53 protein-coding genes and 2 pseudogenes (2 of these 55 only partly in view) are annotated in these 57330 nt (G+C 51.5%); 20 read left to right on the top strand and 35 right to left on the bottom strand.

Annotated elements, in window-relative coordinates; genetic code table 11:
• The 6 genes from rsxC to blr all read right to left on the bottom strand — a co-directional run.
• Nucleotides 1-1840, bottom strand: the 5' portion of a protein-coding gene (rsxC, locus tag HV346_RS09930) for an electron transport complex subunit RsxC (protein ID WP_181623318.1). Its footprint begins 353 nt before the window's first position; 1840 of the gene's 2193 nt are visible here — the first part of the coding sequence; it begins with the start codon at nucleotides 1838-1840; its stop codon lies beyond the left edge, outside the window.
• On the bottom strand, nucleotides 1833-2411 hold the full coding sequence (gene rsxB / locus HV346_RS09935) for an electron transport complex subunit RsxB (protein WP_181623319.1): 579 nt from the start codon (nucleotides 2409-2411) through the stop codon (nucleotides 1833-1835). Before rsxB ends, rsxC begins: the two co-directional genes overlap by 8 nt.
• Complete coding sequence (gene rsxA, locus HV346_RS09940) at nucleotides 2411-2992, bottom strand: electron transport complex subunit RsxA (RefSeq protein WP_008500564.1); 582 nt, start codon at nucleotides 2990-2992, stop codon at nucleotides 2411-2413. Before rsxA ends, rsxB begins: the two co-directional genes overlap by 1 nt.
• A 76-nt stretch (nucleotides 2993-3068) precedes the next feature.
• Complete coding sequence (locus HV346_RS09945) at nucleotides 3069-3509, bottom strand: DUF2569 domain-containing protein (RefSeq protein WP_181623320.1); 441 nt, start codon at nucleotides 3507-3509, stop codon at nucleotides 3069-3071.
• Between the two features lie 87 nt (nucleotides 3510-3596).
• The gene (ydgT, locus tag HV346_RS09950; protein WP_006174966.1) at nucleotides 3597-3812 is read right to left on the bottom strand and encodes a transcription modulator YdgT; all 216 of its coding nucleotides are present in this window, start codon (nucleotides 3810-3812) and stop codon (nucleotides 3597-3599) included.
• Nucleotides 3813-4045: 233 nt separating this feature from the next.
• Nucleotides 4046-4171, bottom strand: coding sequence for a division septum protein Blr (blr, locus tag HV346_RS09955; protein WP_168162139.1), 126 nt, complete (start codon nucleotides 4169-4171; stop codon nucleotides 4046-4048).
• Between the two features lie 244 nt (nucleotides 4172-4415).
• Here blr and HV346_RS09960 point away from each other — a divergent pair, with 244 nt between their 5' ends.
• Nucleotides 4416-5456: an oxidoreductase gene (locus tag HV346_RS09960; RefSeq protein WP_181623321.1), complete on the top strand. Its 1041-nt coding sequence runs from the start codon at nucleotides 4416-4418 to the stop codon at nucleotides 5454-5456.
• Between the two features lie 47 nt (nucleotides 5457-5503).
• Here HV346_RS09960 and add read toward each other — a convergent pair whose 3' ends face one another.
• The 3 genes from add to malX all read right to left on the bottom strand — a co-directional run bounded on the left by add (nucleotide 5504) and on the right by malX (nucleotide 9416).
• A complete protein-coding gene (gene add / locus HV346_RS09965; RefSeq protein ID WP_181623322.1) occupies nucleotides 5504-6505 on the bottom strand; it encodes an adenosine deaminase in 1002 nt (333 codons plus the stop codon).
• A gap of 96 nt (nucleotides 6506-6601) precedes the next feature.
• Complete coding sequence (locus tag HV346_RS09970) at nucleotides 6602-7774, bottom strand: MalY/PatB family protein (RefSeq protein ID WP_181623743.1); 1173 nt, start codon at nucleotides 7772-7774, stop codon at nucleotides 6602-6604.
• Nucleotides 7775-7823: 49 nt separating this feature from the next.
• Entirely contained in the window at nucleotides 7824-9416 is a 1593-nt protein-coding gene (malX, locus tag HV346_RS09975; protein ID WP_181623323.1) for a maltose/glucose-specific PTS transporter subunit IIBC, read from the bottom strand.
• A gap of 177 nt (nucleotides 9417-9593) precedes the next feature.
• Here malX and HV346_RS09980 point away from each other — a divergent pair, with 177 nt between their 5' ends.
• Both HV346_RS09980 and HV346_RS09985 read left to right on the top strand, forming a co-directional pair.
• Nucleotides 9594-10622 (top strand): Mal regulon transcriptional regulator MalI, encoded by a 1029-nt coding sequence (locus HV346_RS09980; RefSeq protein WP_181623324.1) that lies wholly within the window; start codon nucleotides 9594-9596, stop codon nucleotides 10620-10622.
• Nucleotides 10623-10779: 157 nt separating this feature from the next.
• On the top strand, nucleotides 10780-11295 hold the full coding sequence (locus HV346_RS09985) for a phospholipase D family protein (protein ID WP_181623325.1): 516 nt from the start codon (nucleotides 10780-10782) through the stop codon (nucleotides 11293-11295).
• A 40-nt stretch (nucleotides 11296-11335) separates the two neighbouring features.
• On the opposite strand, the gene HV346_RS09990 is transcribed toward HV346_RS09985, so the two are convergent.
• Together HV346_RS09990 and manA are read right to left on the bottom strand one after the other, a co-directional pair.
• A complete protein-coding gene (locus tag HV346_RS09990) occupies nucleotides 11336-12850 on the bottom strand; it encodes a YdgA family protein (RefSeq protein ID WP_181623326.1) in 1515 nt (504 codons plus the stop codon).
• Between the two features lie 100 nt (nucleotides 12851-12950).
• Nucleotides 12951-14126: a mannose-6-phosphate isomerase gene (manA, locus tag HV346_RS09995; protein WP_181623327.1), complete on the bottom strand. Its 1176-nt coding sequence runs from the start codon at nucleotides 14124-14126 to the stop codon at nucleotides 12951-12953.
• A 200-nt stretch (nucleotides 14127-14326) separates the two neighbouring features.
• Here manA and fumA point away from each other — a divergent pair, with 200 nt between their 5' ends.
• Nucleotides 14327-15973 (top strand): class I fumarate hydratase FumA, encoded by a 1647-nt coding sequence (fumA, locus tag HV346_RS10000; RefSeq protein ID WP_181623328.1) that lies wholly within the window; start codon nucleotides 14327-14329, stop codon nucleotides 15971-15973.
• Between the two features lie 143 nt (nucleotides 15974-16116).
• Entirely contained in the window at nucleotides 16117-17511 is a 1395-nt protein-coding gene (gene fumC, locus HV346_RS10005) for a class II fumarate hydratase (RefSeq protein ID WP_181623329.1), read from the top strand.
• Here the strand turns inward: fumC and tus are convergent, their stop codons facing one another.
• The 3 genes from tus to rstA form a co-directional block, all read right to left on the bottom strand.
• On the bottom strand, nucleotides 17512-18441 hold the full coding sequence (gene tus / locus HV346_RS10010) for a DNA replication terminus site-binding protein (protein WP_181623330.1): 930 nt from the start codon (nucleotides 18439-18441) through the stop codon (nucleotides 17512-17514). It lies immediately after the preceding gene.
• 74 nt (nucleotides 18442-18515) lie between these two features.
• A complete protein-coding gene (gene rstB / locus HV346_RS10015; RefSeq protein WP_181623331.1) occupies nucleotides 18516-19817 on the bottom strand; it encodes a two-component system sensor histidine kinase RstB in 1302 nt (433 codons plus the stop codon).
• Between the two features lie 24 nt (nucleotides 19818-19841).
• Nucleotides 19842-20558, bottom strand: a complete 717-nt coding sequence (gene rstA / locus HV346_RS10020) for a two-component system response regulator RstA (RefSeq protein WP_181623332.1) — start codon at nucleotides 20556-20558, stop codon at nucleotides 19842-19844.
• A gap of 128 nt (nucleotides 20559-20686) precedes the next feature.
• Between rstA and HV346_RS10025 the strand changes: the two genes are divergently transcribed.
• Nucleotides 20687-21022, top strand: coding sequence for a GlpM family protein (locus tag HV346_RS10025; protein WP_181623333.1), 336 nt, complete (start codon nucleotides 20687-20689; stop codon nucleotides 21020-21022).
• Here the strand turns inward: HV346_RS10025 and folM are convergent.
• The 3 genes from folM to ydgH all read right to left on the bottom strand — a co-directional run bounded on the left by folM (nucleotide 21019) and on the right by ydgH (nucleotide 24293).
• Nucleotides 21019-21741: a dihydromonapterin reductase gene (gene folM / locus HV346_RS10030; protein ID WP_181623334.1), complete on the bottom strand. Its 723-nt coding sequence runs from the start codon at nucleotides 21739-21741 to the stop codon at nucleotides 21019-21021. The two genes, HV346_RS10025 and folM, sit on opposite strands and share 4 nt — an antisense overlap.
• 38 nt (nucleotides 21742-21779) lie before the next feature.
• On the bottom strand, nucleotides 21780-23162 hold the full coding sequence (locus HV346_RS10035) for an amino acid permease (RefSeq protein WP_181623335.1): 1383 nt from the start codon (nucleotides 23160-23162) through the stop codon (nucleotides 21780-21782).
• 186 nt (nucleotides 23163-23348) lie between these two features.
• Nucleotides 23349-24293 (bottom strand): DUF1471 family protein YdgH, encoded by a 945-nt coding sequence (ydgH, locus tag HV346_RS10040; protein ID WP_181623336.1) that lies wholly within the window; start codon nucleotides 24291-24293, stop codon nucleotides 23349-23351.
• A 535-nt stretch (nucleotides 24294-24828) separates the two neighbouring features.
• Between ydgH and pntA the strand changes: the two genes are divergently transcribed.
• Nucleotides 24829-26358 carry a Re/Si-specific NAD(P)(+) transhydrogenase subunit alpha gene (gene pntA / locus HV346_RS10045; RefSeq protein ID WP_181623337.1) on the top strand — a complete coding sequence of 510 codons (1530 nt, stop codon included), beginning with the start codon at nucleotides 24829-24831 and terminating at the stop codon, nucleotides 26356-26358.
• A 10-nt stretch (nucleotides 26359-26368) separates the two neighbouring features.
• Nucleotides 26369-27757, top strand: coding sequence for a Re/Si-specific NAD(P)(+) transhydrogenase subunit beta (pntB, locus tag HV346_RS10050; protein WP_181623338.1), 1389 nt, complete (start codon nucleotides 26369-26371; stop codon nucleotides 27755-27757).
• A gap of 59 nt (nucleotides 27758-27816) precedes the next feature.
• Here pntB and uspE read toward each other — a convergent pair whose 3' ends face one another.
• Nucleotides 27817-28767, bottom strand: coding sequence for a universal stress protein UspE (uspE, locus tag HV346_RS10055; protein WP_181623339.1), 951 nt, complete (start codon nucleotides 28765-28767; stop codon nucleotides 27817-27819).
• A 170-nt stretch (nucleotides 28768-28937) separates the two neighbouring features.
• Between uspE and HV346_RS10060 the strand changes: the two genes are divergently transcribed.
• Nucleotides 28938-29303, top strand: coding sequence for a hypothetical protein (locus tag HV346_RS10060; protein ID WP_181623340.1), 366 nt, complete (start codon nucleotides 28938-28940; stop codon nucleotides 29301-29303).
• 91 nt (nucleotides 29304-29394) lie between these two features.
• Here the strand turns inward: HV346_RS10060 and fnr are convergent, their stop codons facing one another.
• From fnr to HV346_RS10085, 5 genes are all read right to left on the bottom strand, one after another.
• On the bottom strand, nucleotides 29395-30147 hold the full coding sequence (gene fnr / locus HV346_RS10065) for a fumarate/nitrate reduction transcriptional regulator Fnr (protein WP_181623341.1): 753 nt from the start codon (nucleotides 30145-30147) through the stop codon (nucleotides 29395-29397).
• A gap of 183 nt (nucleotides 30148-30330) precedes the next feature.
• Nucleotides 30331-30846 (bottom strand): methylated-DNA--[protein]-cysteine S-methyltransferase, encoded by a 516-nt coding sequence (ogt, locus tag HV346_RS10070; RefSeq protein WP_181623342.1) that lies wholly within the window; start codon nucleotides 30844-30846, stop codon nucleotides 30331-30333.
• A gap of 10 nt (nucleotides 30847-30856) precedes the next feature.
• On the bottom strand, nucleotides 30857-32383 hold the full coding sequence (abgT, locus tag HV346_RS10075) for a p-aminobenzoyl-glutamate transporter (protein ID WP_181623343.1): 1527 nt from the start codon (nucleotides 32381-32383) through the stop codon (nucleotides 30857-30859).
• 50 nt (nucleotides 32384-32433) lie between these two features.
• Entirely contained in the window at nucleotides 32434-33879 is a 1446-nt protein-coding gene (locus HV346_RS10080; protein ID WP_181623344.1) for a M20 family metallopeptidase, read from the bottom strand.
• Nucleotides 33879-35189, bottom strand: coding sequence for a M20 family metallo-hydrolase (locus HV346_RS10085; RefSeq protein ID WP_181623345.1), 1311 nt, complete (start codon nucleotides 35187-35189; stop codon nucleotides 33879-33881). Before HV346_RS10085 ends, HV346_RS10080 begins: the two co-directional genes overlap by 1 nt.
• 174 nt (nucleotides 35190-35363) lie before the next feature.
• On the opposite strand from HV346_RS10085, the gene HV346_RS10090 reads away from it, so the two are divergent.
• Nucleotides 35364-36275 carry a LysR family transcriptional regulator gene (locus HV346_RS10090; protein WP_181623346.1) on the top strand — a complete coding sequence of 304 codons (912 nt, stop codon included), beginning with the start codon at nucleotides 35364-35366 and terminating at the stop codon, nucleotides 36273-36275.
• A 369-nt stretch (nucleotides 36276-36644) separates the two neighbouring features.
• Nucleotides 36645-37208 (top strand): DNA endonuclease SmrA, encoded by a 564-nt coding sequence (gene smrA / locus HV346_RS10095; RefSeq protein ID WP_181623347.1) that lies wholly within the window; start codon nucleotides 36645-36647, stop codon nucleotides 37206-37208.
• Here the strand turns inward: smrA and HV346_RS10100 are convergent.
• Nucleotides 37205-37825, bottom strand: a complete 621-nt coding sequence (locus HV346_RS10100; RefSeq protein WP_181623348.1) for a LysE family translocator — start codon at nucleotides 37823-37825, stop codon at nucleotides 37205-37207. The genes smrA and HV346_RS10100 overlap by 4 nt on opposite strands.
• Nucleotides 37826-37934: 109 nt before the next feature.
• Between HV346_RS10100 and HV346_RS10105 the strand changes: the two genes are divergently transcribed.
• Nucleotides 37935-38834 carry a LysR family transcriptional regulator gene (locus tag HV346_RS10105; protein WP_181623349.1) on the top strand — a complete coding sequence of 300 codons (900 nt, stop codon included), beginning with the start codon at nucleotides 37935-37937 and terminating at the stop codon, nucleotides 38832-38834.
• Nucleotides 38835-38870: 36 nt separating this feature from the next.
• Here the strand turns inward: HV346_RS10105 and HV346_RS10110 are convergent, their stop codons facing one another.
• Entirely contained in the window at nucleotides 38871-40529 is a 1659-nt protein-coding gene (locus HV346_RS10110) for a methyl-accepting chemotaxis protein (RefSeq protein WP_181623350.1), read from the bottom strand.
• Between the two features lie 171 nt (nucleotides 40530-40700).
• Here HV346_RS10110 and HV346_RS10115 point away from each other — a divergent pair, with 171 nt between their 5' ends.
• Nucleotides 40701-41567 carry an aldo/keto reductase family oxidoreductase gene (locus tag HV346_RS10115; RefSeq protein ID WP_181623351.1) on the top strand — a complete coding sequence of 289 codons (867 nt, stop codon included), beginning with the start codon at nucleotides 40701-40703 and terminating at the stop codon, nucleotides 41565-41567.
• A gap of 111 nt (nucleotides 41568-41678) precedes the next feature.
• Here HV346_RS10115 and HV346_RS10120 read toward each other — a convergent pair.
• Both HV346_RS10120 and HV346_RS10125 read right to left on the bottom strand, forming a co-directional pair.
• Nucleotides 41679-41846: pseudogene (locus HV346_RS10120) on the bottom strand (hypothetical protein); the annotation flags it as partial.
• Between the two features lie 40 nt (nucleotides 41847-41886).
• A complete protein-coding gene (locus HV346_RS10125) occupies nucleotides 41887-42096 on the bottom strand; it encodes a hypothetical protein (RefSeq protein ID WP_181623353.1) in 210 nt (69 codons plus the stop codon).
• Nucleotides 42097-42389: 293 nt separating this feature from the next.
• On the opposite strand from HV346_RS10125, the gene HV346_RS10130 reads away from it, so the two are divergent.
• From HV346_RS10130 to umuC, 6 genes are all read left to right on the top strand, one after another.
• The gene (locus HV346_RS10130; RefSeq protein WP_181623354.1) at nucleotides 42390-43934 is read left to right on the top strand and encodes a nucleoside hydrolase-like domain-containing protein; all 1545 of its coding nucleotides are present in this window, start codon (nucleotides 42390-42392) and stop codon (nucleotides 43932-43934) included.
• 73 nt (nucleotides 43935-44007) lie between these two features.
• The gene (locus tag HV346_RS10135) at nucleotides 44008-45393 is read left to right on the top strand and encodes a glycoside-pentoside-hexuronide (GPH):cation symporter (RefSeq protein WP_181623355.1); all 1386 of its coding nucleotides are present in this window, start codon (nucleotides 44008-44010) and stop codon (nucleotides 45391-45393) included.
• On the top strand, nucleotides 45383-46399 hold the full coding sequence (locus tag HV346_RS10140; protein ID WP_181623356.1) for a NagC family transcriptional regulator: 1017 nt from the start codon (nucleotides 45383-45385) through the stop codon (nucleotides 46397-46399). The genes HV346_RS10135 and HV346_RS10140 overlap by 11 nt, the downstream gene beginning before the upstream one ends.
• Before the next feature lie 44 nt (nucleotides 46400-46443).
• On the top strand, nucleotides 46444-47832 hold the full coding sequence (locus tag HV346_RS10145) for an aminopeptidase P family protein (protein ID WP_181623357.1): 1389 nt from the start codon (nucleotides 46444-46446) through the stop codon (nucleotides 47830-47832).
• A gap of 150 nt (nucleotides 47833-47982) precedes the next feature.
• Nucleotides 47983-48417, top strand: a complete 435-nt coding sequence (umuD, locus tag HV346_RS10150; RefSeq protein ID WP_181623358.1) for a translesion error-prone DNA polymerase V autoproteolytic subunit — start codon at nucleotides 47983-47985, stop codon at nucleotides 48415-48417.
• Nucleotides 48401-49663 (top strand): translesion error-prone DNA polymerase V subunit UmuC, encoded by a 1263-nt coding sequence (gene umuC / locus HV346_RS10155; protein WP_181623359.1) that lies wholly within the window; start codon nucleotides 48401-48403, stop codon nucleotides 49661-49663. Before umuD ends, umuC begins: the two co-directional genes overlap by 17 nt.
• Nucleotides 49664-50002: 339 nt before the next feature.
• Here umuC and HV346_RS10160 read toward each other — a convergent pair whose 3' ends face one another.
• From HV346_RS10160 to HV346_RS10170, 3 genes are all read right to left on the bottom strand, one after another.
• Nucleotides 50003-51034, bottom strand: a complete 1032-nt coding sequence (locus HV346_RS10160; RefSeq protein ID WP_181623360.1) for a methionine synthase — start codon at nucleotides 51032-51034, stop codon at nucleotides 50003-50005.
• Between the two features lie 27 nt (nucleotides 51035-51061).
• Nucleotides 51062-52039 carry a DUF1852 domain-containing protein gene (locus tag HV346_RS10165; protein WP_181623361.1) on the bottom strand — a complete coding sequence of 326 codons (978 nt, stop codon included), beginning with the start codon at nucleotides 52037-52039 and terminating at the stop codon, nucleotides 51062-51064.
• A gap of 242 nt (nucleotides 52040-52281) precedes the next feature.
• Nucleotides 52282-53019 carry a metallophosphoesterase gene (locus HV346_RS10170; RefSeq protein ID WP_181623362.1) on the bottom strand — a complete coding sequence of 246 codons (738 nt, stop codon included), beginning with the start codon at nucleotides 53017-53019 and terminating at the stop codon, nucleotides 52282-52284.
• An 826-nt stretch (nucleotides 53020-53845) separates the two neighbouring features.
• Between HV346_RS10170 and HV346_RS10175 the strand changes: the two genes are divergently transcribed.
• Complete coding sequence (locus HV346_RS10175) at nucleotides 53846-54238, top strand: VOC family protein (RefSeq protein WP_181623363.1); 393 nt, start codon at nucleotides 53846-53848, stop codon at nucleotides 54236-54238.
• Nucleotides 54239-54331: 93 nt separating this feature from the next.
• Here the strand turns inward: HV346_RS10175 and HV346_RS10180 are convergent, their stop codons facing one another.
• The 5 genes and pseudogenes from HV346_RS10180 to HV346_RS10200 form a co-directional block, all read right to left on the bottom strand.
• Complete coding sequence (locus HV346_RS10180) at nucleotides 54332-54868, bottom strand: GNAT family N-acetyltransferase (protein ID WP_181623364.1); 537 nt, start codon at nucleotides 54866-54868, stop codon at nucleotides 54332-54334.
• A gap of 128 nt (nucleotides 54869-54996) precedes the next feature.
• Complete coding sequence (locus HV346_RS10185; protein WP_181623744.1) at nucleotides 54997-55581, bottom strand: flavodoxin; 585 nt, start codon at nucleotides 55579-55581, stop codon at nucleotides 54997-54999.
• A gap of 10 nt (nucleotides 55582-55591) precedes the next feature.
• The gene (locus tag HV346_RS10190) at nucleotides 55592-56356 is read right to left on the bottom strand and encodes a carboxymuconolactone decarboxylase family protein (protein WP_181623745.1); all 765 of its coding nucleotides are present in this window, start codon (nucleotides 56354-56356) and stop codon (nucleotides 55592-55594) included.
• Nucleotides 56334-56727: pseudogene (locus HV346_RS10195) on the bottom strand (cupin domain-containing protein). Before HV346_RS10195 ends, HV346_RS10190 begins: the two are co-directional and overlap by 23 nt.
• A gap of 224 nt (nucleotides 56728-56951) precedes the next feature.
• Nucleotides 56952-57330: the end of a peptidase domain-containing ABC transporter gene (locus HV346_RS10200; RefSeq protein WP_181623365.1), read on the bottom strand. It continues 1739 nt past the right edge of the window; 379 of the gene's 2118 nt are visible here — the last part of the coding sequence; its start codon lies beyond the right edge, outside the window — the gene reads right to left on this strand; it ends in the stop codon at nucleotides 56952-56954.

The following is a 57330-nucleotide window of genomic DNA, read 5'->3' on the forward strand; positions in this document are numbered from 1 at the left end:
GGTCAACAGGCGCTTCAGCTTCCGGTTCGTGCTGGGCCGTTTTGCGCGCTTTGGCACGGGCAATCGCCGCTTCAACTGCTGCTTTGCGCGGGTCAACAGGCGCTTCAGCTTCCGGTTCTTGCTGGGTTGTTTTGCGTGCTTTTGCACGGGCAATAGCGGCCTCTACGGCAGCTTTGCGTGGATCAATATCGGTATCGGTTGATGCATTCTGGGCTTTTTCTGCCTGACGCGCACGGGCTTCAGCTTTACGTGCCTCACGTGCCGCAATTGCTTCGCTATTATCGGGTTTGTCTCCTGCGGAGATCACAACCGCTTGCGCCGCGGTGGCTTTTTTCTCACGCACGCGGGCCAGTGCTGCGCTAATAGCATCCTGATCTTTCTCACCGGGTTGCACAGCAGCCTGTTTATGACGCTCCTGGCGGGCGACTTTCTCGCGTTCAAGACGTGCCTGACGAGCCTCAAAGCGGGCTTTGGCTTCGGCTGCCCGTTTCTCTTCCATCGAAATGGCATAAATCTCAGCCTTTTCCTGACGGAAATATTGCACCAGCGGAATGTTACTTGGGCAAACCCAGGCACAGGCGCCGCACTCAATACAGTCGGCAAGATTGTGCGCTTTCGCTTTGTCGTGCAATTGGCCTTTGCTGTACCAGTACAACTGTTGAGGCAGCAAGTCGGCGGGACACGCGTCCGCACAGGCGCTACAACGAATACAACCTTTCTCTTCCTGCTCTTCTCCCATCTCAGTTGGGGAAGGGGCGAGCAGGCAGTTGGTGATTTTCACCACCGGGACATCCAGCCACGGCAGGGTAAAGCCCATTAATGGGCCACCCATGATGACCATCTGATCGCTACCAGGACAAAACTCAGCGTGTTCCAGAAGATGGCGTACCGGTGTACCCAGACGCGCCCAGACATTACCTGGGCGAGAAACCGATTCACCAGTCAGCGTCACTACGCGCTCGGTCAGAGGTTCACCGTCTACCACTGCACGTTTAACCGCATAGGCTGTGCCGACGTTTTGCATCAACACGCCAATATCAGAGGAGCGACCGCCGTGTGGCACTTGCTTACCGGTCAGGATTTGCGTGAGTTGCTTCGCGCCGCCAGACGGATATTTAGTGGGGATGACGCGCAAGCTAATATCATGGCTGCCCGCCAGTACTGCACGCAGCATGGATATAGCCTGCGGTTTATTGTCTTCAATACCAATCAGGACTTCGCGCGGCTGAAGGATATGGGCAAGAATGCGGATGCCTTCCACGACCTGTGCGGCGCAGTCCTGCATCAACCGGTCGTCAGCTGTAATATAAGGCTCGCATTCGGCGGCATTGATAATCAGGGTTTCAATCTTGTCACCACCGCCTTGCAGTTTAGTCCCTGTCGGGAAGCCTGCGCCGCCAAGACCCGCTACGCCAAACTGATGGATCCGTTCGATTAGCGCTTCACGGCTACGGGCGCGGTAGTCGCTCCAGCCGTCGCGTTCAATCCAGCGGTCTTCGCCGTCGGCCTCAATAATGACGCTCAGCTCAGAGAGCGCCGATGGATGGGCAACGGTATGTGGGGAAATTGACACCACTTTGCCAGATGTTGGCGCGTGTATAGGCAGCATTCGGCCACGACCAAAGGTCAGAGGTTGTCCACGCAGGACCGCATCGCCTTCTTTTACACACAGTTCGCCTTCCGCGCCGATGTGTTGTTTGAGTGGCATAACGTAACGGGTCGCCAGCGGAATTTGACGCAGCGGCGTCCCGTTGGACTGGGTTTTCATTTCTGGTGGGTGAATACCCCCATCAAAATCCCAAATCTTCTCTTTTCTGAAAGCAGAAAATAACTTAAGCATGTTGTTCCACAGGAATAATGCGAACCGGAATGGTTTGAAGATCCCACTTCCAGCTATCAGTAGTCGTTTCAACTGGACGCAATTCAATGCATTGTGTCGGGCAGGGGGCTACGCAGAGGTTACAGCCTGTGCACAAATCCGCCACGACGGTGTGCATTGCGCGGGTTGCGCCGACAATCGCGTCGACGGGACACGCCTGAATACATTTGGTGCAACCAATACAGTTGGCTTCGTCAATAACAGCCAGCGCACGCACGGGCTCTTGTACATCCGCATCACCATCAACGGGCTGCGGATCTACGTTAAGCAAGGCGGCAATTTTGAGCATGACCGCTTCGCCGCCTGGCGCGCAGCGGTTAATCTTTTCACCCTGAACACCGACGGCTTCGGCATAGGGACGACAGCCGGGATAACCGCACTGCCCACACTGGCTTTGCGGCAGAAGCTCATCGATTTTTTCAACAACGGGATCGTCCTCTACCGCGAAACGACGGGAGGCATACCCAAGAATGACGCCAAAAACCAGTCCCAGCACGCTGATAGAGGCGATGGCAATCCAGATAGCATTCATTACAACTTCACCAGACCACTGAAGCCCATAAAGGCCAAAGACATTAAACCTGCAGTCACCAGCGCGATAGCATTGCCGCGAAACGGTGCAGGAATATCAGCAGCCGCCAGACGTTCACGAATAGAAGCGAATAACACCATCACCAGTGAGAAACCAACCGCGGCGGAAAAACCGTACAGGGCTGATTGCATAAAATTATGACCAAGGTTGATGTTAAGCAGTGCCACACCCAGGACGGCGCAGTTCGTGGTAATTAATGGCAGAAAAATGCCCAGCAAGCGATACAACGCAGGGCTGGTTTTGCGCACCACCATTTCAGTAAATTGCACAACAACGGCAATCACCAGAATAAAGGCCAGTGTGCGTAAATAGGTCAAACCCAGCGGAATGAGGATCCAGGTATCAATCCACCAGGCGCAAATCGACGCCAGTGTCATCACGAAGGTTGTAGCCAGCCCCATACCCATTGCTGTTTCCAGCTTTTTGGATACGCCCATAAACGGGCACAGGCCAAGGAACTTCACCAGTACGAAGTTGTTCACCAGCACAGTTCCGACAAAGAGCAGTAAGTAATCGGTCATTATTTAGCCTGAAATAAAAAAGCCGCCTATTATCGGACAAACCGGAGCAGGCGACAACAGGATAACTGTAAGGTTATTACGGGTTCACGAAGGTTTTCTTCACACGTGCCGAACGTCGGAAATAGGGCGCGAAGAGTGCGGCCGCCAGGAGCGGGAAGAGCAACTGGCGAACAGCCAATGCATCTGAAACCGGGGAGAAAGCAAAGGCTTTTAGTGCCAACAGAACAGAAATGAGCAGCCAGATAATGTAGTGCTTCGGCACGCTGCGTCTGCGTTTAAAGAACGCGATAGTCAACCACAGCGTGTAGTACCACATAGCGATGGCGAAAACGAAGGAAATAAACCACATCACAATATTGAATGTACTCTGGGACATCAGGTTTTGAAGTGCATGTGGAGTAGCCAGAGCAGTGGTATAAAGCAAAAGCGCCAGCGATGCGCTTAATAATGCAACCAGCAGCCATGCCAGTGGGGCGATTAACCAGCCTCCGATTCTTTCTCCAGGCAATGCGGTCATGATATCTCCCATAAGTCTGCGCGAAAAGTTATACATCAAATTTGCAGGGCGCTGAGTATATAACATTTCGCGCGGATGGCTACTTTCTTATAAAACGTAGCGCCATACAGACTTTGGCACTTCGCCCACATTGAACAATCGTCCCCCGGATACAAGCTCTGCGCGACGATGATCTGCAGCGCGATACATATTGATGATTTCCTGATTATCCGACAGCGTGTAGTTCAGATGGTCAAACAGTTTTTCCAGGCTTTCAAGTGAATTGATCTTGCGGAATTTTAATAAATAGTCCTGAACTGTCATATTAATAAGTTTCCATATAAAAGTGAGTAATACCAGTGAAGGTAATTCGTTCGAATAATAAACGGATTAATAAAGACGTAAACTGCCTACTCAGGTGACGCTAAAAATTAGGAGTTTTCTTTGCTGAAAGACTCAGGCATCAGACGATGCCTGGAAGAGAAGGTTAACCTTGTTCATCACTGCTGGCAATATGTAACTGACACGATATGTCACTCTCAATTGCTGCCCAGAAATTACTTAGGTTGTGCGACAGTGACAGGCTCCGGGGGCTGGTAGTTATCGATATGGCTGGCAACGCCGAGCAAAACGACCGAAACTCCCAGGACAATCCATCCCGCTAATTCAATGATTCGATTAATTATTGACGTCATGATTCGTGTTTGTAATTTGTCCATAAATACAGGTTGCGAATGTTACAGCGCCGCTTCTGTACAGGCAAGTGCTTTGGGAACGGTTTCCATAAATGAAATCAGCAGGTTATATGAATGTAACAAAAACAACTGGCAGAGGATGCTATTTTAAGCCTGATAGCACATTATTAATCTGTTGTGACGGTTTATTGGCTAGTGTGAAATAAGCACATCACAGGATGAGGGCAATACCATGAACGAGAATATCCGTGTCGGACTTATTGGTTATGGCTACGCAAGTAAAACATTTCACGCCCCTCTGATTGCCGGGACGTCAGGAATGGAACTGGCTGCCATTTCGAGCAGTGATGACGAAAAAGTACATAAAGACTGGCCTGGCGTGCCAGTGGCGTCTGAGCCAAAACACCTGTTTAACGATCCCGCTATTGACCTGATTGTCATCCCAACCCCCAACGATACGCATTTCCCACTGGCGAAGGCGGCGCTGGAGGCGGGTAAGCATGTGGTGGTGGATAAACCGTTTACCGTGACGTTGTCACAAGCCCGTGAGCTTGATGCGTTGGCAAAAAGCCTGGGAAGACTGCTGTCGGTATTCCATAACCGTCGCTGGGATAGTGATTTCCTGACGGTAAAAGCGCTTCTCGGTGAGGGGGCGCTTGGAGAAATTGTTTATTTTGAATCCCATTTTGATCGTTTCCGCCCGCAGGTACGTAATCGCTGGCGTGAACAGGCCGGCCCTGGCAGCGGTATCTGGTATGATCTGGCCCCTCATCTGCTCGATCAGGCGGTGAATTTGTTTGGTCTGCCGGTGAGTGTGGCTGTTGATCTGGCACAACTTCGTCCTGGCGCACAGACCACAGATTACTTTCACGCGGTATTAAGTTACCCAGAGCGTCGTATCGTGCTGCATGGAACGATGATGGCGGCGGCAGAAACCGCACGCTATATCATCCATGGAACGCGTGGCAGTTACGTGAAGTTTGGTCTGGACCCTCAAGAGGAGCGTCTGAAAAACGGAGAACGTCTGCCGCAGGAAGACTGGGGGTATGACATGCGGGACGGTGTGCTGACACGCATCGAGAGTGAAGAGCAGGTGCAGGAATCCTGGCTGACGATCCCTGGCAACTATCCCGCCTACTATGCGGCGATTCGCGACGCGCTGAACGGGACAGGAGATAACCCTGTTCCGGCAAGCCAGGCAATACAGATCATGGAATTGATTGAACTGGGGATCGAATCCGCCAAACACCGCGCAACGCTGTGTCTGGCGTAACCTGGAAGAGCGCCGGGTAAGCGTGTTGGCCTCACCCGGCAAAACCACTACCCGCGCGCAACCTTGTCGCGCAGAGTCTGTTTTTCTTCTGGCGTTAAGAAGGCGATTTCCAGGCCGTTAATCTGTGCCTGGCGGATTTGCTCCCGGCTTAAACCTGCCTGAGGTGCGGCGATATTATACTCATGGATAATATCAACCCCCTGAACGGCGGGATCATCGGTATTAAGCGTCGCCAGTACGCCATGTTCCAGGAAGGTTTTCAATGGATGCTGGGCCAGTGTTGGAACAGTACTGGTCTGAATGTTGGAGGTCAGGCAGGACTCAATACCAATACGCTGTTCAACGAGGAAATCCATCAACGCACGGTCTTCTATGGCTTTCACGCCATGGCCAATACGCTCTGCACCCAGTTCACGGATCGCCTGCCAGATACTTTCTGGCCCCGCAGCTTCTCCTGCGTGAACGGTAATATGCCAGCCAGCATCACGTGCACGGTTGAAATGCGAAAGGAACAGGCTGCCAGGGAAACCCAGTTCATCACCGGCAAGATCGACCGCAGTGATCTGATCCTGATGTGCCAGCAACGCTTCCAGTTCCTGCAGGCAGGCCGCTTCGCCAAACGTACGGCTCATAATGCCGATCAGGCGCGCCTGTACACCGAAAGCCTTGCTACCTTCACGCACCCCCTCAATTACCGCTTCAACCACACCAGCGACGGGCAGATTGTGGGTCATCGCCATGTAGCCAGGAGAAAAACGTAACTCGACGTAATGCAGGCCATTACGTGCGGCGTCTTCGATGTTTTCGAATGCTACACGGCGACACGCATCCAGCGAGGCCAGCATTTTTACGCCCCAGTCGAGTTTACTCAGAAAACTGACCAGATCGGGTTCATTCGATGTGACCTGAACGTGAGGAATCAGTGTTTCCAGCGTTTGAGCGGGGAGGGTTAAATTGAACTGGCGGCCAAGATCGAGAATGGTTTGGGCACGAATGTTACCGTCAAGATGACGATGGATATCAGTTAAAGGAAGGCGTGTATCAATCATGGTCGCACTCTTTTCTGGTTAAAGTGCGCCATATTATAAAAACAAAACGAGGGAAAAAGCTATTTGCGCAATGGAATATTCCGTTGCGCAAAATGCTCACTGAAGCGAATGGATCCCGTTGATGAGGCGCTGAACCCCCTGTTCAAGCTTACTGCGCGGGCATCCAGCATTCAGGCGAATGAAGCCATTTCCTTCATTACCATAGGTATATCCCGGCATGATGGCGACTTTTTCCTGCTCAATAAGGATCTTCTGCAGCGCGTGCTCATCAATATTTAACGGACGTAAATCGATCCAGGCGAGGTATGTCGCCTCGGGGGGTTGCCAGTTGAGATTCGGAAAAGCACTGTTCAATTGTTCAGCAATATAATGCAAGTTGTCCTGAAGATAGTGGCGAAGGGCGTCCAGCCATGGCTCACCATCCTGATAGGCTGCAATGTGAGCAACCAGCGCCAGTACCGAGGGAGAGGAGAGTCCATCCCGGCCTTTCAGCGCGCTCAGGTATGCCATACGGCTCTCTTCATCACCAATCAGGCCGTATGCACCAGTCAATGCCGGAATGTTAAAACTCTTGGAGCCAGAGGTGAGCAGCGCCCATTTTCCGCGGGCAACGCTGTTCCATGGAATGTGGCGGTGCTCACCCCAGACCATGTCCATATGAATTTCATCGCTAATGACAGCAACATCATACCGTGCGCACAGTTCAGCCATGACACGAAGTTCTTCCTGCGTCCAGACTTTCCCGGTCGGATTCTGCGGGCTGCACAGCAGCAACACGCTGTTTTCCGGCCGGGCGAGTGCGGCTTCAAGTGCGGCCATATTGCCCTCCCAGCCTGCTGCATTTTTTTTCATGGGGACAGGAACAACGGTGCGTTGATTGCCTTCGATAGCGTTATAAAAGGCATCGTAAGCCGGAGTATGTACGATGATACCGTCCCCGATATCAGACCAGATGCGGATAAGTTCGGAGACCATGTAAATTACCGATGGCCCATAGACAATCGTGTTTGTATCAACGGGAGTGTTGAAACGCTGCCTGAACCAGTGATCAACGGCGACCAGAAACTCATCGTTCTTCCAGCGGCTATAACCAAATACCCCGTGGTCAAGACGATGGCGCAGGGCGTCGATAATACAAGGCGCTGTGGCAAAATCCATATCAGAAATAGTGAAGGGCAGCAGATCGTTAGCACCAAAGCGGTCAGCCACATAATCCCACTGAGTGCACCAGGTGCCGTGGCGATCCACGACAGTAGAAAAATCGAACATGATGCGGGTCCTTAACATGAAGACCCCCTCGTGAAGAGGGGGAAAGAGGTCAGGCTTCGACTGTACGCATCAGGGTAGCCAGTTCATCTTTGACTGACTGCACCTGCGGGCCGATGACAACCTGCAAATTATGCTGATTGAGTTGTACCACGCCGATAGCCCGATTCGCTTTCAACGCGTTGGTATCCACTTTGGACATATCATTCACCGACAGACGTAAGCGAGTGATGCAGTTATCCAGAGAGGTAATGTTATCCGCACCTCCCAGCGCCGCCAGAATAGCAGGCGTGTTATAGCCGGATTTACCCACCGTACCTGCCACGGCTTGTTCAACGCTGCTGGCGGTATCGGCATCGCGTCCAGGGGTTTTCAGATTAAATCGGGTGATGGCGAAGCGGAAAATGGCGTAGTAGACCGCAAACCAGATTGCGGCCACAACCGGAACCAGATACCACTTTGTCGACAAGCCGTGCAGAATACCGAACACCACAAAGTCAATCACGTTGCCGTCAGTGTTACCAATGGTTACGCCCAGTATGGCCATGGTGGTAAAGCCCAGACCGGTCAACACGGCGTGGATAAGGTACAGCACCGGAGCGACAAACAGGAACAGGAATTCGATGGGTTCGGTTGTACCACCCACGACGCAGGCAATGACACCGGAAATCAGCAGGCCTTTAATTTTATGACGATTTTCAGGGCGAGCACAGTGATACATCGCCAGTGCCGCACCTGGCAGTCCACCCAGGAATGCCGGCATTTTGCCCTGTGACAGGAAGCGGGTTGCGCTTTCGGAGAAGCCGTGAGTCGTCGGGCAACTCAGTTGCGCCTGGAAAATGGTCAGCGCGCCACTCACGTCATGGCCACAAACCTCCATTGTGCCACCGGCTTCCGTAAAGCGAATCAGCGCCACCAGAATGTGTTGCAGACCGAATGGCAGCAGCAGACGTTCACCGGTTCCAAAAATCATTGGACCAAAATCGCCAGCACCATTAATGATGCGACCAATGCCATTAATACCGAGCGCGAACACGGGCCAAATCAGCGGAATAATCAAGCCAAATAGCCCCATCACAACCAGCGTGACGATGGGGACGAAGCGCGTGCCGCCGAAGAATGCCAGTGCATCAGGCAGGCGAATGTTGTGGAAACGTTCGTGCAGCATCCAGATGATGACACCTGCGATCACTGCGCCGAGGATCCCGGTATCGATAGACTGGATCCCGATAACGCTCTGAATGTTGTTCGCTTTTAGTACAGCTGTGTCAGTGGTCGGCAGAATGCCTTTTGCCGTCAACCAAAAGTTAACCGCCAGGTTCATCACTGCGTAACCAACAAAACCGGCAAACGCCGCCACGCCTTTATTCTCGCGCGCCAGACCGAGAGGGATCGCAATACAGAACATGACTGGCAGGAAGCTAAATGCAAAAGAGCCGACCTTACTCATCCAGATAAAGATCGCCTGCAGTACGGGGTTACCGAGGAAGGGAATCAGTGTGATGACGTCATTACTGCTCAGCGAACTGCCGATCCCCAGCATGATCCCACAGAAAGAGAGAAGTGCCACGGGCAGCATAAAGGTCTTACCCAGTTGCTGGAAAAACTCCCACAGCGATATTTTTTGTGCTGTTTTCGTCGTCATCAAACGACTCCTTTATTGTTAAAATAGATTTACCTGCTTTGATGCTGCGAGAAGATAAAACGTTTTATCAAAGTTTAGTGCGCGCTAAATCACATTCTCAGGCTTTCACAGGTAGTATAAAGATAACGTATTGATAAAACGTTTTACCGATCTCATTATCAGGAGTCACGCCAACACATGGCTGTAGCGAAAAAAATCACTATTAACGATGTCGCATTGGCTGCGGGCGTCTCTGTCAGTACCGTGTCGCTGGTGTTAAGCGGAAAAGGGCGGATATCGTCGGCCACGGGCCAGCGGGTCAACGAGGCTGTTGAGCAGTTGGGTTTTGTGCGCAATCGGCAGGCATCGGCGCTACGTGGTGGACAAAGTGGCGTGATTGGTTTGATCGTGCGCGATCTTACCTCCCCGTTTTATGCAGAGTTGACCGCCGGATTAACCGAGGCACTTGAAGCCCAGGGACGAATGGTTTTTTTGCTGCATGGCGGCCGTGAGGCCGATCAGTTACTTCAGCGCCTGGACATGCTGCTTTTGCAGGGGGTTGATGGCGTAGTGATTGCCGGAGCTTCTGGTCTGGGAAACGAACTCTGTGAACGTGCCGCCGAAAAAGGCGTACCGTTAGTGTTTGCTTCACGCGCCAGCTATCTGGATGAGGCCGATACTTTGAGGCCCGATAACATGCAGGCTGCACAAATGCTGACTGAACATCTGATCCGTCGTGGTCATCAGCGCATAGCCTGGCTGGGGGGGAAAAGTTCATCGTTGACCCGTGCGGAGCGAGTGGGGGGCTATTGCGCCACATTGATTAAATACGGCTTACCGTTCCACAGTGAATGGGTGGTGGAGTGTGAATCCAGCCAGAAAAAAGCCGCGGAGGCAATCAGCACGCTGCTGCGCAGCAGCCCAACGATCAGTGCCGTGATTTGCTATAACGACGTCATTGCGATGGGAGCATGGTTTGGTTTAATTCGTGCCGGGCGTCAAAGCGGTGAGGGCGGCGTTGAAACCTTTTTCGACCATCAGGTAGCTCTGGGGGCATTTGCGGATGTGGGTGAAAACGCGCTGGACGATCTGCCGATCGTCTGGGCAACAACACCCGCCCGTGAAATGGGCTATACGCTGGCGGACAGGGTGATGCAGCGGATCGAGAAAGCGGATGTGCAGTCCGGACATCAGATCGTGGCGGCACGGTTAGTCACAGTCAAATAAACATCTCAACCCATCATCCGGCGGTGTTGTGTTTATCCCAGCGCCCCTCCACGGGTGAAGCATAGCCACCATCCGTGGTAAAAGGGTGATCCTGATCAAACGTTAACCTGCTGGAACGAGGCATATTCCGTGCTTCAATTTTTCATTAGGTTCACCCATGCGAGCAATCACGACGCTGTTGGCGTTAACACTTATCCCTTTTATTTCCTGCGCTTCCCGCGATATCGACGTGGGTTTTTCTCCTGAAGGTGGCGCGCAGTCACTGGTGCTGAAAACGATCAACAACGCGAAGAAGTCGATTCGGATGATGGCATTCTCTTTCAGCGCACCGGATGTGATGAAGGCACTGGTGGACGCTCAACAGCGTGGAGTTGATGTCCGGGTCGTGATCGATGAAGAGGGAAATACCCGCGCCAAAAGCTTGTCAGCAATGCGCTATATCACCCAACATGGGGTCAGGTTGCGCACCGATAATCACTACCGCATTCAGCATGACAAAGTGATCATTGTCGATGACGATACGGTCGAAACCGGCTCGTTTAATTTTGCAAAATCATCTGAGTACCTGAACTCAGAAAATGTGATTGTCATCCATCGAGCGCCAGAACTGGCGAAACACTATCTGGCCCACTGGGAAAATCGCTGGCAGCAGGGCGTTGATTTTTCTCAGTAATAAAAAAGCCCCTCGATGAGGGGCTTAAGTCTTAAGTCGGTTACTGTTGCGGTGCAGCCGGTTCGGCAGGTTCCGGCATTCCTAAAGCAGGCATACCAAACATCCCAACAAAGTCTTCCAGCGGCATTTTCTGTCCGTTCAGAGTGACCTGTCCATTGGCATATTGCAGGCTAGCACCCATCGTGTTGTCTTCGAGCGTGGTAATGCGGAACATCTGACCCATTGCCGCCAGGCCTTTCACCTGTTGACTGGCCAGTTTGCCGGCATCTTCTTCACCGTAACCTTCAAGTTTGGCGACCTGAGTCATAAACTCGGTGGCCATGTCCATTGGGATCGTCAGTTTACTGTCGAGAGATTTCACGCTGCGATCCACTTCCTGCGCCAGCGTTTGTGCTTCACCCGTAGAAGTTGACGGATCTGTCAGGAACAAGGACAAGTTGAAGCTGGTTTCGCCTTTGCTGTTTTTCCAGCTCAACGGTGCAATCGTAATGACCGGTTCACCTTTCAGCAAAATCGGCAGGTTATCAAACAGCACGGCCATCACCTGCTGCTGGTACACCTCGGGATTTTGTTTCAGGGCGGCATCTGTCAGCAGAGCCTGACTTTCTTTAGTGTATTTCTGGCTAAACTGATGCCATGCCTGACCGTCAATGTTGCCAATTTTAAGGGACAACTTGCCCGTACCCAGATCCTGATTCTGTACTTTCAGACTTTTCAGTGTGTAGTCCAGTTGGGTATTGATGTTTTTACCGTCTTTCGAGACATCAGACTTCCCGTCCAGATCCATCCCTTCCAGTACGGCCATCTCTTTGCCTTCGACGGCGATCGCGAGTTTATCGAGGGTGATTTTTTGATCCCCGATGCGCTCATCAAAACGGGTCATGCGGCTGTTGCCGTTGGCCTTCAGGTTATTGAAAGTAAGCTGAACTTTTTGATTGTATTCATTTACTGCATTGACCAGCCCGCTTTGTGCTTCACCGGTCAGGCTGAATACATTGCCGTCACGATCGGCATCAAGCTGGAAGTTCCCCCCGCTAAAGGCGACTTTCTCTTCACCGTTTTCATAATTCAGCGCTTTCAGGGCAATATCGGAACGGGTATCACCGGCATAGCTGATACGGGTATTGATCTCAAATGGTGATGTATTTTTTGCCAGATCGAAAAGTGGCTTAGTGACGTCATTATTGACCAATACAGTGTTAACCGATGCCATCGACGGCACAAGATTAAACGATTTCAGTTGTGCCAACGGGAAGGGACCGTGGCTAACCACTTCGTCCAGCACCACGCTTTGCCCTGATTTCAGCCACGGATTTGCGCTTCCGGCAACCGGTTTGACCACCAGTTGCATATGGCTGGTGAACACACCACGTTGATAATTCTGGTAGCCCAGTTCGATACCCGCTTCGGGCGCAGTACGTTTGAGTTCACTGTTGGCCTGCGCCACCATTTCTGCCAGACGGCCTTCCAGTTGTTTCCCGGTAAACCAGGAGGCTCCTGTCCAGACCACGCCTAATGCAACAATAACGCCTGCAGCTATAACCGTTTTTTTCATCGTGATTATCCATAAAATGAAACCAGGCGGTAAAAACCGCCTGGTATGTAATAAGGCTCTGACTAGCTTAGCAAGAGTTGTTAAAAACTTCAGTAAGTTGCTACAACTTATTGAAAACGCGTGCCAGGCGACCCGTTCCACTCACGGTGATCGGCGACTCATTCGCCGCAATAAATGCCGATTCACCCGGTTTTAGCACCAGACGCTGATCGTCTTTGTTCAGCGTTGCTTCGCCCTCAACGCAGAACAGGATTGCGGCGCTATCCTGTGCGACAGGGGTTTCTGTGCGGTTCAGGTCATGGAGTGAAAACGCAAAATCGTCTACCGGGATAGGGAAGTCTAGCTCCGGGCCTTTCTTAACCGGTTGCGTCAGCAGTTCTGCGGCCGGTTTAGCCACAAACTTCACGTTGGCAACCAGCTCCGGGATATCAATGTATTTCGGCGTTAAGCCAGCGCGCAGTACGTTATCTGAATTCGCCATCACCTCAAGCGCGACACCCTGTAGATAGGCGTGCGGTGTTTCGGCAAACAGGAACATGGCTTCGCCGGGGTTCAGTTTCACTACGTTCAACAGCAGTGGGGAGAACAGGCCGCTGTCGTCCGGGTAAAACTCAGCGATCACACGAATGGTCTGCCACGGTTCACCTTGCTGGCTGTTTAGCGCCGCTTTTAGTACCGCCAGAGCATGTGATTTTTCGTCACCCTGCATATTTAACAGGCTGGCAAAGAGCTGGCTTAAACCTGCGGAATCAGGATTTTCGAGGAAGTGGGCGATGGCTTTGTTGGCTCCGGCAACAGGCTGCAGCAGAGAAACAATTTCGGAGAATTCGCGGAACGCGTTCATTGCCAGGAAGGGGGTCAGGGCAAAGACCAACTCGGGTTTATGGTTAGGATCTTTGTAATTACGCTCAGCCGCATCCAAAGGAATGCCTGCGGCGTTCTCTTTTGCAAAGCCGAGTTCAGAGGCTTTTTTGTTCGGATGAACCTGAATGGAAAGCGGTTGGTCTGCACACAGCACCTTAAACAGGAACGGCAACTCACCAAAGCGGTTAGCAACCTTGTCGCTCAGTAGCGTCGCTTTGTCGGCCTCAATCACGTCGCGCAGGCTGCGTACCTGACCGCTGGCGTCCTCAATTTTTGAGCTGCTCTTCGGGTGTGCCCCCATCCACAATTCTGCCATCGGCAGGTTGTCTGGGTTCGCGATACCGTAGAGATCCGTTAACGCAGTTTTACTTCCCCAGGCGTAGTTTTGCACTGAGTTGATGAGTTTTTGCATTATCAAGCCCTGATTCAAATGTGGAATTAACTCCAGGTATTAAAGCAATAAACCGCGCGGAAGTAACCAGCGCATGTAAAAAGTCGTACTAGTCTCAGTTTTTGTTAAAAAATTGTGTAGGATAAGCTAACTCGCTTTTAAGCAGGGCAAACGGAAGATCTGCCTGAATCATAATCAGCAATGTCGTAAGTGAGAGCACAATGTCGAACAAACCCTTTCATTACCAGGATCCTTTCCCTCTTGCAAAGGATCAGACCGAGTATTACCTGTTAACCCGTGATCATGTTTCTGTCGCTGAGTTCGAAGGACAAGAGATCCTCAAGGTGGACCCGCAGGCGCTGACTTTACTGGCTCAGCATGCGTTTCACGATGCCTCTTTTATGCTGCGTCCCGCGCATCAGCAACAGGTGGCAGATATCCTGAGTGACCCACAGGCCAGTGAAAACGATAAATATGTCGCCCTGCAGTTCCTGCGAAACTCGGATATCGCGGCGAAAGGCATTCTCCCAACCTGCCAGGATACCGGAACAGCCATCATCACCGGCAAAAAAGGCCAGCGTGTCTGGACGGGCGGTGGTGACGAAGCCGCTCTGGCACACGGCGTGTATAACACCTATATCGAAGATAACCTGCGTTACTCGCAAAATGCGGCGCTGGATATGTACAAAGAGGTGAATACGGGAACTAACCTGCCGGCGCAAATTGATCTCTATAGCGTCGATGGTGACGAGTACAAATTCCTCTGTATTGCCAAAGGCGGTGGTTCAGCCAACAAAACCTATCTCTACCAGGAAACCAAAGCCCTGCTTACGCCAGGTAAGTTGAAAAATTATCTGGTAGAGAAGATGCGTACGCTCGGTACGGCGGCGTGCCCGCCTTACCACATCGCCTTTGTGATCGGCGGGACATCAGCGGAAAGTACGCTGAAAACCGTCAAACTGGCATCTACCAAATACTATGATGGTCTGCCAACCGAAGGGAATGAGCATGGTCAGGCATTCCGCGATGTTCAGCTTGAGCAGGAACTGTTGCAGGAAGCCCAGAATCTGGGTCTGGGTGCGCAGTTTGGCGGCAAGTATTTTGCACACGATATTCGCGTCATTCGTTTGCCGCGCCACGGCGCATCGTGCCCGGTCGGGATGGGCGTATCTTGTTCTGCGGATCGCAATATCAAGGCGAAAATCAACCGCGACGGTGTCTGGATCGAGAAACTGGAAAACAACCCAGGCAAATACATCCCAGAAGCACTGCGTAAAGCGGGTGAGGGCGAAGCTGTTCACGTCGATCTGAACCGTCCAATGAGCGATATTCTGGCGCAGCTTTCTCAGTATCCGGTATCAACGCGTTTGTCCCTGAATGGAACTATTATCGTCGGGCGTGATATCGCTCATGCGAAGCTGAAAGAGCGTCTGGATAACGGCGAAGGTCTGCCTCAGTACATCAAAGATCACCCGATCTACTATGCCGGCCCGGCGAAAACGCCTGAAGGCTACGCTTCTGGTTCGTTAGGCCCAACCACAGCTGGCCGTATGGACTCGTATGTTGATCAACTGCAGGCCAACGGCGGCAGTATGATCATGCTGGCAAAAGGTAACCGCAGCCAGCAGGTAACAGACGCGTGTCATAAGCATGGTGGTTTCTATCTGGGCAGTATTGGCGGCCCGGCAGCCGTACTGGCACAGGGCAGTATCAAGAGCCTGGAATGTGTGGAATATCCAGAACTTGGGATGGAAGCCATCTGGAAAATTGAAGTGGAAGATTTCCCGGCGTTTATCCTGGTGGATGACAAAGGTAATGACTTCTTCAAACAGATCCAGTCGTCCCAATGTTCTGCCTGCGTGAAGTAAGATAAAAAGCCGGGCAAGCGTCAGTGCTGCCCGGCACGATAAAGAGCGCACAAAGCGCCATACCGTTTTTTTGAAGCAATCAATACTTATCTCTTAAGCAGGTGAGCAATGTTCCCAACTTCATTGTTATCAAGGAGAAAGTAATGACCACGTCACGTCGCGAGAAAGACTCAATGGGTGCAATCGATGTCCCGGCTGATAAGCTATGGGGCGCACAAACCCAACGCTCACTGGAGCATTTTCGGATCTCAACCGAGAAAATGCCCGTCTCGCTGATCCACGCGCTGGCACTGACCAAACGTGCGGCCGCTAAAGTTAACCAGGACCTGGGACTGCTTGCCGCTGAAAAAGCGACGGCCATTATCAATGCTGCTGATGAGGTCCTGGTGGGCAAGCATCCTGACGAGTTCCCTCTAGCTATCTGGCAAACGGGTTCCGGCACACAGAGCAATATGAACATGAACGAAGTGCTGGCAAACCGCGCAAGCGAACTGCTGGGCGGCGTACGTGGCATGGAGCGTAAAATTCATCCCAATGACGATGTGAACAAAAGCCAGAGCTCGAACGATGTTTTCCCGACGGCGATGCATGTCGCCGCGATCATTGCCCTGCGTGAACACCTTCTCCCTCAACTGGACGTGCTGAAAAAGACCCTGAATGAAAAAGCGTTAGCCTTCAGCGATATCGTGAAAATTGGCCGAACCCACTTGCAGGATGCCACGCCGCTGACTCTGGGCCAGGAGATTTCTGGCTGGGTTGCCATGCTTGAACACAACCTTAAGCATATCGATCACAGCCTGCCGCATCTGGCTGAGCTGGCGCTGGGGGGAACGGCGGTGGGGACAGGGCTGAACACCCATCCTGAATACGCTGCACGTGTTGCAAAAGAGTTAGCGGCGATCACCGGACAACCGTTTGTCACAGCGCCCAATAAATTTGAAGCCCTTGCCACCTGCGATGCACTTGTTCATGCACATGGTGCGCTGAAAGGGCTGGCTGCATCGCTGATGAAAATTGCCAACGATGTCCGCTGGCTGGCTTCCGGTCCGCGTTGTGGTATTGGTGAGATCAGCATTCCGGAGAACGAACCAGGCAGTTCGATCATGCCGGGAAAAGTGAACCCGACACAGTGTGAAGCCATGACCATGCTTTGCTGTCAGGTGATGGGTAACGATGTGGCCGTGAACATGGGCGGGGCGTCCGGTAACTTTGAACTGAATGTTTATCGCCCAATGGTGATCCATAATTTCCTGCAGTCGGTGCGTTTGCTGGCGGATGGCATGGAAAGCTTTAACGAACATTGCGCGGTGGGGATCGAACCGAATCGCGAGCGCATCAACCAGTTGCTCAACGAATCGCTCATGCTGGTGACCGCGCTCAATACCCACATCGGCTACGATAAAGCGGCAGAAATCGCCAAGAAAGCACACAAAGAGGGGCTGACGCTAAAAGCCGCCGCCCTGGCGCTGGGCTACCTGACTGACGCTGAGTTTGACAGCTGGGTTCGTCCTGAAGCGATGGTAGGTAGCCAGAAGTAATTATTCCGCCACATACAGGTGCAGCCGCGGGATGATTAATTGCAGCGGCTGTGCCTGCGGTTTATAACGATGCTGAATGTTTTTGGCATCGTAATTCAGCAGCTCGCCAATATCCGGGATCACTGCGCCCTGATCGGCATCATAAAGTGCAATTAAGGGGGTGGGACAGGCGTGCTGAACCTGTTTTTGCTGTCCGGAATACCAGACCCGCGCGATGGGCTGTACCTTTACAGGTCGTTTTATCTTGAGCCGCGCTTCTGAAGGCAGTGACGCAATACTGTGATACTCCTGTTCCAGACGTTCAATCCACTGCTCGCGCGACCAGGGGGCAACAGTGCGCGGCGCTTTCAGGCTTTTTTCCAGCATCGACAGGATCTCATCGCGGGTGAAGTTCTTGATAATGTGCTTATTCGCCCAGCCAAACCGTAATGTGGCCGGGTGACGAAGTACCGTCAACGAACGATAGGCATTCAGGGTGATAAGCCCTGGCAAATGACGATGAACCCACTCGAAACGTGCCGCCGGGGCTAATCCTGACTCTTCCGTAACGATTTTTTCGAACGCGGCTTTTAACGCGTTGATGTGGGCGATTTGCACTTCCAGCACTTCCCGCTCGGAGGTTTCTGTTTGCAGGCAGATCACGCCGGGCAGGCGAACGGCTGCTTTACTGCTGCGATTTTCTGACTGCTGCTGAATAAACAGGTGACGATAATGTTGTATCGTGAGCGCCAGAGCCGTACTGCCGATGTGTTGTTTGACCTCAATGCGTTCCAGTGGATCGTGTTCTGCGCCTTTCACCACATCTGGCAGAGTGAATACGCGAGCGGCCAGTAAACGGCATGATTGCAAACGCCCGGTCAGTGAGAGCAGTTCATGCTCAATGTGCCGCAACGTGGTATTCAGTCTTTCGATCAGATCGTAAGTCGCCATGACAACCCTTAATTAGTTACAACATACTTACCATATAACACAGCACGCCGGGTCAGGCCAGCGCGCGGTTAAGGTCAGGCAGTAACGGGAAGAGGGATATTGTGATACACCGGCCAGCTAAAACAGAAACGCGCGCCGCCGAGAGTGCTCTCTTCGCAGCGAACCGTCCCCCCCATTGCCTGCGCAATGGAATAGACGATCGCCAGCCCCAGGCCACAACCTCCAGTGGCACGATCGCGGCTGGGATCGAGACGAACAAATGGTTCGAACACTTTTTCTCGCTCGTCCGGCGCAATGCCTGGGCCATCATCTTCGACGGACAAACGGGCCTGATTCCCCTCTAGCTGCAAGCCAATTCGTAACGTGGTTTGGCTATAGCGCATGGCGTTATTCACCAGATTATCCAGGACGCGCTCCATCAGGCGCATATCGAGTGCACCATAATCACCGGAGGTCACGGTTTCGAGCAGTAGCGTACGCTGAGGATTAACACTTTGCACATCGTCAATATGGTTTTTCAGCCAGACGGGGAGATTTGGTGTACTGAGATTCAGCTCGTTTTGTGGGCGATCAAGCCGCGCGTAGGTCAGTAATTCCTCAATCAATCCTTCGAGCTGGCCGATGTCCCGGTTCAGCGCCAGAGACTCTGCCTCGGTCAAGTTATCACTCATCTCCAGGCGATAGCGCAGACGTACCAGCGGTGTACGTAGTTCATGTGCAATACCGTCGATCAACTGCTTTTTACTGGCAATCAGCGCATTGATGTTATCGGCCATCTGGTTAAACGTCACACCTAACCGCTCGAAGCTCGAACCACTGTCAAAGTGGATACGCTCGGTAAGATGACCTTCACCAAAACGTTGTGCAGCTGCTTCAAGTCGCAGCATGTCCTGCCAGTGCGGTCGCATCCAGATAAAGACCGGAAAGGCCAGTGAAATGGCGATAAATGCCAGGAGCGCCATATCCAGCAGCCGCATCTGGTGCAGATAATACAGATAGGGGACGGGTCCCACGGCGAGAACATAGTGGCTTCGGGGAATGCGCTGAATAAACGTGTATTTTTCATCCAGTGCGACAATGTCACCGTCTCGCAAGCGCTGCATGGCGGGCGCATCGAGATCGAAATCTTTCATCGATTCAATACGCAGATTGAATGAGAGATTCAGATCCAGCTCTTTCAGTGTGCGGGCCCAGTCGTGTGGCGGAATTTCACGTAACTCACTGCGCATCAGGTACAGCGAGCTTTTCATCAAATCATCCAGCGATTGCCGACCCGCACGCTCGGCGGTGAACTTGTAGACCAGCCCGACCAGCATGGTCATCACCAGGAAGCAGACAAACAGCAGGAGATAAAACTGCACGAACAGCTTTTTCATGAACGTATCCGGATGACGAGGTGATCAAGTTTCCCAGGCGTGCGGGGCAAAAAGATAGCCTTTGTTACGTACCGTTTTAATGCGATACGGCTCAGTGGCATTATCCAGTAATTTCTTGCGCAGCCGAGAAATGGCGACATCAACACTGCGATCCATACCATCGTAGCTGACACCGCGTAAATTTTTGAGTAATGCATCCCTGTCCATGATTTGTCCGGCATGTGTTGCCAGTTCCCATAGCAGGTCAAAATCCGCCGTGGAAAGCGCGATCAGCTCACCTGACAGCAACACCTGGCGATTAACAGGATCGATTGATAACGTACCAAAACGCATAGCTTTATGCGGTGTAAGCGAAGGTGCTGAGGGTTCCCTGTCAACGGTGGCGTGCTGGCGCAAATGCAGACGCAAACGAGCGAGCAATACGGCAGGAGGGGTCGTTTTAAGGATGTAGTCGTTAGCGCCCATCTCCAGCGACAAGATGTGGTTCATGTCACTGTCCAGAGAGGTAAGAAGAACAATCGGGCCATCCCACTGGGCACGCAGGTCACGGCACAAGGTCATTCCGTCTTTACCGGGTAGCATGATATCCAGCAGCACCAGATCCGGCTTCTCACGCGCCACGACTTCCTCACCGCGATCGCCGCGAGGCTCGACTATGACGTCCATATCATGTTTACCCAAATAGGCGGCAATCAGTTGCCCGACTTCGGGTTCATCCTCTACATAAACGATCTTATTCATACAGCGTCTGTTATCGCGAAAAAAGCCAACATACACTGCGTAACCTTAACCTTCCATTAATCTTTCAAAATTAACCTCAGTTCCGTTATTCTGGTCTGAATTGTTGCCTGGTTGTTATGGGAAAATACATGGGCTTGCTGATAAAAGCTGCGCTGGGTGCGCTGGTGGTGTTACTGATTGGTGTGTTGGCAAAAACAAAAAATTACTACATTGCTGGGTTGATCCCGCTTTTCCCGACGTTTGCCCTTATTGCGCACTATATCGTAGCCTCGGAGCGCGGGGTTGAAGCATTACGAACCACCATTGTCTTTGGCATGTGGTCCATTATCCCTTACTTCCTCTATCTGTTGTCACTATGGTATTTCACCGGCTTTTTGCGATTGCCGCTGGCGCTGGGTGGGGCCGTTTTGTGCTGGAGCCTCAGCGCCTGGGTGCTCATTTTTTTCTGGAGCCGCTTACATTAGCGAAGCGGGCGACCGCCATCTACCGCGAAGGTTCTTCCGGTTACGTAACAACTGGTTAGCAGATAATCGATAAGATCGATCACCTCTTTTTCACCAGGGGCGATCTTCATCAACGATTTATTCAGAGCCTGCTGGCGGTACTCAGCGTCGTCGCTGTCGTTGAACAATATCAACGACGGGGCAATCGCATTGACTTTGACTTCTGGCGCGAGCTTACGTGCAAAAGAGCGTGTCATATTATCCAGCGCGGCTTTACTCGCGGCGTAGGCGATATGTTTATCGCTCCCTCGTTCTACGACATAGTCTGTAAAGTGAATGATGTCTCCCGCTGCATGCCCGTGCCCGCGTAGCAGGTCTTGCAGGGCGTGGTTAAGCAGGTAAGGGGCATTCACGTGGATTTGCAGCATACTGGAGAGCGTATCGCTGAGCGGTGTGCCCGGCAGTTCAGCGAGCCAGGCACTGGCGTTATGAATGATTGCCCGAAGCCCGTCAGTACGGGATTTCACTTCGTCGGCAAAAGCCAGAATGCCTTCGTCAGTTGAGAAATCAGCCTGAATACAGACCGCCCCGGCGTTTCGGAGACCGTCAATGGCAGGATATTCACTGCGATAACTGACGATCACCGGCTGGCGAAGGGTAAGAAAATGATGAGCAATGGCGAGGCCAATGCGACGGCCTCCCCCCGTGATTAATACAGGACGTTGTTGCATTTTTCCCATCGTGTTCTCCTCTCAGTTCAGCAACGGGAAAGACGGCGCTATCCCATTAACATCCACGTTGCCGGTACGGCAGCAACCAGTAACAACCCGATCAATGCCATCTCACGACGTTTAAGCGCATTATTCAATTGATGCGTACGGCGCGCGTAGATAAAGACCAGCAGACCCGGCGCATACAGTACAACCGAGAGCAGCAGGTGCATTGGGCCCGAAGCATACAACAACCACAAGCCGTAAATACAGGCGCCGATACCGACGATCAGGTGTGCTGGACGTGTAGCTATTTTTAACAAATAAGCGCCCACCAGAAAATAGGGAACCAGAATCATCTCTGAGGCGATAGTTAACAAGGTGTTATAGTCAGAACCTGTGAGCCAGATCAGGACAAGGCAAACCTGCACGCTGATGTTGGTCAGCCAAAGTGAAGCTGAAGGCGCATTATTTTTATTCTGACGAGCAAATAAGCGCGGAAAGGCTTTATGGGTCGCCGCCAGAAAGGGAACTTCTGCTGCCATGATCGTCCAGCTCAGGTACGCACCACAGACAGAGACGATAAGACCCGCGGCAATCACCACATCGCCCCAGGAGCCCATCATGTTTACCATCAGGCCAGCCATTGATGGATTACGCATGCCGGCCAGCTCAGGACGTGCAACCACACCGAGTGAAAGCAGCGTCACCAGCAGGTAGACACCTAATGCTGCCAGTACGGCAAGTAAGGTGGCCCGGCCTACGTCGTGCTTATTACGGGCACGGGCAGAAACCACCACTGCACCCTCAACACCGATGAATACCCACAGGGTTATCAGCATCGTATTTTTGACCTGTTCCCAGACAGGAACGCCCAGAGCAATACCCGTAAAGTCGAGCTTAAAGACATCAAGACGGAACGCAATAAATGCCAGAACGATAAACAGGCCCAATGGGACCAGTTTCGCCAGCGTTGCGACCAGATTGATGCTCGCGGCAGTCTGCACACCACGTAAAACCAGCCAGTGAACGAACCACAGTAGTACCGATGCGCCGACAATAGATTGCCAGGTATTCCCGTCGCCGAAGAGCCGTAACTCTGGCGTATCGGTAAAGAAACTCAATGCAGAAAAGACGATGACCAGATACGAGACATTGGCGATAACCGCGCATAACCAGTAGCCCCAGGCCGAGCAAAACCCGATAAGCTCGCCGAATCCTTCACGGGCATAAGTAAATATCCCGCCGTCAAGGTCTGGACGGATACGGGTCAGCAGTAGCATGGCGAAGGCCAGCAGCAAAATCCCGGCCCCGGTGATACCCCAACCAATGAGGAGTGCCGCAGGGCTTGCGACGGCAGTCATATTTTGCGGCAAACTGAATACACCCGCACCCAGCATTGAGCTTAAAACGAGTGCAGTCAAAGCACTCAGGCCAAGTTTCTTTTCCATTGGCTTCCTGTTATGAAAGGTCCAAATCCAGAATAATTATTTCGCACAGGCGCATAAAAATGGTGGATCACACTAAGGCGCGGGATTTTACGGAGTGTCACGAAGTCATGCAATGACGTGAGGCAGAAATTAGAATAAAAGTTACAAAAAAAGGCGGCATTGCGCCACCTTTGTTAAACCGTTTACTTACTTGTACAAATCGGCACTGATCGTCATGTTGTTACCACGTTCCTGCCACTGGCGGGTGATGTGGTAATACTTAGCCCCTTTCTTCGCCGCGCGTTTTGCGACCTGATAAGAGACTTCCGTCATATTGCCGTAGTTACCTGTAAACTTGATGCTGTCGAACGGAACCATCTGCGCAGCAGTGGTTTTGTTCAACTCTTCAATTTTGGTCCCGTCTGGCAGGGTAACGGAGTAACGACCGCCTTTTGTGGATTGCGTTTCAAAGAAGCGACCCACTTCCGCGCTTGGCGCAGCAGAGGTCGCAACGCCTGGAATTTCCACTTTCTTCGCTTCTTCGCCACCTTTCGCGATTGCTGCGCGGCCAGCGTCAGAATCGGCAGGGATAGCATCCGGGCTTTGCAGAACGCGTTTTTTCGCATCTTCTTTATAGATGAATGCGGTAATACGCTGGTTGCCGCCCTGGTTGGCATCGACCTGGCGCACAATATAGAAAGAGTAGGCCCCTTTCTCTTTGGCGGCTTTGGTGATTGCATCGTTCACTTCAGGCTGGCTGCGGTAGAACCCCTGAACAGTCACGGTGTCGTAAGGTTCCAGTTCAATCGCCTGATCTTTTGGCAGTTCGACGATACCGTTAATCACGCGATTTTTGGGTGCGTCAGCTTTTGGGGCATTGTCTTTGAACAGCGCGATGGTTACGCGCTGGTTGCCGCTGTTGCCGTAGTCAGACTGGTCAACAACGTAAAACGAGGCTGCACCGTTTTTATCGGCGGCTTTTGATGCGGCGTTAACGGCATCGCCAATAGAGTTATAACGACCCACAATGACCGTATGGTCAAAAGGTTTTAACGCTGCCGCTTGCTCCGGCGTTAACTCTGTCGCGGCATTCGCAGACAGGGCGGTCGCAGAAAGAAGTGCGGACGCCAGGAGTGTGTTCTTAAGCTTCATAAAAATAATCCTTCGCCTTGCGCAAACCATGTACTGGTATTGTTGTTAATTTGAGACGGTCTCGATTATTGCATTTAAAACCCGTTGCTGTCTGCGCCATTTTTCGCACCCTGTGCTCAGGGGAGATCTAAATTCGATAACATTTAGTGATATGTTGAAAAAACAGGCGTTTGACAAGCAAAACTGATAAAGCATATGACTTTTACAAGTTAATTTAATGTTAATAAGTTGATCTCGTATGGCGCTATATCATGTTTTTACCGCTTCGCTTGCGCTATTTATCGGTTACTGCGGTGAATTTAAGGTAAATATCTCTGTCAGCGACGTCGATCACTTATTTTTCACAGATAAAGTAAGAAATAGTGTTTTCTGGCGGTGGATCACAGGCGTTATTTTCAGTAGGTTATAGAAAGTTTGTTACTGTTTTATTTTCCGGGGTTAATCATCTACCTCAGCTATTAAGTTGATGGAAATTGATACAAACCTCGGGCATTTATCGACAAACCATCATCAAAAACCGATGGAAGGGAAAACTATGCGTATTGGGGTACCAAAAGAACGGTTAGCCAATGAAACCCGCGTAGCGGCAACACCAAAAACGGTGGAGCAACTGCTTAAACTGGGTTTTACCGTCGCGGTTGAAAGCGGCGCGGGCAAACTGGCGAGTTTCGACGATGAGGCATTTACTCAGGCTGGCGCTGACGTAGTGGACGGTGCAGAGATCTGGCAATCGCCGATCATCCTGAAAGTGAATGCACCGGAAGAACATGAAATAGCGCTGCTCAATCCGGGCACGACGCTGGTGAGCTTTGTCTGGCCAGCGCAAAATCCAGAGCTGATGGAAAAGCTCGCGGCACGTGATGTGACCGTGATGGCAATGGATTCTGTTCCACGTATTTCTCGCGCTCAATCGCTGGATGCATTGAGCTCCATGGCGAACATTGCGGGATACCGTGCTATCGTCGAAGCGGCACATGAGTTTGGCCGTTTCTTTACGGGGCAGATCACCGCTGCAGGTAAAGTGCCGCCTGCGAAAGTGATGGTGATCGGCGCTGGTGTGGCAGGGCTTGCGGCGATTGGCGCGGCAAACAGCCTGGGCGCGATTGTGCGAGCATTTGATACGCGTCCGGAAGTAAAAGAACAGGTTCAAAGTATGGGCGCCGAATTTCTTGAGCTGGACTTCAAGGAAGAGGCGGGAAGTGGTGATGGCTATGCGAAGGTGATGTCTGAAGCCTTCATCAAAGCGGAAATGGAACTCTTTGCTGCTCAGGCGAAAGAAGTCGACATTATTGTCACCACCGCATTGATCCCCGGTAAGCCGGCTCCGAAGCTGATTACCCGCGAAATGGTTGATTCCATGCAACCAGGCAGTGTCATCGTCGACCTGGCCGCGCAAAATGGCGGTAACTGCGAATACACTGTGCCAAACCAGGTGACCACCACTGCCAATGGTGTGAAGATCATCGGTTATACCGATCTGCCGGGTCGCTTGCCAACGCAGTCTTCTCAACTGTATGGAACCAACCTCGTTAACCTGCTGAAACTGCTGTGTAAAGAGAAAGACGGCAATATCACAGTAGACTTTGAGGATGTGGTTGTGCGCGGTGTTACTGTGGTCCGCGAGGGAGAAATTACCTGGCCTGCACCACCCATTCAGGTTTCAGCACAGCCTCAGGCAGCACCAAAAGCAGCACCTGAACCGAAAGAGCCTGCTAAGCCTGTTTCACCGTGGCGTAAATATGCCCTGATGGCGCTGGCGATTATTCTTTTTGGTTGGCTGGCAAGTGTTGCGCCAAAAGAGTTCCTCGGTCACTTTACCGTCTTCGCACTCTCCTGTGTGGTGGGCTATTACGTGGTGTGGAACGTTTCCCATGCACTGCATACGCCGTTGATGTCGGTGACTAACGCCATCTCCGGGATCATCGTGGTGGGGGCATTGCTGCAAATTGGTCACGGTGGCTGGATTAGCTTCCTTAGCTTCATCGCGGTGCTTATCGCCAGTATCAATATCTTCGGTGGTTTCACCGTGACTCAGCGTATGCTGAAAATGTTTCGTAAGGGATAAGGGGTAGCATATGTCTGGAGGATTAGTTACAGCTGCATACATTGTCGCTGCGATCCTGTTTATTTGCAGTCTGGCGGGGCTTTCCAAACACGAAACGTCTCAGCGCGGTAATAACTTTGGTATCGCCGGTATGGCGATTGCACTGCTTGCCACCATCTTTGGACCGGATACTGGCAACGTCGCCTGGATCCTGGTGGCGATGATTATCGGTGGCGCGATTGGTATCCGTCTGGCGAAGCGCGTTGAGATGACTGAAATGCCAGAGCTGGTGGCGATTCTGCACAGCTTTGTTGGTCTGGCTGCGGTGCTGGTGGGCTTTAACAGCTACCTCTACCATGAAGCAGGCATGGAACCGATTCTGGTCAATATCCATTTGACTGAAGTGTTCCTCGGTATTTTCATCGGTGCGGTAACATTCACTGGCTCTATTGTGGCGTTTGGTAAATTACGCGGGAAATTGTCGTCAAAACCGCTGATGCTACCTAACCGCCATAAGCTGAATCTGGCTGCACTGGTTGTATCGTTCGTGCTGCTGGTTATCTTCGTACGTACAGAAAGTGTGGGTATGCAGGTGCTGGCGCTGCTGGTGATGACCATTATTGCTCTGGCGTTCGGCTGGCATCTGGTGGCTTCTATCGGTGGTGCAGATATGCCAGTAGTGGTCTCAATGCTGAACTCCTATTCAGGTTGGGCGGCTGCGGCTGCGGGCTTTATGCTGAGTAATGACCTGCTGATCGTTACAGGTGCACTGGTCGGCTCTTCTGGTGCGATCCTCTCCTTCATTATGTGTAAAGCGATGAACCGTTCGTTCATCAGCGTGATTGCGGGTGGTTTTGGTACTGACGGTTCCTCTTCGGGTAATGACGAAGAAGTCGGTGAACATCGTGAGATCACTGCGGAAGATACGGCAGATATGCTGAAGAATTCGCACTCGGTTATCATCACCCCTGGCTACGGCATGGCCGTTGCCCAGGCGCAGTATCCGGTTGCCGAAATTACGGAGAAACTGCGGGCGCGTGGTATCAAGGTTCGCTTTGGTATTCACCCGGTTGCCGGGCGTCTGCCGGGTCACATGAACGTTTTGCTGGCTGAAGCGAAAGTGCCTTACGACATCGTGCTGGAGATGGATGAGATCAACGATGATTTCTCCGATACCGATACGGTACTGGTTATTGGCGCGAATGATACCGTTAACCCGGCGGCACAAGATGATCCGCGCAGCCCAATTGCGGGGATGCCTGTGCTGGAAGTGTGGAAGGCTCAGAATGTCATTGTCTTCAAACGTTCGATGAATACGGGCTATGCAGGCGTTCAAAACCCACTGTTCTTTAAAGAGAACACCCATATGCTGTTTGGCGATGCCAAAGCCAGCGTGGATGCGATTCTGAAAGCGCTGTAATCAGTAGCAATAAAAAAAGCCGCCATATTTGGCGGCTTTTTTATATGCATCAACAAGGCTCAATCGTCGTCTTCGTCGTCCAGTTCAACCGGCGTCTGGTATTGATCCGGTTTAATGACCAGCAGGTCGCAGCGCAGATGGTCGATCACCTGTTCGGCGGTATTCCCCAGGAATGCAGCAGAAATACCGGTACGACCAATCGTGCCCAGCACGACAATCCCCGCCTGCAGGTGTTCAGCAAGGTCCGGGATCACCTCTTCAGGTAACCCTTTTTCAACGTGGGTCATTTTCTCATCAATACCGAATTTTTGGCGCAGTGCTTTCATGGCCAACAGATGCTGACCGCGGATTGCGTCGTTATACACACTCGGATCAAATTCAGGCAGCTCGATGGCGATATTGATAGGTGTCACCGGGTAAGCTCCCACCAGATGGACTTCGGTATGGTTGACTTGCTCGGCAAGCTGGATGGTCTCTTTCACCAGCTTTTCGTTCAACGCGTTGTGATAGTCCTCTTCGCTGGCGAGATTGACCGCAACAACGGCCTTACCGCCTTCTGGCCAGGGTTGATCTTTTACCATCCACACTGGGCAAGGGCATTTGCGCAATAAGTGCCAGTCCGTCGGGGTGAAGATGACGGACTCCAGTTTGTCGTGCTGGTGCGCCATTTTCAGCAACAGATCGTGATTGCCGCTGATAATTTCCTGGATAATGGCTTCAAATGGGCGGTTATGCCAGACCACTTTAATATCAATGGGAATTCCCGCATCCAGGTAATATTTCGCCTGTTCGCGGATCCATGCAGTACGCTGGCTGATCACTCCCTGACGCATAGCGGTGCGCTCGTCAGGCGACAGAAGGGTGGTCATTTCGTATGAGAAGTCATAGATCGGCAAAAACGCTTTGATTTTGCCACCAATCCGTTGATGTAAATACACAGCACGCCGTAACGCAGGTTGATCGTCCTGATTAGGGTCGATGGCCACCAGCATGTTTTGATACTTTGTCATACAGGTCTCCTTACAACTGTCACCACAGTCTGTAACTAAAAGAGTAACCTATATATCTTGAATGAAACAGGGGGGAAGTTTTACCAGATCAATAAATCATGAAAAATTAATGGCTGTTGTGCCATCAGGTTGAAACCCAAGCGCTTTGCTTCTCAGATAAAGGAGCCAACATGGCAAATCACTCAAAACGGAAAGCGATAGGCAGATTAATTGCACAAGGGGTTGCGGCGAAAAGACAAGCGACAGAACGCATGTTGTATATCACCGAGCAGCAACAAGCGACCGCGCAAGATCTCGAATGTTTAAAAACACCGCCTAAAAACAGAACCGAGGCCAAAAAGCAACTGGCGGTAAAACTACGCTTACTGAAAAATGGGGCTATGGATCTGAAATCGCTGCAAGAAATTGAAGTTCAGGCTGCAATCGACTTAGCAAATGCGAACATCCGCAGATTTGAAGACGGCTCGGTTGACGCTGTTTCAACAGAGAAAACGCCAGTTAACAGGAAGAAATGGCGGGGCAGGACGGCAGACTGAGAAGGGATGAGAACACGTTGGTAAGCAGAATCATGAATTTCAGTATGCAGCCAGACGAATGTATCGATCTGGCTGCAGTCATTCGCAGATGTTATGCCACGTTGCGGGAATGACCGGCGAGGATCGCCAACGCTTCACCGTTTTCGATGGTGATATATTTGCCTTTAACGGCCAGCATACCGCTTTTCTGGAAGCGACCCAGCAGACGGCTGATGGTTTCAACGGTCAGTCCGAGGTAGTTACCGATATCACCACGGGTCATGGTCAGACGGAACTCACGTGGTGAGAAGCCACGTTCGGCAAAACGGCGCGACAGGTTATAGATAAAGGCCGCCAGACGCTCTTCAGCATTCTTTTTGGAAAGCAGCAGGATCATGTCCTGATCGCCTTTAATTTCGCCGCTCATCAAACGCATCATCTGTTGACGCAGGTTCGGCATTTTTCCGGACAGGTCATCCAGCGTTTCAAACGGGATTTCGCAGACCATTGAGGTTTCCAGCGCCTGAGCAAAGCTCGGGTGGTGACCAGTACCGATGGCATCAAAGCCGACCAGATCGCCTGCTAAATGGAAGCCAGTGATCTGCTCATCACCTTGTTCGGTGATGGTGTAGCTTTTAATCGTGCCAGAACGGATAGCATAGAGCGATTTCAGTTCGTCTCCCGCTTTAAACAGCGTCTGTCCTTTCTGAATAGGCTTTTTGCGCTCGATGATATTATCAAGCTGATCAAGTTCATGCTCATTCAGGGTAAACGGGATACAGAGCTGGCTGATGCTGCAATCCTGGCAATGGATAGCACAACCGCCAGACTGAATGCGTCGTATAATTCGCTTTTCCGGGATCATAGGTTTGCTCGAGCCTTAATTGATATTGGTCAATTTTAACATCTTTTTGGCGAGTACGTAAGCCTGGCAAACCCTCAATAAGGACAAGAGACGGTAACGTGTTGCCATCTTCTTGAAATTCCACAGCTTGGTTATGGGTTTTCGCCCTAACTGGCAGAGAATTAAGCACTAAAAGCCTGGTATCTACAGTAAAAGATAGCCCTCATGGCGCAATAACCACTCCTTGCGCTGCACGCCACCCGCGTAGCCGGTCATCGTGCCGTTACGGCCAATAACGCGATGACAGGGAACGACAATGCTGACAGGATTAGATCCGTTGGCAGCGCCCACCGCTCGAGCAGCACCCGCACGGCCTAATTGTTCAGCCAGTTGGCCGTAATGCATAACATGGCCACAGGGAATATCACGTAGCGCCTGCCAGACTTCACGCTGGAAAGCTGTACCGGCCGTGGCGGTTGGCAGGTTATCGATGATACTGAGATCACCTTCGAAGTATGCCGCAAGCTTGTCGCTCAAGCCGTTGGGATTGCTGGCGCTGATACGTTCATACCCTTGTGAACGGTAATGAATATCGAGCAGCTCTATCATGCGGTTACTGTGCTCTTCCCACTCGACGGCACGTAAGTTGAACTGTTCGTCGGCAATAATCCACAGTGGCCCAAGCGGGGTAGCAATTTTATCTTCGAGTAATCTCAGCATCCTCTTTCCTTTAGTTCAGCCGCGGGTAAATACCCGGCCCAATTGGCAGGCCGACAAGATACCACGCCACCAGCATCACCAACCATACCCCTAAAAAGATAAGCGGATACGGTAAAACCAGCGAATAGTAAGTACCCAGTTTGGCTTCAGGTTTATAGCGCTGAAGGAAGCCTAAAAACAGAGGGACAAACGGTGAGACAGGAGCCAGCGGGATCACTGACGAATCGGCAACACGGAACAGGATCTGCGCAAACGCCGGGTGGAATCCGAGCATCATGAACATGGGGACGAAGATGGGAGCCAAAATAGACCAGATAGCCGAACCACTGGCAATAAACATACACAGCAAGGAAGACAAGAGTGCCAGACCGACAAACGCCGGAACACCGCTTAACCCGGCCGCTTCCAGGGCATCAGTCAGGCCAACGGCCATAAACTTGCCCATGTTACTCCAGTTGAACATCGCCACAAATTGCGCCAGTGGGAACACCATCACGATAAACCCGGCCATCTCTTTCATTGGCTCGATCATCAAGTGTGGTAAATCGGCCTGACGGCGGATCTTGCCTGTGGCGATACCATACGCCAGCGAAACGACGAAAAAGAAAAGGATGATCAGCGGTACGATCCCCTGAATAAAGGGTGAGGGCAGCACAGTGTGTTTGACCGGGTCGCGCAGCACACCGTTTTCCGGTACAACCATTAGCGCTACCACGGCAATAAATGCCAGTGAGACGATGCCGGCGACGCGCAGACCGAAACGCTGCTCTTTACTTAATGTCTCCAGCTTTTCATCGCGACTGCCTTCCCACTTGCCTAAACGCGGTTCAATGAGTTTATCGGTGATAAGGCCGCCGACAATTGTCAGAACAATCACTGAGCTTGCCATAAAGTACCAGTTGTCGATCACGCTCACATGCATCGCGGCATCAATCGTTTTTGCAGCTTCAGTACTGATGCCGGAGAGCAGCACGTCCGTGGTGACAATGAGCAGATTTGCCGTAAACCCGCAGCCGACCCCGGCAATGGCGGACAACAGACCTGCGACAGGATGCCGACCCACCGCCAGGAAGATCAGCGCTCCCATTGGCGGCATAATCACCAGCGCGGCATCGGAGGAGATATGGCTGAAGAACGCGATAAACAGCACCATATAACTGGCGTAACGCGCACTGACATGGGAAGCCATTTTTACCATCAACGCCGGTAGCAGGCCTACGCGCTCGGCCAGCCCGGCCCCCAGCACCAGCGCCAGAATGGCTCCAAGTGGGGCGAAGCCGCTGAAGTTTTTAATTACATTCGGCAAAAACCAGTGCAAGCCTTCAACACTGAGCAGGTTTTTGACCGCGACCAGACTACCGTCGGCCGGGCTTCGTACGCTCACGTCGAATGCGGACAGAATGGCTGTTGCCATCATCAGAATCACAATCAAATAGATAAAAAGCAGGAAAGGGTGCGGTACTTTATTGCCGATCCTTTCAACCCAGCCATAGAGCTTACCGGTTGGGGAATGCGAAGGTATGGAAGACATACTCATGGGCGTTCCTCGGGACTGTTGTGTTGTTGTGTTTGTGTTTATGTGTTTTTTTATTTTAAAGGTGACGGTGTCACGCCTTGCGGGATCGGACACTCGTACGGTCGGTCTGTTATCTGTTGTTCAAACTCGTCACGGCATGCCCGAAGAAGGTCAGCGTCCTGGAGCAGGTTCAGGGCCGTAGCCCCCATGACTTTTCCCGCCAGCAGCATGCCTTTATGGGCAATAGAGGTTCGACCCTGTGTAACCAATTGCCAGGTATGCAGTGGTGTGCCGATGGCGAAACAGGGGCTAAAGCACTGTGCGACAGGCATTTTCCAGCTGACATCGCCAACATCCGTTGAACCAGCCATGACATTGTCAGTCACGGAGTACGGGGCGACTTCGTCGATCAGCAACGTCTCCTGATGGCGACGGGCGAAGGTCTTGCCGTCTTCTCCCCCTGTTGCTGCAATATTTTTCAGGCTGTTTTGCAGATCATTTGGCGTAAGCGTTGTACGAATCTCACGGGCAAACTGGCGCTCCTCTTCATTCCAGGCGGGCGTTCCGTAATGTTGCAGGGCGCGATACATGGCTGCTTCGAGTGTGCGGTTAGGCAGGTAACTGGAACAGGCTTTGTCAAAGCGTTGCTCGACGGTGGTCTCTGTCATCAGCGCAGCACCCTGAGCGATCTTGTCAATACGCGCGTAGATCTGCCGTACATCGGCCATCTCCGGGGCGCGGATCAAATACAGCACTTCGGCCTGAGCCTGCACAACGTTGGGTGAAATGCCGCCCGTGTCGGTGATGGCATAATGTACACGCGCTTTCTCAATAATGTGCTCGTTGAGAAAATTTGTGCCGGTGGTCATCAGCGTGACGGCATCCAGCGCACTGCGGCCCAGATGTGGGGAGTTCGCTGCGTGGGCTGCCACGCCGTGAAAGCGCCACGATGCCTGAATGTTGGCGAGGGTACTGACATTAAACATCCCGGCAAAGGCTTCCGGATGCCAGGTCACTGCGGCATCGACATCATCAAACAAACCTTCACGCACCATAAAGGTTTTACCCGAGCCACCTTCTTCGCCTGGACAGCCGTAGAAACGAACGGTTCCGTTTCCGCCATGTTGTTCCAGCCAGCTTTTCACAGCCACTGCGCCAGCAAGGGCTGCCGTTCCCAGTAAATTATGCCCGCAGCCGTGGCCGTTAGCGCCAGGCGTTGATGATTGTACGGTGGCGCAATATGCCTGCTGGCTTAAGCCGGCCAGGGCATCATATTCACCCAGTAATGCGATAACGGGCTTTCCTGTGCCGAAACTGGCGATAAAGGCATTTGGAATGCCGCCTGCTTCACGCATGAGGCTAAATCCTTCGGCTTCCAGCGCATTAGCGAGCCGTTCTGCCGACCAAAACTCTTCGAAGCGGGTTTCCGGATGATCCCAGATCTCATCGGCTATATTGGTCAGTGTCTGAGATCGGGTGTCGATCGCATCAGCAATAAACGCATAGTTCTCCGGCATTACACACCTCGCGCCCACGGAAAATTCAGCGCCGTTCGCGCCAGGGTTTCGATAGCGATGCACATGATCTGCTCGTCGAAGTCGAATTTTTCGTTGTGATGCCCGGCACTCAGATCTGTACCAAACACCATATAAGAGGCCAGGCCGCCATTTTCCTGCACTCGCGCCATCATCAGCGTGGCATCTTCAGAGCCTGCAGGCGCTTTTACCTTGTCGATGGCATGCGTGACGCCGGAAACCTGGCTTGCCTGTTCGCGGAGGTAGTTCACCCAGGCGGGGGTTGGGGTACTGGAGGTTGCCGCCCCCATCAGACGCATCTCTGAGGTAACGCCGTAAAGTGCAGCCGCACCGGTAATAACAGACGTTGCACGCTCGAATACGTACTGATTGATGGCTTCGCTTTCGCCGCGGGTTTCTACCTTAAGCAAAGCGCTGGCAGGCACGACATTGCGGCCACTGCCAGCCTGCATGACACCAACGTTTACGCGGGAAGCGCCTTCGCTGTGTGGTGCTATGCTGTGCAGGGCGAGCGCGGCCTGTGCGGCAGCTAACAGGGCGTTGCGGCCTTCTTCTGGTTTACCGCCGGCGTGTGCGGCTACACCGGTAAAGCGCACGTCAAACTTGGTGGTAGCCATAAAGTTATCGCTGCCGCAGATAACGGTTCCGGCAGGGACGCCTGTGCCAATATGAATAGCGGTAAAGTAATCCACCCCCTCAAGCGCACCGGCAGCCACCATCGCGCGAGCGCCCCGAGTGCCTTCTTCGGCGGGCTGGAAAATAATTTTGATCGTGCCGTTCAACTGGGCTTCATTCTGTTTCAGTACCTGCGCCAGACCCAGGCCGATCGTGGTGTGACCGTCATGACCACAGGCGTGCATCATACCGGGATTACAGGAGGAAAAACCTTCACGGAATGGGCGATGGCTCTCCTCCTGGGCCTCACTCAGATCGAGAGCATCCATATCCACCCGAAAGGCCATAACGGGGCCGGGTCGGCCTGTATTGAGGGTGGCAACGATACCGGCAAATCCGCCTTCAAAGGCCGTAAGCCATTTTTCGGGAGCGCCTTGCTCACGGGCGCGGATAAACTCGCGGGCAAGAGTTGTATCATCCGGCAGCCCCATGCGGCTGTCGGCATCCACAACGTCCCGGCCCATCGCCAGTTCGTAGCCCAGGTGGTGTAATGTTTCTGCCACTTTTGCCGCCGTGCGAAACTCCACCCAGCCAGACTCTGCAAAACGGTGGAAATCGCGTCGCCATGCGCTCAGTTGCGGGGTTAAGGTCTGGATGTATTGCGTCAGTTGATCCATGTCTTTTCCTGTCATCATTAAAATATGTGAACTTCTTCACGCTGTGATAGTTTTTACTTATCACTAACCGTTTTTTCACAGTTTTAACCGTTCAGGAATTACCCTCGCACATCCATTTCCATTAAAGTAGATGACAATTTCTTTACTCTGATAAACAACAGTTATCGGTGAGTTATGTCCTATCAGGTTAAATTTCATCAAATCCGGGCGTTTGTAGAAGTGGCTCGCCAGGGCAGTATTCGGGGGGCGAGCCGGGCGCTGAATCTTTCCCAACCGGCACTGACCAAATCGATCAAGGAGCTGGAGGAAGGGATGGCTGCTCAGCTTTTTGTTCGGCGCAGTAAAGGTGTGACGCTGACAGAGTGTGGTGAAAGCTTTTATCAGCATGCCAACCTCATTCTTGAGGAACTTCGTGCCGCGCAGGACGACATTCGTCAGCGGCAGGGGCAACTGGCCGGACAAATCAACATTGGTATGGGAGCCAGTATTTCCCGAACATTAATGCCTGCGGTCATTACCCGTTTTCACGTGCAGCATCCACGAGTGAAGGTCCGAATAATGGAAGGGCAGCTGGTATCGATGATTAACGAATTACGTCAGGGGGAACTGGATTTTACAATAAACACTTATTGCCAAGGTCCATACGATCATGAATTTACCTTCGAAAAACTCTTTGAAAAACCGTTTGCCATATTTTGTCGGGAAGGGCATCCGGCAATAGGAGCCAGAACAATTAATGAGCTTTTACATTATGACTGGACAATGCCAACGCCACGGGGAAGTTATTATAAACAATTAGAAGATGTGTTTATGCACCGCTCGCAAATACCCCGTATCGGTATTGTCTGTGAAACGTTTTCCTCCTGCATTAGCCTGGTCGCACAAAGTGATTTCCTGAGCATTCTGCCGCAGGAACTGGGCTGTGACCCGTTGTTGGCGCATCGTCTGGTGATGCTGCCTGTTGTCGAAACACTCCCAAAAGCGACTTATTATTTAATCCAGCGACGTGATTCACGCCAGACACCGCTTACTGAATCGTTAATTACGCAATTCAGAAGGGAAGCCAGAAATATAGTATATGAATAAAATAACAAAAATAAAAAAATAGAGTCTGCCGACACCTGACAGACCCTACAGTACACACAGCAGTATATCCTTTCACATGTCCCGCGTGTTTTATCCGTTAAGCAGGTTTATTTAGTTATAACAGCTTTCCTGTAAAATGAAAGGTTGTAGAGTGATTGATTTCACGAATTTTTAACTTAAATTTAATGTTTAACTAATGCTGAAATTTAAGTTAAGTTAGGTTTAAATTTGTCATTAGTTATTTTTGTATTTTCCCCTGTGTGATTATTTATTGTGTTTATTATTATCCGCGTATTCAGGGGCGGGGTGATTGAGACACGCCTCAGGCAAGGGTATAGTACAGAGCTCAGATGTAGCCGGAGAATGTCCATGAACCCTGACGACAAATCGCTCTTTCTTGACGCCATGGAAGATGTCCAGCCCCTGAAGCGCTGTACCGATATTCACTGGCAGCCGGAGCGTAATTCGCGTACCCGACAAGAGCTTGATACCGAGCAACTCGATAATTTTTTAACGCTGGGTTTTTTGGAGTTAGTCCCGCTTGCAGAGCCGCTGGCATTTCAACGTGACGGTGTGCAGCAGGGGGTTATTGATAAGTTACGCTCAGGTAAGTATTCCCGTCAGGCCAGCTTAAACTTATTACGCCAGCCCGTTGAACAATGCCGTCAGATGCTGTTTGCGTTTATCCGCCAGGCAGGGCGCGAGGGGCTGCGCAATCTGGTTATCGTTCACGGAAAAGGGCGTGAAGATAATTCACACCCCAACGTTGTGCGCAGTTATCTGGCACGCTGGCTCGCGGAATTTGACGACGTGCAGGCATTTTGTGTGGCATTGCCTCATCATGGAGGCAGCGGAGCCTGTTATGTCGCGCTACGAAAATCTGACGAAGCCAGAGCTGAAAACTGGGAGCGGCACGCCAAACGCAGTCGTTAACCTGCGCTCAGTGCTGCCAGTATCTCTTTCCCATTCCACATCACGCCATACACCGCGACCGCCAGCATAAATACGGCTGTCGCGAACCGTATGACACGTTCGTACTTTACTGAGACATACCGTCTGATGCCCACGATCCAGAGGGTAAGGATCACCAGATCCAGCACAATCCAGATAGCCGTCAACAGAGCAATGCTGTGCGCAAAATTATGGGTTACCGGGACGAACAGCGGGAAAAAGGCGACAAAAAAGAGAATGTCTTTTGGGTTGGCAATAGCCGTTAAAAATCCGGTGATAAAGCCGCCCGGTCGTGTTGATGTTTGCTCCCCTGTACCTGAATGCGTAAGTATCTGAATTGCCATTGCACCGATAAATAGCGCACCCGCAAGGCTGATACACGTCAGGCTTAATGGGTGTATTTCCACGATCCCGCTCAGGATTAACACCGCCATCGCCAGTAACACCAGCGACGCTAAATTGGTTCCGGCAAGCGTGATAAATGCACGTTTATACCCTTCCCGTAAGGCTGTGTGAGTCACGAGTGCAATAACGGGACCGGGTGTGATGAGCAATAGAATAACGGCCACGAGATAAGAGCTCAGTAGCGATAACGCCATATCAGCATTCCTTGTGGTGAAGAGAAGAGGAGTGTCTGCCATCGCACTGGAATTGAAAAACGGAAAATCCTGCGTTTTAATGTGAGTTAAACTCACAATGGACTATTCCATGCTCTCTCCACTTCCGCCTTTGTATGCACTACGGGCCTTTGATGCCGCCGCCCTTTGTGGCTCGTTTACCCGTGCGGCACTAATGCTGCACGTCACACCTGGCGCAATCAGCCGTCACATCCGTACCCTGGAAGAGAACTTTCATTGCCAGCTCTTTCTGCGCAATGGTCCTGCGGTTGAACTGACCGATGCCGGACGTATCCTGGCAAGCCAACTCAGAAATGGTTTTGCTACGCTGGAGAGTGCGTGTGAGGCATTTCGTACCACCCGCCACGGACTACGACTAAAAGCCCCCTCAACACTAACACTGAACTGGTTACTGAACATTCTGAAGATATTTGTTGAGGAAAACTCAACGCCTGAGGTGCATGTTTCCAGTGTCTGGATGGATGTCGATCACGTTGATTTTTATCAGGAGCCGTTTGACTGCGCGATTTTGCTCGGCAACGGTCAGTTTGGCGAGCAGACCGTTTCACAGTTGCTCTTTAAAGAGTGCCTTGCGCCGGTATGTGCGCCGGGGCTTCTGGAAAAAGCGCAACACAATATCAGTGCCTGCGAACTGATTCACCCTTCGCCAGATCGGCGTGACTGGCGACGCTGGCTTAAAGGTAGCCCGTTTGAGTTGACGCTGGATATCAGCAAAGGGAAGGTTTTCGATACGCTGGAGCAGGGAAATCAGGCGGCAGCCGGTGGGTTCGGTGTGTCTGTTGGGGATGTGGCGCTGAGCATTCCGGCGCTGGAGAGTGGTTTGCTGGTGATGCCGTTTACCCGCACGATTGAAACCGGGGATGGCTATTATCTGGTCTGGCCCAGCGACAGCCCAAAGCAACAGGGCATTGAGACGCTATGTGCGTTCTTGCTCGGGCATATTCCGGATATCAGCACGTGCGTTAAATAGCGGGCGACAGATCGCCCGCTGGGTTTCGTATGACGATCAGAAGGTTTCCCAGTTACCGTCGGCGGCGGTAGTGGTTGCCGGGCGTAACAATTGTGGTGTTTTCACATTTGTCGGGCGAGAAGCCGTCACCTTTTCTTGTGCGTTCAGGCGGAATGCCGCGACGGCCTGACGTAACTGTTCTGACTGGTCTTCCAGCGCGGCGGCGGCCGTTGCTGATTCCTGAACCAGCGCGGCGTTTTGCTGTGTCACGCTGTCCATCTGCGAAACGGCCAGGCTAACCTGCTCAATCCCCCGACTCTGCTCATCGGATGCCGACGAAATTTCACCCATAATGTCGGTCACGCGGGTGACTGCCGCGACGATCTCTTTCATGGTTTCACCCGCTTCACTGACCTGGCCAGAACCGGTATTTACACGGCTAACCGAGTTCTCGATAAGTCCTTTGATCTCTTTCGCCGCCTGCGCACTGCGGCTGGCCAGCGTTCGTACTTCGCCTGCTACGACGGCAAATCCCCGGCCCTGTTCCCCGGCTCGAGCGGCTTCAACAGCGGCGTTGAGTGCCAGGATATTGGTCTGGAACGCGATGCTGTCGATAACACTGGTAATGTGAGCAATCTGCTGTGAGCTGTCGGCAATTTCGGTCATGGTACGCACAACGTTATCGACGACACGTCCACCCCTGGCCGCGGTATCGGAGGCATTTTTGGCCAGTAAGGTGGCCTGACGGGCATTATCGGAGTTCTGTTTGACCGTTGCGGTTAACTCTTCCATGCTGGCAGCCGTTTCTTCCAGTGAGGCAGCCTGTTGTTCTGTACGGGCCGAGAGATCGTTGCTACCGGCGGCAATTTCACCTGCGCCGGTGTAGATCGAGTCGGTACTGCCGCGCACCGCGCTGACCGTGCTCACCAGAGATTGTTGCATCTCATGCAAACCGGTCGCCAGTTGTCCCATTTCATTACGGCTGCCAAGAGTAATGCTGTGCGTCAGATCGCCACCTGCGATGGTTCGAATATGGTTCATGATGCTTTTCAGTGGGGTTAACAGCAGGTGTTGTAAACCTTGCCAAATCACCACCAGGACAACGACTACGGCGAGGAAGATGCCAGCCAGCGTCCATTGCATATGCGTAAAGCTGCTCTGGTTCTCTTCGGCGGCGGCTTTGAGTAAGGTGTTATTCTCTGCACGCCAGCGGTTGTATACCGCCTCCATATCATCCTGCGCTTGCTGCGCATCCAGATCGCCATAAGCCTGATAGTTATCTGCACGCAGATACTCAATCGACAGACGCATCACCTCATGCATTTGCGTCCAGGATTTTTGCATCTCTTCCGTCAGAGCCTGGTTTTGGCCCTTCACCTGTGGCATTTTTTGCCAGGCGCTGTAATAGGTTTCGGCTTTTCCCAGTGATTCACTGGCCGTTCCCAGCAGTTTGCTGATGGCGGCCATTGCCGCTGGGTCACGTTGATTTTTCAGATAACGAATCGCTACACGGGTGACGGTAACGCGTGTTTTCACCAGGGTGTTCACGCTGTCACTCAGGCTTTCCTGTTGCGCGTTAAGCACGCCTGAGTTCTGGAAGTTGTGGCGGTCATTACTGACGGCAGAGTAAAACAACCCGCCCGTGACAACTTGCAGCAGACAGAATATGGTGAGTGCAAAGATAATACCGGTGATAACGTGCAAATTTTTCAGCATGGCGGTCGTCCGTTATAGGTGCAGGAGTTGCACAAATAATATCGACGTAGCGAAATTAAACTTTAATTTAACTATTACTTAACTAACAGTATTGCTCCGGAACGCGTTGTAAACCGGAACAATATTGATGGTCCAGGCGTTCTCTCTACCCAGTGAATCAGGAAGGCATACATGACCAGTATTGATAAAAGTGGAACGTACACGTTAGGGACGCGTACGGTTAAGCGGCTCGGCTATGGCGCAATGCAGCTTGCAGGTCCTGGTGTTTTTGGGCCACCGAAGGACAAAAATGCTGCGCTTGATGTGCTTCGTCATGCAGTCGCCGCAGGTGTGAACCACATTGATACCAGTGATTTTTACGGCCCTCATGTCACTAACCAGCTTATTCGTGAGGCACTTCATCCGTACCGTGACGACCTCACCATTGTTACCAAAATAGGTGCGAGGCGAGGTGATGATGCTTCCTGGCTGCCCGCATTTTCGGCGGCTGAACTGACACAGGCAGTGCATGACAACTTACGCAACCTGAAACTGGATGTGCTGGATGTGGTTAATTTACGCATCATGTTTAGTGCGCATGGTCCGGCAGAAGGCTCGATTGCTGAGCCACTGGCCGCGCTCGCGGAGCTTCAGCAGCAAGGGTTGGTTCGTCATATTGGATTAAGTAATGTGACGGTTACACAGGTTGCTGAAGCGCAGAAGATCGTTTCGGTTGTTTGCGTTCAGAACATGTACAACATTGTGAATCGTGAAGATGACGCTCTGGTTGATCTGCTCGCTCAGCAGAAGATCGCGTATGTCCCGTTCTTCCCGCTTGGCGGCTTTACACCGTTGCAATCTTCCGGGCTGCAGGCGGTCGCCGATTCGCTAGGTGCAACAGCCATGCAGGTTGCACTGGCCTGGTTGCTGCAACGTTCCCCCAATATCTTGCTGATCCCCGGTACATCCTCTGTGGTGCATTTGCGTGAAAATCTGGCCGCTGCCGATCTGATTTTACCGGTGGATGCGCTTGATACCCTGAACGCGCTGGTGGATTAAGCGCAAAAATGAAAAGTCCAAAGCGACGGCTTTGGGCTTTTTCCGTCCGGCATGTTATTTACGCATAACCTTATCCGACTGAGTAGTCTTTGCCTTCAGCTCAGGATGTCTGGCGATGTTTTGCGCTTTGGTTTTGTTAATGTCGCACGTGCCGTTGCTTTCCGTGACCTGAGTACAGCCGGAACGCTCCAGCTTCGCGCGGTATTTTGCACTAATAGCATGTGCTGGGAGGGCAGTCAGGGTGGCTAAGGCCAGGGCTATCATCACTGTTTTTTTCATGACAATCTTTCTCGTTTTGTGGTTGTAAACCCTGTCGGGTTTATTCCGCCGCAGATTCTGCCTGGCGATTTCTCCTGTGCAGCGCTAATGCTTCCGCCACAATCTCCTGCTTACTTTTGCGTGTCTCAAACGCAGTGGCTCTGACGTACTCCATTAAGTCTTTATCAACTCTTGCACTTAACATCTTCAGGTCGGCATCTTTTGCGAAACCGCGTGCAATACGCTTATCCGGATAATCACGGGTTGGCATAGAAAACGTCCTCTACACGTTGTCTTGTTAATTTGTGCTGTAAAATATGCTGCTGACAAAAATTAAAGTCAATATGTAGTGATTGCATAGTGATGTTATTTTTTGGTTTTGCATTTAGATTAAGTCATTGGTAAGTGATTTTTATATGACTTTTGTTTGACTTAGTTTCCTCTAAGGTTGCGAGTTCAAAAATTTACGTCTCATCACAGAATCACCTTTTTTCTTTTTACTTTGTTTCCTGTGTTAACTATGTTGGGGCCATTGTTCTATGGCATAAAAAAGGTGAAAACACGATGGTGAACCAACATATCAATAAGATGACCCAGGGCATTTTGCTGGCAATGGCCGGGGTGGCGACATTCTCTGCACCACTGGCTTTTGGCGCGGAAACGGCTATCACACAGATTGCCGGTAAGGTACTGCCTTATCAGGAAAAACCCCGGGTCTTTGTGCTAACCGATATCGGTAATGAGCCGGACGACCAGATGTCTCTGACGCGGTTTTTGCTCTACGCCAACGAGATGAATATTGAAGGTCTGGTGGCAACCACATCGACCTGGCAGCGTGAAAAAGTGCATACCGATATGATTGACCTGGTGGTGGGGCACTATGGTGAAGTACAGCCGAATCTGCTGAAACATGCTGCCGGATTCCCGACGGTGTCTGCACTGCAGTCTGTGGTGGCGCCAGGCCTGGCAAGCTATGGCATCGCAGCGACAGGGGAAGGAAAACAGACCGCGGGTTCTGAGCTGCTGGTTAAGGCCATTGAAAAGAGTACTGATGCGAATCACCCGCTGTTTATCACTCTGTGGGGAGGGGCGAACACCCTGGCGCAGGCGTTACAGGATGTGTCGAGAAAACATCCCGCAGAGAGGGTTCAGTCGCTGGCGCGTAATCTGGTGGTGTATGCCATCTCCGATCAGGATGATGCCGGAAGCTGGGTGCGTGAACACTACCCGGATATCACCTACATCGTCGACCCCTCCAGCCAAAACGGTGAAGATTATGCCCGAGCCACCTGGACCGGGATCAGCGGCGATCGGTATTACCGCAACGCACCGGGAGCAGACTTTACCACCGTCTCTCAGCACTGGCTGGATGAGAATATCCGCAATAAAGGGCCAATGGGGAAAGGCTATCTGAAGTATCTGTTTATCATGGAAGGTGACACGCCGTCGTTTATGAGCCTCATCCGTAACGGCTTAAACAGCGAAAGAAACCCCGGCTGGGGTGGCTGGGGAGGACGTTATATTGTGCGTCAGCCGCAGCATGAAACGCGCCCTGTCTGGAGCAGCGGAGGGGACTTTTATCCAGGCAACCCTAACGCAGCGGATACGGTGACGGGAAAAGACGGCAAGCAGTATACCTCTAACCAGGCGACGATCTGGCGCTGGCGTGAAGCTTTCCAGCACGACTTTGCTGCACGTATGGCATGGGGGATTAACGACTATGCGAACGCCAATCACAACCCGGACGTGGTGGTGAATGGTCAGGCGGGTCAACAGGTGGTTTATCTGCAGGCCAAAAAAGGGGAAACACTGACTCTGGATGCATCAGGCAGCAAAGATCCCGATGGCGATAAGCTCAGCTACAACTGGTTTCTCTACCCTGAGGCCGGTTCGGCCAGCTCTGCTGCCGTGGATGTTAACGACGTTCAGGGACGTCGCGGAGAAGATAATCTCAATGCGCCAGCCGTGTTGACGCTGGGTGAAAATGGCCAACAACGTGTGACGGTGAAAGCCCAGCGAGCGGGTACTGAGCACCTGATTCTGGCCGTGACGGATAATGGCACTCCGTCGTTAACCTCCTACCGTCGCATCATTGTTTCCGTCAAGTAATTCAGGTATGAAGTGATGTCGGATGCGAAAGCCTCTGACATCACCTCTTCGTTAACTCTGCCGGTGAACCACGATGAAAACCGCTCTTGCGCCCGCCCTCACGTTGCGAGAGAAGCTCTGTTACGGCCTGGGGGATACCTCAGCGAATATCTTTATGGGCATGACGATGATGTTCTTGTCCATCTACTACACCGATGTGTTCCAGCTTAACCCTGCAATAATGGGCAGTTTGTTTTTGATGGCGCGCTTGTTGGATGCGTTTGGCGATCCCCTTATTGGTCTTCTGGCGGACCGGACTCGTTCTTCCCGTGGGCGTTATCGGCCCTGGTTGCTCTGGTTCGCGCTTCCCTATGGACTGAGCTGCGCGGCGGTCTTTTTTTCGCCTGAACTCAGCGCGTTCTGGCGCACGGTTTATGCCTGTCTGACCTATACCGCGCTGGTGCTTAGCTTCAGCTTTGTGGTGGTTCCCTATGTATCACTGCTGGGCGCAATCTCAGCCGATAGCGACGAACGGATCCACATTAATGCGATCCGCTTTCCTCTTGCCAAAACGGCCTATTTACTCTGCTCACTGTTGATCCCTGCGCTGATTACCCTCTTTGATAACGATGTACTGGGCTACCGGGTGGTGATGAGCGGGATTGGATTGTTGTCTACGCTGTTGATCCTGATTTGTTACTTCAATACGCAGGAGCGGGTGATCCCGGAGGGTATGCCCGCCGTCAGTCTGCGCCAGCAGTTTGGTTATCTCCTGAAAAATGACCAGGCGCTGATCCTTTTTGCGGCGCAAGGGCTGGTGATGATCATGAATACGCTGAAGTTTGGTGCGGCAGCCTATTTCGTAAAATATGTCCTCAGTATGCCCGTCACCTTTCTGAGCATGATGCTGACTATGGCATCGGTGGCGGGTATTGTGGCTCCGGTGATGACCGGATATCTGCTACGCAGTGGAAAGGTGAAACGCATTGTGCTGCTGGTCTACAGCCAGCTGGCGAGTGGGGCGATCACGCTGGCGATTGGCTTTATGCCAGCCAGTGCGCTCTGGTCGCATGTCGGGCTTTTTGTTTTCGCCACGCTGGCGGCAGAGCTGATTGCGGTGATCCTGTGGGCAAGCGTAGCAGATGCCGCAGATTACGGATTTTATCGTTTTGGCGTTCGCATTAACGGCATGATTGGCGGCGGTATGTTGTTCGCGACGAAAGCCGGTATGGCGGTAGGGGGCGCGCTGATAGGGTATGTGCTGGCATGGTATGGTTATCGGCCAGAAATGCACACCGTGGCGTTGCCGGATCACCTTCCGGCGTTTCGTTGGCTCTATATCTGGCTCCCGGCCTGTTGCCTGTTTTTGACGGCGGCTTTGCTGCAGTGTTATCGGCTGGATGAACAAAAAATGAGGGATGTTATGATGGCCGTTCGGGATGAGGCGGGTCGGAAAGAGGCGACACGACATGGATTATAAAAAACACATTCTCAATATTTTGCACAGTGAGCACGCGTCACGCGCGGAGATGACCCGGCGGGTTGGCGTCACCAAAGCCTACATTACCAAGCTGACATCACAGCTGTTGCAGGAAGGGTGGATTGAGGAGCGCGATATTAAAGATGTCGCCTTTGGTCGTCCGCAGCAACTTCTGGCCGTAAAAGGCGGACAAGCCTTTAGTATCAATATTATGCTGCGAAAGGGGAGTTTTCAGGGAACGCTTAACGATTACAACACCCAGGTTGATGCGCTTGCGACTCATGAATTTTCCCTGCCGGAAATGATGACGCCAGCCGAGTTGGTCATCCGCATTGCGGGTGGCATTAAAGCGCTGTGCGACGCCGCCGGGGTTGCGCAATCCCGCATCAACGTGGCCAGTGTAGCGCTACAGGGCGGGATTGAACATTTCACCGGTGTGGTACGTTATTGCCCGCTGTTTACGGACAATAACGTCAATCTGATGGCGCTTATTCAGGAGCATGTCGGGATCACCACCCGAATTTATAACATTGCTCATTGCACCAACTACCTGCTGGCAAAGCGATCGCCGGGATTATCGTATGTGGCCTTTATGCCAGGCTTTGGCAGCCTGGGATATGGCTACTGCACAAACGGTGTACCAGGGTTGGGTGAGAACGGTTTTTATCCGGAAATCGTACATTTACCGTATGAAGGCGGCATAGAACACGCCTTTAATGTCATTGAAGAGAACAAAGCAGAGACGGTGCTGACCACAGCGAAAGCACTCTACTTCGCCATTTGTTGCACTGCGCCCATTCATAACATCAAGCTGGCGATTGCCACTGGTGAATTGTTTGAAGATTACGGTGAAGAAGTCCTGCCGCGTGTTCAGGATATGCTGGATAACAACCCTAATCAGCATATTCGCGAAATTCGTCTCCGGCATGATAAAACGGGATATCACTATGGCGTGAAAGGGCTGGTCCAGCTCAGTTCAGACAGTATCACTGAGCAATTGGTTTGATGCCTTTCCACGACGGGCTTACATCAGAATTTGAGGTCAATAACATGGATTTTAGCGCACTTCATTTACAGGTTACGGCTGCGCCACCGGCGTTTCCGGGCGTTGCACCTGTCCCGCTTACCGACGCAACGATGCAGGAACGTAAGAACAATGTCCTGAAACGAATGGATGCTGAGGATTTTGACGCCATTATTGTGTATGCCGACAAAGAACACGGCAGCAACTTTGAGTACCTGACGGGGTTTATTCCCCGCTTTGAAGAGGGGTTGCTGGTGCTGGAGAAAAACGGTGACGCGACCGTGATCCTCGGCAATGAAAATCTGAAGATGGCGACATATTCCCGCCTGCCGGTCACGCTTAAGCACAGCCCGCTATTCTCGCTGCCTAACCAGCCGATGGAAAACGATAAACCCCTGAGTGTGCTGTTCGATGAAATTGGGTTGAGTGCCATGTCCCGCATTGGATTAGTCGGCTGGAAAATGTTTACTTCATCTCTGGCTGACAATAAGCAACTTTTCGATTTACCCTGGTTTATTGTCGACGCCATTCGCAACAGTATTTCGGCCAGTACGGTCCTGGAAAATGCCGCACATCTTTTTATTGGCGGAAATAAGGGTGTCCGGATCACCAATAACGCGAATGAGATTGCACATTATGAGTACGGCGCAAATCTTGCGTCAACCTGCATACTGAACGCGATGAATGCCGTGGAGCCGGGGATTCGCGAGGCGCAATTGGGCAGCTATCTCACGGCAGAAGGCCAGTACAATACGGTAGTAACGATTGCCGCTGCCGGGCAACGTTTTGAAAAGGCCAACCTTTACCCGACATATAAACCGGTGCAGCGAGGCCAGCCTCTTTCCATGACGACCGGTTTTAAAGGCGGGCTTTCCAGCCGGACTGGTTTTGTCATTGCTGATGAGAGCGAGTTGCCGGAAACGCAAAAAGACTATCTTGAACGCGTAGCGAAACCCTACTTTGGTGCTGTTGTTACCTGGCTCGAAACGATAAAAATTGGGATGAAGGGCGGGGAGATGTACTCCCTGATCTCGTCCGTTCTGCCGAAAGAAAAATATAGATGGCATCTGAATCCAGGGCATCTCAGCGCAGACGAAGAGTGGATGTCATCCCCAGTCTATAACGCCTCTACGGAAACCCTGAAAAGCGGAATGATCCTGCAGATCGATATTATTCCATCCGTCCCGGGGTACACCGGCATAAGCGCCGAAGAGAGTATCGCGTTGGCAGATCCTGCGCTTCAGAAGGAGATACAACACCTTTGGCCTGAGTTATGGGCGAGAATTGAAGCCAGAAAAAACTATATAAATAATGAGCTTAATATAAAGCTGAGCGACGATGTGATCCCACTGTCAAATACCGTGGCCTATTTGCGGCCTTTCTTACTGGCGAAAAATAAAGCCTTCACCTGTTAAACCCGCCACGGGCCGGATGAAATCCGGCTCTCTTTATCTGAATGTGTCGTTATTTCAGTGGGTTCTGTTTTTTGCGCCTGGAGAGTCTTGCAGGATAGCCTAAAAGCGTAATACTGTGTTTATATACAGTATCACGCAGGCAAGGCAATAATGAGCATCCTCTTTTCGTATCACGCCACTCAACTTATTGAGTTACCTCTTTTTTTAGAGCATGTGCCCTGCGGCTTTCCCAGCCCGGCACAGGATTACGTTGAAGATCGTCTCGATCTGAATCGGCTGGCAATAAAACATCCCAGCGCAACCTATTTTGTCAGAGTCAGTGGCGATTCGATGGTCGGGGCTGGGATCGGTGACGGCGATCTGCTGGTGGTTGATCGGTCGTTGACGGCGGTGCATGGCGACATTGTTGTAGCCTCCGTCGCCGGTGAATTTACGGTGAAGGAGCTACAAATTCGTCCAACCCTGAGGTTGCTTGCGCACAACAGGCATTATCAGCCTATTACGTTTCAGTCTGAAGAGGAGTTGCAGATCTTCGGCGTGGTCACCCATTCACTGAAGACACACAGACATGTTCGCGCTTGTTGATGTCAACAGCTTCTACGCGTCCTGTGAGACGGTTTTTCGTCCGGACCTTCAGGGAAAGCCTGTTGCGGTGGTATCTAACAATGACGGCTGCATTATTTCGCTTTCAGCAGAAGCAAAGCGACTCGGCATCAAAATGGGAGAACCGTTTTTTAAGGTAAAAGCAAATACCTATCCGTCCAGAATCAACTTTTTTAGTTCCAATTACACGCTGTATGCCGATCTTAGCCATCGAGTTATGCAGACGCTGGCCGATATCTCCCCGGCGATAGAAATTTACTCAATAGATGAAGCGTTTGTGAATGTTTCGGGTATCAGCAACTGCATTTCCCTGGCGGAATTTGGGCATAAAATGCGTAGCCAGGTCCGTCAAAATACCGGGCTCATCGTCGGCGTGGGGATTGCCCAGACGAAAACCCTGGCGAAGTTGGCAAATTTTGCGGCCAAGAAATGGCAAAGGACAGGGGGAGTGGTCGATCTATCAAATAAAGATCGCCAGCGAAAGCTGCTGGCGGTTGTGCCGGTGAGCGAAGTCTGGGGAGTGGGCAGGCGAATCAGTAAAAAGTTAAACGAGATGGGCATTACCACGGCGCTTGAACTGGCGGAAAGTTCATTGTGGGTCATACGTAAGCATTTTAACGTCGTTCTCGAGCGCACGGTGCGTGAGCTTCGTGGTGAGTGCTGTCTTGCGCTGGAAGAGTTTACGCCGACGAAGCAACAGATCATCTGTAGCCGTTCTTTTGGGCATCGCATTACGCACTATGCAGATATGCGCCAGGCCATTTGCGCCTATGCGGAGCGCGCATCGGAAAAGTTACGTGCCCAGCACCAGTTTTGCCGCTTCGTCAGTGTATTTATGCGCACCAGCCCACATGCTGAAAATGAAATTTATTACGGGAATCAGGCATCCGTAACACTGATGACCCCGACAAATGACACGCGGGACATTATTCGCGCCGCCACTGAGGGACTCGGAGGGATATGGAACGATGGGCATCGCTATATGAAGGCCGGTGTGATGCTGGCGGACTTTTTCAGTCACGGTGTCGCGCAGCTTAATCTGTTTGACGACAACCAGCCCCGCGCCAACAGTGCGGCTCTGATGGCCACCCTTGACCGCGTCAATGTCTCCGGGAAAGGAAAAGTGTGGTTTGCAGGGCAGGGAATTGAAAAATCCTGGGCAATGAAACGCGAAATGCTTTCCCCGTCTTATACCACACGTTTTTCCGATCTGCCTGTTGCGAAGTAAGAGAGGGTGTCGTTGCTAAACCGGTATGACTTGATCTTCCGGGAGGCATGGGTGAATAACCAATGCACGTATCAATGATTGTTCTGTAATGGGGTGGGTTTGATTGCTGAAATGAGAAAGGATGCGTAATGAATAACAGGGGGGGGCGATACACCCCCAGAGATTATCGTACACCGGTTGACAGCATTCTGGTGTTCGTAGGCGCGCAGTTAACCCGAATTCAGTGGAGAATGCCAAAGCAGAAGTGGAGGGACATACTGTCCTCCACGACGGGGGAGACATTCAACCGCGGAAATCAGCCCCATTTATCCGTTCGTGGAAAACAGGGTTTTGGTGTCGTTAGTTTGCCGAAAGTTCTTTCCGGACGATCTCTGCGCCTGCACTTAACGCATTCAGTTTGCCCGTGGAGACCCGACGAGGCAGGGGAGCCATGCCGCAGTTGGTCGATGGATAGAGTTTGTCGGCATCGACAAACTGAAGTGCTTTGCGTAGCGTATCGGCGACCTCTTCCGGCGTCTCGATGGTATTGGTTGCCACATCAATCGCCCCGACCATAACTTTTTTACCGCGAATCAGTTCGAGCAGGTCCATTGGAACACGTGAGTTATGGCATTCCAGGGAGATGATATCGATATTCGAGGTCTGCAGTTTTGGAAACGCCTCTTCATATTGTCGCCACTCTGAGCCGAGCGTTTTTTTCCAGTCAGTATTGGCTTTGATGCCATATCCATAGCAAATATGTACTGCGGTTTCGCATTTAAGGCCTTCAATTGCTCTTTCTAAAGCCGCGATTCCCCAGTCATTCACCTCGTCAAAAAATACATTAAAGGCAGGTTCATCGAACTGGATGATATCCACTCCCGCAGCCTCTAACTCTTTTGCTTCCTGGTTGAGAATTTTGGCAAATTCCCAGGCGAGCTTTTCACGGCTTTTATAGTGATTATCATAAAGCGTATCGATCATCGTCATCGGCCCAGGCAGCGCCCATTTAATCGGCTGGCGGGTAAGCTGACGTAAAAATTTAGCATCTTCAACAAACACCGGTTTCTGGCGGGTAACGTCACCCACAACCGTCGGGACACTGGCATCATAACGATTACGAATTTTGACCACCTGGCGATTCTCAAAATCCACACCGCTGAGATGCTCAATAAAGGTGGTGACAAAGTGCTGACGCGTTTGCTCCCCATCACTGACAATATCAATGCCTGCACGCAGTTGATCAAATAAGGACAAACTCAGGGCATCTTTTTTCCCCTCAATCAGTTCGTCATTTTGCAATTTCCAGGGGGACCACAGTGTCTCTGGTTGCGCAAGCCAGGACGGTTTCGGTAAGCTGCCAGCAGTAGACGTGGGTAGTAATTTTTTCATAATCATTCACCTTTTATTTTCGGTAAGTCAAATAGCGTAGTTAGCAGACCATTGTTCAAGAATGGCTTTATTCGGTTTGATAAAGTGTTCTTCGGTGAATTTTCCCTGCTCAATCGCCAACTGGCTACGTTCTTCCCGGTCATAAACAATTTTTGTTAATGAGTGATCCTGATGATTCAGGTCGGGCTGATAGTATTGTCCTGCTGCGGAGTTAGCATTATAAATCTCAGGGCGGTATATCTTCTGGAAGGTTTCCATTGTGCTGATCGTACTAATAAGTTCATGATTAGTATAATCACCCAATAAATCCCCAGAGAAATAAAAGGCTAACGGTGCGGCGCTGTTTTTAGGCATGAAGTAACGAACCTTCAGGCCCATTTTATTGAAGTACATTTCCGTTAAAGAAGAGCCATTCGGCTGGTATTCGATACCCAATACAGGATGTTCGTTACCTGTACGGTGATAAATATCTTTGCTTGACACACTTAAACAAATAACGGGCTGTTTCCTGAAGTTATCGTTGTATTCATTCGAGTTAACGAAGTGCTTGAATATATTTCCGTGTAACTCGCCAAAGTTTTCCGGAATGCTAAATGTGGTCTGGTCTTTATTATGATCCAGCAGCAACACACTAAAATCATAGTCACGCACATAAGAAGAGAAATTATTACCGACAATCCCTTCCGTACGTTCTTGCGTTTTTTTATCAATAATATAGGTTTTCAATATCTCAATGGCGGGGAAAACATCACCATTTTCGACAATGTTCATCTCAACTGAAATTATTTCAAGCTCTACGGCATAGCGATCGCTTTTGGGGTTATCCCAATGAACTAACGTATTAAAACGATTGTTAATCATGGCGAGTGTGTTGCGCAAGTTTTCCTGACGGTTACTCCCTCTGGCCAGATTAGCAAAGTTGGTTGTAATACGCGTATTTTCAGAAGGGTTATAGTTTTCGTCAAAACGACTACTTTTAATCGTAAATGTAAACGCTTTACTCATCGCGGCTCTGCATCCTGGATTCTGATATGAAAACGGACGTTGTTTCTGTCCCGTCGTTTTCATGTTATCAATAAGTTAATGTTGCATATTTTATGCCAGAGCCAATGACGGAGTTAAAGCGACTAAATTTCAATACAACATGAGCCATATTCATGATCTGGAGCACAGTGGAGCGGTCAGCCCTTGCCTGGAGATGAAACCGGCCTTTTTTTCAGCGTGATTCCGGCGTTTCAGCCGTTCCGTCAAACACAGACATGGTGGTTGGTTAACGTGTTGTTGACGTAGCGGTGAACCATCAATCCTGGCGATTTTTCTGCTGGTGGCACGTTAACTGTGCCAAACCAGACCGGATTGGCCGGACAGACGGAGCTACAAATATAAGCCGGGATCCCCGCAAACAGACCGGCGACGGGTCGGTGAACGTGTCCCGCCGCCATGGCGAGCAGTTTGTTTGGCGTGTTTTTGATGAGCGCTTCCAGCTCATCCAGCCCTCTGCACATGGTCTCATCCAGCGTTGGAATGCCGGACGCAAAAACGGGGTGATGCATGAACAGTATCGAGGGTGAATTATCTGCATGATGAATGTGTTTATCCAGCCATAGCAGGTGATCGGTCACAGAACCGTAGGTCTGGTCCTCAACCGTCGAATCCAGCCCAATCAGCCGTAAGCCATCAGCATAATGGATTGTGTGCAGAGCCTCTTCAGGCGCATCGCCTGACCATGAATTTTTATCCCATACTGAGCGCATCAGGCTACGGTCATCGGAGTTGCCCGGCAGGACCAACGACGGATAATTCTGCTGACGGAGGCGGGCCGCAATCTGTTTATAACCCTCGTTCCAGCTGTTGTCCGTTAAATCACCGGTCAGGATCAGGACATCCGGTTGCAGTTGCGCCAGCCACATCAGAACCCGGTCAAAACGGGACAGGTGATCGTTTTCGGGTGAGGCATGAATATCTGAAACCTGCGCGATTAACATAGATGTTTCCTTAAGACTAAAGGCGTTCAGAATAAGACCCCTCCCAAGACCGCCTTGACACGCACCCCGTTGACGCGGTGATTCAACGGATCGATGTAGCGCTATCTTTTGGATCTCTCCTGGACTACCGGGATAGTGTAATTCCAGGGGAAGGGGATATCACAAATCCTCAATGAGAGAAAATGAGCGCCACAACTAAACCTAAAACTAAAATGGCACAATAGAAAAAGATGTTTCCGGAGTATTCAGACAGCGCATTCAGATGCTCCTGACCCTGTTTATTGAGTTTTTGAATAGCATCATTTTCATTGCTTGCTTCTATTGTGTAAGTTTACTGAGTAAACCCTTTCTTTTTCAGATCCCTGGAAAGCGCTCGCGTGACACGATCGGCAGTGATGACTTTTGACTCATTTCCTTTAATAAACACGATATAACTATTCATATTCCCTCCATGCAGAATAATTACCTTACAATGCCGGGTGGCACTCATTTTTACTGTCGTTGGTTTAACTTTTGACGACGCTGTTTTTCTGTGGTGGTAATATCTGGCACGCTACAATCTTCATTCTCCGGGCGAGATATCATCGTTTTTCAGTAAAGTTTACCATGCCTTTTCCTGGCCATTTTATGCATCATCCCCCCTTTTATTGGGAGGGGGCAGGTCCTCAGTTTTGCCAGGAGATGATATAAAAAAACCGGAACAATCAATTATTTCACCTTATCGAAAATAGTACTGAGATAATCATCTGTTGTTATGCCAAATCAAATACCAACCAGTGGTTGAATGGTTTACTGCAGACTCTTCTTTACTGGCAGGAGGATAATCATGATTGACCACACCGGATTCAGCGTCACAAATCTTGCAGACAGTAAACGGTTTTACTCCCGTGTTCTCGCAAGCCTTGGTCATATTGCCCGGCTTGACATTCCGGGAAAGGCGGTAGGTTTTGGGCCGGCTCACCCGGATGAAAGCGCTGATCCGGGAGGGGCATTCTGGATCACTCAGGGCACACCCTCTACGCCCCGAATGCATCTTGCCTTCAGTGCAAAAAATAAAAAGGAAGTGGAAGCATTCCACAGTGCCGCTCTTGCGGCGGGTGGAATAGATAATGGTGCGCCGGGCTACAGGCCTCAGTATCACCCCGGATATTATGCCGCGTTTATCCGTGATCCTGACGGATATAATATTGAGGCGGTTTACCATGAAACAGGAAAATGACGAACAAACCGGAAAAAGAATATAGCCATCCCGCGCCTGATGGCTAAAACAGAATTGCGGCATTGGGTTTGCCGGGAAGGGCATGTGGCAGATTCAGGTTAATGTATTCTGCCACTCATTTAACGAGAGAGTATAAAGCAAGCTCGGAGGCTCATTTTTAACATCGTGGATCTCTCTGTCATATTTCAGCCCGGTTTTTTCAAGAACTTTTTGCGACGCCAGATGATTACTGCGCACAACGGCCGAAACCTCAACCAGTTTAATGACCTCGAAACCGTATTTCAGCGCGCAGGCTGAAAACTCTGTTGCCAGGCCTTTTCCCCATACTTCGGTGGCGAACCGATACCCCAGATTATTAATGGTTATATCGCCATAGCGGAGAATGCTCAACCCACCGAAACCGATGATTTTTTCAGGGCTGGCGAGAAGCGAGATAGCCCAGTTCCCAAATCCATGGTTTTGCCAATGGGCGAGCCAGCGATCCATCACCGTTTTTGCATGGTCAATGTCCGGGTAGGGGCCGGCTGGGTTAAAGGTGTTCGTTGCAGGGTCACCATAAATGTTGAAAAGATCGGTGACATCGGACGTGATGACGGGACGAAGACGCAAACGATTTGTTTCGACGAGCAAACTGACCCCCTGATGTGTGCTGCTACCAGCATGGCTTTATGCGAATGAACCCCACTGATTTAAGCACACTTTCTTTTTGACGTAATGGTCTTTGGTTAACACCGGACCAGGGTTGAATTCCCTTTTCATCAACTGCGTACTGCCTCCAGCCAGCGGGTGACGGCCTCCGTGGTTTTTCGCTCCTGATCGCATTCAATCACGAACGGTTTTTCCCGTCGTGCGGCCGGAGCAAGGCAGGCAAGAATATCGTCGCTATCACCTTTGCCGTAGCCGCCGTGGGTGATGAAGGGAATAAGCAATTTACCGGCGAGGTTATGGGTACTCAGAAATGTTTGCACCACGGGCGGGACGCTGGTTCCCCAAATGGGAAAACCCAGATAAATCGTCTGATAACGCCCGAGACCCGCAAGGCGATGCTTTAATGCGGGCCGGGCTCCCGATGCGCGTTCGTTTTTTGCCTGTTCTACCGTCTGAAAATAGTCATCCGGGTAGGGGGAAGCGGGTTCGATTTCAAACAGATCGCTCTTCAGGCAGCGATGAATCACACCCGCAATCACCCGCGTATTGCCGCTACGTGAAAAGTACGTGACCAGAACAGGGCTGCCACGTTGTACATTCGTGATGTCGGGGGCTGCTGTTGCCTGAGGGAGGCGCGCCAGCGAAATCCCGGCCAGGGCCGTGATCAACATTCTGCGGGTGGGATCGTGTTCCATCATGGCTTCCTTATTTCGCGTTCGCCAGTACCTGTTGCAGGGCATATTCCGCTCGCGTCGCAGCATCGTTTTCGCCTTGTTCGCGTAAAACCGCTGCCAACTGGCGTAGCTGTTCTGGCGTCAGACCGACCCGGAGGCTGGCTCGGGTATGGGACAGTAACTGTGATTCCAGTCCCGGTGTTGCGGCCAATGCGCCGACGGTCGCCAGTTCGCGGCTTTGCCAGTCGAGGTTATCGCGGGCAAAAATGTCGCCAAACAGATGTGTTTGCAGGAACTGGTTAATGACCGGAGCAAAATCGAACAAGGGACCCTGGACGGGCGCACCGGAGATTTTGGTCTGATTTTCCGTCCCCACGCGAAGGAGTTCCTCCCCGACCGGGACAGGCCTGATGGGCATTTTACCTTCAGCATCGTGGATGCCGCGCTGTTTACGCGAGTCGACAACCTTCATCAGCTCATTTAACGCATTCAGACTGCGCGGGAAGCCGGTGTAGGCGTAGAGTTGCACGAGAATTTCTTTGCTTTCGTTGATGGTGAGCCCGGCGTCCAGCCCCTGGTTCAATGCCGTATTCAGTTTTTCCATCTGGCTGCTTGCCATGGTGGTTGCGATCAACGGGATGGCCTGCTGGCGGGCAGACAACGTATCCGATTCGATTTTGTCGTGATGCATTTCTTGAACTCCTGTGGTTACGGACGCAGCCTGGGCCGGGAGGCTACAGCTCAGGAACAGTAAGGCTGTTGCCATGAATGCTTTAATGGGCATGGTATTGTTCATCACTTACGTTCTCCATCCAGCTAACGACCCTCCCTGTTATCGCAAGGTGTGTCATGGTGCTGTCTGGCGTTGCGCCATACCAGTGTTTGACGACAGGGGGGACACGGCACAACATCACCTGCGCGATTAATCTGAACGGGATTGCCTTACTGTTGTGTCAGCCCGACGTTGGAAGTGACGATAAGCTGTTGGCCTGCCGAATGGGGATGCCATGCGGAGCGCGCACCAGGCTCGAAAGTGAGATACGCGCCTGAAACCGTCATGACATTATCTGGGCTGAATAGCGGATCGACCCGCACGCGCCCGGTAAACGTCTCTGCAGATCCAGATCCGCCTTTTAAACGCGGTATCTGATCGACGGCGCGACGCATATCGAAACCTACGGGTTCCTCGTATGTTGACCAGGCGATGAGCCAGTTAGATACCTTCTTTGATAAGCATATTTAACCGGGTTTTCAGCAACGCCAGTCAGCCTGTCATGACGGCCGTAAATGCAGATTAACCGAATTTTCGCGAAAGATAATTACGCCTGGTAAATAGGCGCTATGAATGAAATTCATAGAAGGATGCTGTATTTCCAGCGTATCTGCGCGTGTTAGTGTGGCATGTCTGCATCCATCACGAATATGCGGTCTGCCGATGAAATCGTTGTTTCACGGTGGGCGATAATGACTCGGGTGATGTTCATCGCTCTTATCGATTGGTTTACCTGGCTTTCGCTTGTTTTATCCAGGTGGCTGGTGGCTTCGTCCATAAATAAAATGCCAGGCCTGCGGTATAATGCTCTGGCAATATAAAGCCGTTGCTTTTGACCGCCGGATAACCCTTCGCCCAGTTCACCAATCAGTGTTTCGTAACCCATCGGGAGTTTCATAACATCATCGTGGATATGGCTGGCGATAGCACATTCCACCACCCACCGATCGTCAATATCAGGGCGGAAACCCGCAATATTTTCTTTAATTGATCCTGAA

Origin of the sequence: Enterobacter sp. RHBSTW-00994 (assembly GCF_013782625.1) — a bacterium.
In the GTDB taxonomy this organism is placed as follows: Bacteria; Pseudomonadota; Gammaproteobacteria; order Enterobacterales; family Enterobacteriaceae; genus Enterobacter.

What these genes read in the sequence shown, in the direction of transcription:
- HV346_RS10025 (WP_181623333.1), top strand. Translation starts at nt 20,687, where the DNA reads ATGGGCTTGCTGATAAAAGCTGCGCTGGGTGCGCTGGTGGTGTTACTG.
- HV346_RS09945 (WP_181623320.1), bottom strand. Translation starts at nt 3,509, where the DNA reads ATGACCGCATTGCCTGGAGAAAGAATCGGAGGCTGGTTAATCGCCCCA.
- add (WP_181623322.1), bottom strand. Translation starts at nt 6,505, where the DNA reads ATGATTGATACACGCCTTCCTTTAACTGATATCCATCGTCATCTTGAC.
- umuC (WP_181623359.1), top strand. Translation starts at nt 48,401, where the DNA reads ATGTTCGCGCTTGTTGATGTCAACAGCTTCTACGCGTCCTGTGAGACG.
- pntB (WP_181623338.1), top strand. Translation starts at nt 26,369, where the DNA reads ATGTCTGGAGGATTAGTTACAGCTGCATACATTGTCGCTGCGATCCTG.
- ogt (WP_181623342.1), bottom strand. Translation starts at nt 30,846, where the DNA reads ATGCTGAGATTACTCGAAGATAAAATTGCTACCCCGCTTGGGCCACTG.
- fumC (WP_181623329.1), top strand. Translation starts at nt 16,117, where the DNA reads ATGACCACGTCACGTCGCGAGAAAGACTCAATGGGTGCAATCGATGTC.
- ydgT (WP_006174966.1), bottom strand. Translation starts at nt 3,812, where the DNA reads ATGACAGTTCAGGACTATTTATTAAAATTCCGCAAGATCAATTCACTT.
- HV346_RS10085 (WP_181623345.1), bottom strand. Translation starts at nt 35,189, where the DNA reads ATGGATCAACTGACGCAATACATCCAGACCTTAACCCCGCAACTGAGC.
- HV346_RS10035 (WP_181623335.1), bottom strand. Translation starts at nt 23,162, where the DNA reads ATGGAAAAGAAACTTGGCCTGAGTGCTTTGACTGCACTCGTTTTAAGC.
- HV346_RS09960 (WP_181623321.1), top strand. Translation starts at nt 4,416, where the DNA reads ATGAACGAGAATATCCGTGTCGGACTTATTGGTTATGGCTACGCAAGT.
- HV346_RS10115 (WP_181623351.1), top strand. Translation starts at nt 40,701, where the DNA reads ATGACCAGTATTGATAAAAGTGGAACGTACACGTTAGGGACGCGTACG.
- umuD (WP_181623358.1), top strand. Translation starts at nt 47,983, where the DNA reads ATGAGCATCCTCTTTTCGTATCACGCCACTCAACTTATTGAGTTACCT.
- HV346_RS10135 (WP_181623355.1), top strand. Translation starts at nt 44,008, where the DNA reads ATGAAAACCGCTCTTGCGCCCGCCCTCACGTTGCGAGAGAAGCTCTGT.
- pntA (WP_181623337.1), top strand. Translation starts at nt 24,829, where the DNA reads ATGCGTATTGGGGTACCAAAAGAACGGTTAGCCAATGAAACCCGCGTA.
- rstA (WP_181623332.1), bottom strand. Translation starts at nt 20,558, where the DNA reads ATGAATAAGATCGTTTATGTAGAGGATGAACCCGAAGTCGGGCAACTG.
- HV346_RS09970 (WP_181623743.1), bottom strand. Translation starts at nt 7,774, where the DNA reads ATGTTCGATTTTTCTACTGTCGTGGATCGCCACGGCACCTGGTGCACT.
- HV346_RS10105 (WP_181623349.1), top strand. Translation starts at nt 37,935, where the DNA reads ATGCTCTCTCCACTTCCGCCTTTGTATGCACTACGGGCCTTTGATGCC.
- abgT (WP_181623343.1), bottom strand. Translation starts at nt 32,383, where the DNA reads ATGAGTATGTCTTCCATACCTTCGCATTCCCCAACCGGTAAGCTCTAT.
- HV346_RS10170 (WP_181623362.1), bottom strand. Translation starts at nt 53,019, where the DNA reads ATGTTAATCGCGCAGGTTTCAGATATTCATGCCTCACCCGAAAACGAT.
- HV346_RS09985 (WP_181623325.1), top strand. Translation starts at nt 10,780, where the DNA reads ATGCGAGCAATCACGACGCTGTTGGCGTTAACACTTATCCCTTTTATT.
- manA (WP_181623327.1), bottom strand. Translation starts at nt 14,126, where the DNA reads ATGCAAAAACTCATCAACTCAGTGCAAAACTACGCCTGGGGAAGTAAA.
- fumA (WP_181623328.1), top strand. Translation starts at nt 14,327, where the DNA reads ATGTCGAACAAACCCTTTCATTACCAGGATCCTTTCCCTCTTGCAAAG.
- rstB (WP_181623331.1), bottom strand. Translation starts at nt 19,817, where the DNA reads ATGAAAAAGCTGTTCGTGCAGTTTTATCTCCTGCTGTTTGTCTGCTTC.
- HV346_RS10185 (WP_181623744.1), bottom strand. Translation starts at nt 55,581, where the DNA reads ATGGAACACGATCCCACCCGCAGAATGTTGATCACGGCCCTGGCCGGG.
- smrA (WP_181623347.1), top strand. Translation starts at nt 36,645, where the DNA reads ATGAACCCTGACGACAAATCGCTCTTTCTTGACGCCATGGAAGATGTC.
- folM (WP_181623334.1), bottom strand. Translation starts at nt 21,741, where the DNA reads ATGGGAAAAATGCAACAACGTCCTGTATTAATCACGGGGGGAGGCCGT.
- HV346_RS09990 (WP_181623326.1), bottom strand. Translation starts at nt 12,850, where the DNA reads ATGAAAAAAACGGTTATAGCTGCAGGCGTTATTGTTGCATTAGGCGTG.
- malX (WP_181623323.1), bottom strand. Translation starts at nt 9,416, where the DNA reads ATGACGACGAAAACAGCACAAAAAATATCGCTGTGGGAGTTTTTCCAG.
- tus (WP_181623330.1), bottom strand. Translation starts at nt 18,441, where the DNA reads ATGGCGACTTACGATCTGATCGAAAGACTGAATACCACGTTGCGGCAC.
- HV346_RS10110 (WP_181623350.1), bottom strand. Translation starts at nt 40,529, where the DNA reads ATGCTGAAAAATTTGCACGTTATCACCGGTATTATCTTTGCACTCACC.
- HV346_RS10140 (WP_181623356.1), top strand. Translation starts at nt 45,383, where the DNA reads ATGGATTATAAAAAACACATTCTCAATATTTTGCACAGTGAGCACGCG.
- HV346_RS10060 (WP_181623340.1), top strand. Translation starts at nt 28,938, where the DNA reads ATGGCAAATCACTCAAAACGGAAAGCGATAGGCAGATTAATTGCACAA.
- HV346_RS10160 (WP_181623360.1), bottom strand. Translation starts at nt 51,034, where the DNA reads ATGAAAAAATTACTACCCACGTCTACTGCTGGCAGCTTACCGAAACCG.
- rsxA (WP_008500564.1), bottom strand. Translation starts at nt 2,992, where the DNA reads ATGACCGATTACTTACTGCTCTTTGTCGGAACTGTGCTGGTGAACAAC.
- HV346_RS10100 (WP_181623348.1), bottom strand. Translation starts at nt 37,825, where the DNA reads ATGGCGTTATCGCTACTGAGCTCTTATCTCGTGGCCGTTATTCTATTG.
- HV346_RS10130 (WP_181623354.1), top strand. Translation starts at nt 42,390, where the DNA reads ATGGTGAACCAACATATCAATAAGATGACCCAGGGCATTTTGCTGGCA.
- fnr (WP_181623341.1), bottom strand. Translation starts at nt 30,147, where the DNA reads ATGATCCCGGAAAAGCGAATTATACGACGCATTCAGTCTGGCGGTTGT.
- HV346_RS10080 (WP_181623344.1), bottom strand. Translation starts at nt 33,879, where the DNA reads ATGCCGGAGAACTATGCGTTTATTGCTGATGCGATCGACACCCGATCT.
- HV346_RS10090 (WP_181623346.1), top strand. Translation starts at nt 35,364, where the DNA reads ATGTCCTATCAGGTTAAATTTCATCAAATCCGGGCGTTTGTAGAAGTG.
- rsxB (WP_181623319.1), bottom strand. Translation starts at nt 2,411, where the DNA reads ATGAATGCTATCTGGATTGCCATCGCCTCTATCAGCGTGCTGGGACTG.
- uspE (WP_181623339.1), bottom strand. Translation starts at nt 28,767, where the DNA reads ATGACAAAGTATCAAAACATGCTGGTGGCCATCGACCCTAATCAGGAC.
- HV346_RS10175 (WP_181623363.1), top strand. Translation starts at nt 53,846, where the DNA reads ATGATTGACCACACCGGATTCAGCGTCACAAATCTTGCAGACAGTAAA.
- HV346_RS10190 (WP_181623745.1), bottom strand. Translation starts at nt 56,356, where the DNA reads ATGAACAATACCATGCCCATTAAAGCATTCATGGCAACAGCCTTACTG.
- ydgH (WP_181623336.1), bottom strand. Translation starts at nt 24,293, where the DNA reads ATGAAGCTTAAGAACACACTCCTGGCGTCCGCACTTCTTTCTGCGACC.
- HV346_RS10145 (WP_181623357.1), top strand. Translation starts at nt 46,444, where the DNA reads ATGGATTTTAGCGCACTTCATTTACAGGTTACGGCTGCGCCACCGGCG.
- HV346_RS10125 (WP_181623353.1), bottom strand. Translation starts at nt 42,096, where the DNA reads ATGCCAACCCGTGATTATCCGGATAAGCGTATTGCACGCGGTTTCGCA.
- HV346_RS09980 (WP_181623324.1), top strand. Translation starts at nt 9,594, where the DNA reads ATGGCTGTAGCGAAAAAAATCACTATTAACGATGTCGCATTGGCTGCG.
- HV346_RS10165 (WP_181623361.1), bottom strand. Translation starts at nt 52,039, where the DNA reads ATGAGTAAAGCGTTTACATTTACGATTAAAAGTAGTCGTTTTGACGAA.